This window comes from Candidatus Phytoplasma meliae, assembly GCF_016876135.2.
On record NZ_JACAOD020000014.1, the window covers coordinates 1 to 50,343 of the forward strand.

General features: G+C 26.8%; 41 protein-coding genes. 35 read left to right on the forward strand and 6 right to left on the reverse strand.

From position 1 onward, the window contains the following. The first annotated feature begins 595 nt into the window (after positions 1–595). The 10 genes from dnaA (at position 596) to CHTY_RS02775 (ending at position 13,271) form a co-directional block, all read left to right on the forward strand. Positions 596–2,026 carry a chromosomal replication initiator protein DnaA gene (gene dnaA / locus CHTY_RS02735; RefSeq protein WP_203552398.1) on the forward strand — a complete coding sequence of 477 codons (1,431 nt, stop codon included), beginning with the start codon at positions 596–598 and terminating at the stop codon, positions 2,024–2,026. Positions 2,027–2,171: 145 nt separating this feature from the next. Next, entirely contained in the window at positions 2,172–3,308 is a 1,137-nt protein-coding gene (gene dnaN / locus CHTY_RS02740; protein ID WP_203552399.1) for a DNA polymerase III subunit beta, read from the forward strand. 229 nt (positions 3,309–3,537) lie between these two features. After that, positions 3,538–5,196 (forward strand): AAA family ATPase, encoded by a 1,659-nt coding sequence (locus CHTY_RS02745; RefSeq protein ID WP_203552400.1) that lies wholly within the window; start codon positions 3,538–3,540, stop codon positions 5,194–5,196. A gap of 261 nt (positions 5,197–5,457) precedes the next feature. Further along, complete coding sequence (locus CHTY_RS02750) at positions 5,458–6,585, forward strand: metal ABC transporter solute-binding protein, Zn/Mn family (protein WP_203552401.1); 1,128 nt, start codon at positions 5,458–5,460, stop codon at positions 6,583–6,585. A gap of 19 nt (positions 6,586–6,604) precedes the next feature. Beyond that, positions 6,605–7,369, forward strand: coding sequence for a metal ABC transporter ATP-binding protein (locus CHTY_RS02755; protein WP_203552431.1), 765 nt, complete (start codon positions 6,605–6,607; stop codon positions 7,367–7,369). 13 nt (positions 7,370–7,382) lie between these two features. Then, complete coding sequence (locus CHTY_RS02760) at positions 7,383–8,447, forward strand: metal ABC transporter permease (protein WP_308705375.1); 1,065 nt, start codon at positions 7,383–7,385, stop codon at positions 8,445–8,447. Further along, positions 8,447–9,529 (forward strand): metal ABC transporter permease, encoded by a 1,083-nt coding sequence (locus CHTY_RS02765; protein WP_203552402.1) that lies wholly within the window; start codon positions 8,447–8,449, stop codon positions 9,527–9,529. The genes CHTY_RS02760 and CHTY_RS02765 overlap by 1 nt, the downstream gene beginning before the upstream one ends. Positions 9,530–9,828: 299 nt before the next feature. Next, entirely contained in the window at positions 9,829–11,508 is a 1,680-nt protein-coding gene (locus CHTY_RS02770) for a hypothetical protein (RefSeq protein ID WP_203552403.1), read from the forward strand. An 802-nt stretch (positions 11,509–12,310) separates the two neighbouring features. Beyond that, positions 12,311–12,433 carry a hypothetical protein gene (locus tag CHTY_RS03585; RefSeq protein ID WP_281411824.1) on the forward strand — a complete coding sequence of 41 codons (123 nt, stop codon included), beginning with the start codon at positions 12,311–12,313 and terminating at the stop codon, positions 12,431–12,433. A gap of 169 nt (positions 12,434–12,602) precedes the next feature. After that, complete coding sequence (locus tag CHTY_RS02775) at positions 12,603–13,271, forward strand: hypothetical protein (RefSeq protein WP_203552404.1); 669 nt, start codon at positions 12,603–12,605, stop codon at positions 13,269–13,271. Positions 13,272–13,414: 143 nt separating this feature from the next. Here the strand turns inward: CHTY_RS02775 and sufU are convergent, their stop codons facing one another. From sufU to CHTY_RS02790, 3 genes are all read right to left on the reverse strand, one after another. Continuing rightward, the gene (sufU, locus tag CHTY_RS02780) at positions 13,415–13,837 is read right to left on the reverse strand and encodes a Fe-S cluster assembly sulfur transfer protein SufU (protein ID WP_246454098.1); all 423 of its coding nucleotides are present in this window, start codon (positions 13,835–13,837) and stop codon (positions 13,415–13,417) included. A gap of 25 nt (positions 13,838–13,862) precedes the next feature. After that, positions 13,863–14,777: a metal ABC transporter substrate-binding protein gene (locus tag CHTY_RS02785; RefSeq protein ID WP_203552405.1), complete on the reverse strand. Its 915-nt coding sequence runs from the start codon at positions 14,775–14,777 to the stop codon at positions 13,863–13,865. 79 nt (positions 14,778–14,856) lie between these two features. Next, positions 14,857–15,723 carry a MetQ/NlpA family ABC transporter substrate-binding protein gene (locus CHTY_RS02790; RefSeq protein ID WP_246454099.1) on the reverse strand — a complete coding sequence of 289 codons (867 nt, stop codon included), beginning with the start codon at positions 15,721–15,723 and terminating at the stop codon, positions 14,857–14,859. Positions 15,724–16,633: 910 nt separating this feature from the next. Between CHTY_RS02790 and CHTY_RS02795 the strand changes: the two genes are divergently transcribed. The 12 genes from CHTY_RS02795 to CHTY_RS02850 all read left to right on the forward strand — a co-directional run bounded on the left by CHTY_RS02795 (position 16,634) and on the right by CHTY_RS02850 (position 27,778). Continuing rightward, entirely contained in the window at positions 16,634–18,016 is a 1,383-nt protein-coding gene (locus tag CHTY_RS02795) for a DEAD/DEAH box helicase (protein WP_203552406.1), read from the forward strand. Positions 18,017–18,091: 75 nt separating this feature from the next. Beyond that, the gene (locus CHTY_RS02800; RefSeq protein WP_203552407.1) at positions 18,092–18,976 is read left to right on the forward strand and encodes a deoxyribonuclease IV; all 885 of its coding nucleotides are present in this window, start codon (positions 18,092–18,094) and stop codon (positions 18,974–18,976) included. Between the two features lie 620 nt (positions 18,977–19,596). Next, the gene (locus tag CHTY_RS02805) at positions 19,597–21,051 is read left to right on the forward strand and encodes a 2-hydroxycarboxylate transporter family protein (protein WP_203552408.1); all 1,455 of its coding nucleotides are present in this window, start codon (positions 19,597–19,599) and stop codon (positions 21,049–21,051) included. 106 nt (positions 21,052–21,157) lie between these two features. Beyond that, positions 21,158–23,752, forward strand: a complete 2,595-nt coding sequence (gene alaS / locus CHTY_RS02810) for an alanine--tRNA ligase (RefSeq protein WP_203552409.1) — start codon at positions 21,158–21,160, stop codon at positions 23,750–23,752. 107 nt (positions 23,753–23,859) lie between these two features. After that, positions 23,860–24,297, forward strand: a complete 438-nt coding sequence (ruvX, locus tag CHTY_RS02815; RefSeq protein ID WP_203552435.1) for a Holliday junction resolvase RuvX — start codon at positions 23,860–23,862, stop codon at positions 24,295–24,297. Positions 24,298–24,321: 24 nt separating this feature from the next. After that, positions 24,322–24,912, forward strand: a complete 591-nt coding sequence (locus CHTY_RS02820) for an O-methyltransferase (RefSeq protein WP_246454102.1) — start codon at positions 24,322–24,324, stop codon at positions 24,910–24,912. A gap of 69 nt (positions 24,913–24,981) precedes the next feature. After that, positions 24,982–25,452: a transcription elongation factor GreA gene (gene greA / locus CHTY_RS02825; RefSeq protein WP_203552411.1), complete on the forward strand. Its 471-nt coding sequence runs from the start codon at positions 24,982–24,984 to the stop codon at positions 25,450–25,452. Then, positions 25,442–26,011 (forward strand): YqeG family HAD IIIA-type phosphatase, encoded by a 570-nt coding sequence (locus tag CHTY_RS02830; RefSeq protein WP_203552412.1) that lies wholly within the window; start codon positions 25,442–25,444, stop codon positions 26,009–26,011. The genes greA and CHTY_RS02830 overlap by 11 nt, the downstream gene beginning before the upstream one ends. 1 nt (position 26,012) lies before the next feature. Further along, positions 26,013–26,594, forward strand: a complete 582-nt coding sequence (gene yqeK, locus CHTY_RS02835; RefSeq protein ID WP_203552413.1) for a bis(5'-nucleosyl)-tetraphosphatase (symmetrical) YqeK — start codon at positions 26,013–26,015, stop codon at positions 26,592–26,594. After that, complete coding sequence (gene rsmD / locus CHTY_RS02840) at positions 26,591–27,160, forward strand: 16S rRNA (guanine(966)-N(2))-methyltransferase RsmD (RefSeq protein WP_246454103.1); 570 nt, start codon at positions 26,591–26,593, stop codon at positions 27,158–27,160. The genes yqeK and rsmD overlap by 4 nt, the downstream gene beginning before the upstream one ends. Before the next feature lie 56 nt (positions 27,161–27,216). Further along, complete coding sequence (locus CHTY_RS02845; RefSeq protein ID WP_203552414.1) at positions 27,217–27,429, forward strand: YneF family protein; 213 nt, start codon at positions 27,217–27,219, stop codon at positions 27,427–27,429. A gap of 7 nt (positions 27,430–27,436) precedes the next feature. Continuing rightward, positions 27,437–27,778, forward strand: a complete 342-nt coding sequence (locus tag CHTY_RS02850) for a hypothetical protein (RefSeq protein WP_203552415.1) — start codon at positions 27,437–27,439, stop codon at positions 27,776–27,778. Between the two features lie 51 nt (positions 27,779–27,829). Here CHTY_RS02850 and CHTY_RS02855 read toward each other — a convergent pair whose 3' ends face one another. Continuing rightward, positions 27,830–28,258, reverse strand: a complete 429-nt coding sequence (locus CHTY_RS02855) for an OsmC family protein (protein WP_203552416.1) — start codon at positions 28,256–28,258, stop codon at positions 27,830–27,832. 341 nt (positions 28,259–28,599) lie between these two features. Here CHTY_RS02855 and rsgA point away from each other — a divergent pair, with 341 nt between their 5' ends. The 5 genes from rsgA (at position 28,600) to CHTY_RS02880 (ending at position 37,459) form a co-directional block, all read left to right on the forward strand. Further along, entirely contained in the window at positions 28,600–29,553 is a 954-nt protein-coding gene (gene rsgA / locus CHTY_RS02860; RefSeq protein WP_203552417.1) for a ribosome small subunit-dependent GTPase A, read from the forward strand. A gap of 144 nt (positions 29,554–29,697) precedes the next feature. Next, positions 29,698–30,789 (forward strand): redox-regulated ATPase YchF, encoded by a 1,092-nt coding sequence (ychF, locus tag CHTY_RS02865; protein ID WP_203552418.1) that lies wholly within the window; start codon positions 29,698–29,700, stop codon positions 30,787–30,789. Positions 30,790–30,983: 194 nt separating this feature from the next. After that, the gene (ileS, locus tag CHTY_RS02870; RefSeq protein ID WP_203552419.1) at positions 30,984–33,728 is read left to right on the forward strand and encodes an isoleucine--tRNA ligase; all 2,745 of its coding nucleotides are present in this window, start codon (positions 30,984–30,986) and stop codon (positions 33,726–33,728) included. Continuing rightward, positions 33,718–34,530: a YitT family protein gene (locus tag CHTY_RS02875; protein WP_203552420.1), complete on the forward strand. Its 813-nt coding sequence runs from the start codon at positions 33,718–33,720 to the stop codon at positions 34,528–34,530. The genes ileS and CHTY_RS02875 overlap by 11 nt, the downstream gene beginning before the upstream one ends. Positions 34,531–34,717: 187 nt before the next feature. After that, entirely contained in the window at positions 34,718–37,459 is a 2,742-nt protein-coding gene (locus CHTY_RS02880; protein ID WP_203552421.1) for a cation-translocating P-type ATPase, read from the forward strand. Positions 37,460–37,623: 164 nt separating this feature from the next. Here the strand turns inward: CHTY_RS02880 and CHTY_RS02885 are convergent, their stop codons facing one another. Beyond that, complete coding sequence (locus tag CHTY_RS02885; protein ID WP_203552422.1) at positions 37,624–37,893, reverse strand: hypothetical protein; 270 nt, start codon at positions 37,891–37,893, stop codon at positions 37,624–37,626. 56 nt (positions 37,894–37,949) lie between these two features. Next, the gene (locus CHTY_RS02890; RefSeq protein ID WP_203552423.1) at positions 37,950–38,234 is read right to left on the reverse strand and encodes a hypothetical protein; all 285 of its coding nucleotides are present in this window, start codon (positions 38,232–38,234) and stop codon (positions 37,950–37,952) included. A gap of 620 nt (positions 38,235–38,854) precedes the next feature. On the opposite strand from CHTY_RS02890, the gene rpsD reads away from it, so the two are divergent. From rpsD to ftsH, 8 genes are all read left to right on the forward strand, one after another. Next, positions 38,855–39,451, forward strand: coding sequence for a 30S ribosomal protein S4 (rpsD, locus tag CHTY_RS02895; RefSeq protein ID WP_203552424.1), 597 nt, complete (start codon positions 38,855–38,857; stop codon positions 39,449–39,451). Between the two features lie 319 nt (positions 39,452–39,770). Next, on the forward strand, positions 39,771–42,428 hold the full coding sequence (gene mgtA / locus CHTY_RS02900) for a magnesium-translocating P-type ATPase (protein ID WP_203552425.1): 2,658 nt from the start codon (positions 39,771–39,773) through the stop codon (positions 42,426–42,428). A gap of 86 nt (positions 42,429–42,514) precedes the next feature. Beyond that, positions 42,515–43,288, forward strand: a complete 774-nt coding sequence (locus CHTY_RS02905; RefSeq protein WP_203552426.1) for a diadenylate cyclase — start codon at positions 42,515–42,517, stop codon at positions 43,286–43,288. A 21-nt stretch (positions 43,289–43,309) separates the two neighbouring features. Continuing rightward, positions 43,310–44,176, forward strand: a complete 867-nt coding sequence (locus CHTY_RS02910) for a DegV family protein (RefSeq protein WP_203552427.1) — start codon at positions 43,310–43,312, stop codon at positions 44,174–44,176. Positions 44,177–44,236: 60 nt separating this feature from the next. Then, positions 44,237–45,223, forward strand: coding sequence for a tRNA (adenosine(37)-N6)-threonylcarbamoyltransferase complex transferase subunit TsaD (gene tsaD, locus CHTY_RS02915; protein ID WP_203552428.1), 987 nt, complete (start codon positions 44,237–44,239; stop codon positions 45,221–45,223). Between the two features lie 222 nt (positions 45,224–45,445). Next, positions 45,446–46,963, forward strand: coding sequence for a DUF2963 domain-containing protein (locus CHTY_RS02920; RefSeq protein ID WP_203552429.1), 1,518 nt, complete (start codon positions 45,446–45,448; stop codon positions 46,961–46,963). A 30-nt stretch (positions 46,964–46,993) separates the two neighbouring features. Next, the gene (locus CHTY_RS02925; RefSeq protein WP_203552430.1) at positions 46,994–48,526 is read left to right on the forward strand and encodes an ATP-binding protein; all 1,533 of its coding nucleotides are present in this window, start codon (positions 46,994–46,996) and stop codon (positions 48,524–48,526) included. 3 nt (positions 48,527–48,529) lie between these two features. Then, positions 48,530–50,335 carry an ATP-dependent zinc metalloprotease FtsH gene (ftsH, locus tag CHTY_RS02930; RefSeq protein ID WP_246454105.1) on the forward strand — a complete coding sequence of 602 codons (1,806 nt, stop codon included), beginning with the start codon at positions 48,530–48,532 and terminating at the stop codon, positions 50,333–50,335. Positions 50,336–50,343 lie beyond the last annotated feature (8 nt).

Below are 50,343 nucleotides of genomic sequence, written 5' to 3' on the forward strand. Positions count from 1 at the left end.
AAGTGTCTAAACTTTTGGAACACCTCAAATATTTAAAATTTAGTAAATAAAATAAAAAAATATTTAATGTGGAAAAGTTACATAAAATAAGCATCATTTTTTTAAAAATAAATCATTAAAATAAAAGTTAAGAAAAATGAAAATTTTGTTTCCTAAATGGATTAAAAAAGTTCCTATAAAAATTAATAACATCTTTTTTATAATTATAAAAGGGTATTTTTTTAAAAGAAATAAAATTATTATTTGTTCCTAAAATTTATTATTTTTTTCAAAAAAATCACCTTTTTTCAAGTTAGGAAAAGTAAAAAATTTTTGTTCCTAAAATTTATTATTTTTTATGTTATGATTTTATGTGAATAAAGTTATTTTTCTTGAAAATAAGGAAATTCTCTTTATCTAAAAAAAGAGAAAAAAATGTTACTTAATGATAAAAAAAGTTACTAAAAAAATCCTTCTTTTTTAAAAAAAATAAGGAATTAAAAGCTGATTTTAAACTTAAGTGTACAAAAAAATCTATTACAATAATAAAATAATAAAATAATAAAATAATAAAATAATAAAATAATAAAATAATAAAATTTAAAAAGGTAAAATAATGGAATCTTATATTAAAATTTGGAAAGAAATTTTAGAAAAATTATCTAAAATTTATAGTGATGAAGCTTTTAAAGAAACATTTTCTAATATAAAACAAATTTATCAAAACGATAAAGAAAAAAAAATAATCATTTTAGTAGAAACAGATTTTATCAAAAACAAAATTTATAAAATGTATTTTAAAAAAATAAAAGAATTAATAAAAAATGAAATTAAGAAAAAAATAATCATTGAATTCATTTCCAAAGAAAAATTTTTATCAAATAATATTAATGAAGAAAATATAGAAATTAAGAAAAATCAAGAAAAATCAGAAGTAGAAATTAAAAATTCTCTTTTAAATATTCCAATAGAAGAAAGAAAAATAAAATTTAACAAATATAATTGCGGAAATATAAATCATAAATATAATCTAAATAATTTCGTAATTGGAAAAAGTAACAAATTTGCATTTAATATAGCTAAAAAAATAATTAAAGAAACTAAAATTTCAATTAATCCTTTTTATATTTTTGGCAAAACTGGTATCGGTAAAACTCATCTTATACAAGGAATTGGAAATTATATTATAGAAAAACAAGCTAAAAAAGTAATATATGTAAAAGCAGATGATTTTATTGAAGAATTTACTAACCAATTAAGAAAAGCTAAAATAGAAGATTTTAATGAAAAATATCGTGATATTGATGTTCTTTTAGTTGATGATATCCAAATTATGGCAGGAGCTATAAGAACTCAAATGGAATTTTTTAAATTATTTGATTATCTTTATTTAAATCAAAAACAAATCATCATTACAAGCGATAAACCTGCATCAGAATTAAAAAATATTATGAATAGATTAATTTCGCGTTTTGAAGGTGGATTAATGGTTGATATTCAAAAACCTGATTTTTCACATCGTGTCAATATTTTAAAGAAAAAAATATTAGAATTTCAAGAAGAAAATCAAAATCCCATAAAAGTTAAAAAAGAAATTTTAGAATTAATTGCTTCTTTTTTTATCAATAATATTAGAGAAATGGAAGGAGCTTTATTAAGATTATTAAATTATGCTCAAATATTTGATTATGAAATTGATTTAAAAATCGCCAATGATGCTTTAGAACCTTTAATTAAAAGTAAAAAAAATATTTCTTATGATGAAGATGTTTTAGAAAAAATAAAATTAGTAGTTAGTAATTTTTTCAATATTAGTATTCGTGATTTAATGGGAGAAAAAAAACAACATAAATATACTTTTCCACGTCATATTGCAATGTATTTAATTAAAGAAATAAAAGGATTTCCTTATAATATTATTGGTAGTTTTTTTAAAAAAAAACATTCAGCAGCTTTTAAAGGTTATCAAAAAATTAAAAAGAAATGTGAAAATGACTTGGAATTAAAAAAGTCAATTGAACTTATTTTAAAAAAAATCAATTCTTAATTTGATTTGAAAAAGTAAAAAAATAAAAGATTAAAAAGATTAAAAAGATTAAAAAGATTAAAAAGATTAAAACAAGAATTAAGATGAAAATAATAATAATAATAATTGATAATAAAAATAAAAAAGAAAGGATAAACTAAATTAAATGTATTTAGAAATTAACAAAAATATCTTTTTAGAGCAACTTTTAAAAATTCAAAAAATTTTACCACAAAAAACATTTTTCCCTATTTTTAATGCTTTAAAATTAACAGCTTGTAAAAATAATTTAATTTTAGAAGTTAATAATGGTCATATTGCTATCAAAATAAAAATTAATGATTCAAGTTTGAAAATCAAGAAAGAAGGACAAATAGCTTGCTTAGGAAAATACTTTATTGAAATAATTAAAAAAATTAATGATTCTTTAATTAAAATTACAATTACAGAAAATAATTTTTTAGTAATTAAAACTAACTTTTGTGAATATAAATTAAAATTAATGGAAATTTTAGATTTTTTATCACTTGATTTTGCTTTCCATAAGTTAGCTTTTTTTGAAATTGAAACTTTACGTTTTAAAAATATGATTAAAGAAATAAATATTGCTAATGCTAAAAATGAAAAAAGACCTATTTTAATGGGAATGAATTTAATTTATCAAGAACAAACGTTAAAAGCTTTGGCAACTGATTCTTTTAGAATGAGTCGTAAAAATATTAAATTAGATATCACTTATAATGATTTTAATATTGTTATTCCTAATAAAAGCTTAGAAGAATTAATTAAAATATTGGAAAATTGTGGAACTAAAACTTTAAAAATTTATTCAGATAATCATAAAATTTTTTTAGAAATTGATAATTTATGGTTTCAAACTACTCTTTTAGAAGGTAATTATCCTAAAATTCAAGAATTTAATTTTTTAAATTCTGCTTCTAAAATTGTTTTAAATAGAGAAGAATTAATAAAAATTTTAGAAAGGGTATCTTTATTTTTCGTTAAAGAAGAAGGGAATAACAATATTATTACATTTGTTTTAACTGAAGAAAAAATAATTGAAATATCGACTTCAAGTCAAAATTTAGGAACTGCTTTAGAACAAATTATCCCTTTAGAAGTTGTCTCTTCCAGTTTTAAAATAGCTTTTAATGCTAAATATTTAGAAGATATTTTAAAAGTTTTAACCATGAAAGAAATTATTTTTTATTTTGAAAATCCTTTAAAACCATTTATCATTACTACTTTAGAAAAAGAATCTTCTATTCATTTAATTTTCCCAATTTTAATAGAAAATAATTAATTTCTTTATATTTTTATATAATGATAAGATCATTGAAATATTAAATATAACTACTTTTTGTGTTATAATATAAGTAAGTTACTATTTTATATTATCGATAAATTAATAATTTTTTTATATTTTTATTTCTAATGTATTATTTTTTTATTTAATTTCAATATTTCAATATCAAGGTTTAAGAAAACAAATAAATATAAATAAAATTTTAAAAAAAAGGAGATTATAATTTATGAAATGGGAACCTCAAAGATTTGAAGATGAAATAAATCAACAACCCTCTCAAACACCACAAAACCCAATTTATCCCTTTCCTAAATCTCCTAAAAGAGATTATTTATCAATTATTGCTCGTATTTCAACTATTATTGTTAATTTATTTGTTATCTTTTTTTTAATGATGTTGATGGCAGGAGCTAAAGAATTGCACAAAACTTTAGAACAAACAAAAGAAAAAGATACTAATTGGGCTCGTGATAAACAATATCAACCTTCTAAAGATGGTAAAAAGTTAAGTATAGATAATTTTGTTGGATATGATGAATTAAAAACTCAACTGAAAGAATATATTGATGTAGTAAATAAAAAAACAAATAAGAAAATAAATGAGGATTTGCCAAGAGGAATTTTATTACATGGACCTCCTGGAACAGGTAAAACTTTTTTAGCTAAATGTTTAGCTGGTTCTGTTTGTGATAATGCTCCTTTTTTTATTACAACTGGTTCGGATTTTGTTGAAAAATATGTTGGTGTTGGGGCTCTTCGCATAAGATCGCTTTTTGAAACCGCTTTCAAAACTGCTCAAGAAAAAAATCAAAAATATTTCTTTATTTTTATTGATGAAATCGATGCTGTAGGTTTGAAAAGAACAGGAGATTCTCATAGAAACTCAGAACAAACATCAACCCTAACTGCTTTATTAACTCAAATGGATGGTTTTTCATCAAATCAAATTCCTCAACCTATTATAATTGCTGCTACTAATAGAGATGATGTCTTGGATGAAGCTTTATTAAGAGAAGGACGTTTAGGAAGAAAAATTTTATTAGATTATCCTGATTTTAAAACCACTAAAGATTTACTTCAAAAAATGCTTTGTAAGAATTTCTCTAATGATGATCAAGCTGAAAAATTTTATAAGGAAATAGCAACAGTAATTCATGGTTCTAATTTTTCTCCTGCTCAAATTATGTCTTTGGTGAAAGAAGTGAAAAAAAAAGGTTCGATTGATCAAAATACTATTTATGATGCCATGGATTTAATTTTACTTGGTGCTGTGAAAGAAGAGGAAAAATCTAATAAAGATAAAAAACGAACTATAATTCATGAATTGGGACATGCAGTTATTGCTAAATCTTTAGGTTTTAAAGTTCATCGTGTTACCACTAAATCACGTGGTAAATCAGGTGGTTATACTATTTATTTACCTTCAGAAGATACTAAATTTTTAACTAAAAATGATTTAATTAAAAAAATTATCATTGCTTTAGGAGGACGCGCAGCTGAACAAGAAAATTTAGGAGATATTAGTATTGGCTGTGGTGATGATTTAAATAAAGCTTATCAAATTGCTCGTCAGATGGTTTTAAATTTTGGGATGTCATTAGAAGATAATATGAAAGGATTAAACCCTTTAAAAGAGGTTCCACAAAATGTTGAAACTGAAAAAAAAATTGAAAACATTATTGATGAATCATATAAAATAGCAAAAGAAATTATAAAAAAACAAAAAGATATAAAAAATATATTTAAAGATGATTCAGAACAATATCAAGAACTTAAAAACAATAACAATTTATCTGATAAAGATTTTAAAGATATTACAAAAAATGATATTGAAATTGAAGATAACAAATCACAATTTAAAGATAACAAATTAAAATTAAAATAATCATAATTATTCAATTTAAACTATCCGAACTATTAAAACAACAATTAATAGTTTGGTTTTTTTATTAAATTTATTTACCATATCTTTTGTTTTTAGTGTATAATATTATATTAACAGTTATTTTAAAGTAACATGGTGCACTGTTAATATGATTAATAAAATTAATTCACAAGATATTAATAAAGTTTTAACTGTTTTTGATTTAATAGTTTTAAATAAGTATTAAAGATTAATGAATTAGAAAAAAAGTATTTATAATTTATGAAGGATTTTCAAAAAAATAAGAAAAAGTCAATAATTACAATTTTTTTAATAATTGGAATAACCGCTTTTATTTTATTAATTCCTATAATTGCTTCTTTTCAACAAAAAACCTCTCAAAATTCAAATAAAACAATAGTCACAACAACAACTATGCTTCAAGATTTAGTGAAGCATTTAATTGGCGATGTTAATTCAGCTGAAACTAAAGAAACCAAAGAACAAGAAAAATATCAAAAAATAAAAAACATCGAATGCCAAACTTTAATGGGTGTGGGAATTGATCCTCATAATTATAAAACTAAGTTATCAGATCGTCAAAAAATTAAAGCAGCTGATTTAGTAATTGTGAATGGACTTCATTTAGAAGCTAAAATGCCTGATGCTTTTCAACGTTTTGCTAAACCTAATTGTTTGCTTGATGTAGGTGAATTGTTAAAGGCTGATGATGAAGATAAAGAGTTTTTATTAAAAGAATCAAATTCACAAGATTATGACCCTCATATTTGGTTTCAAATTGATTTATGGATCAAAACTTTTTTAAATTTAAAAGAAGCACTTTTAGAAAGAAAAATAGTTAACTCACAAGAAGACAAAGAAAAATTAAACACCAATTTTGATATTTATAATACTGCTTTAGGAAAATTAAAAGAACATATTATCAATTCAATGAAGCCTTTATCCAATAAAGTTATAGTAACTGCTCATGATGCCTTTTCTTATTGGCAAGATTTTTGTCAACGCCACAAAGTCCCTTTCGAATTAGAATCAATCCAAGGTATTTCTACTCAAACAGAAGCTAGTAATAATAAAATAGTCATTTTAGCACGCAAACTAGCTCAACAAGATGTTAAAGCTATTTTTACTGAAACTTCTATGCCTAAAGATTCTTTAAAAAGTTTGAAAGAAGAGGTTGACAAACAAAGAAGAGTTCAGGGATTCAGTGGTGAAATTAAAATAGTGGAGCAGGAAGAATTATATTCAGATTCTTTAGGAACAGATAAATATCAAGAAAGTTTTCCAGATCCTTCCCATTCCCAAACTTCAAATCAATATTCACACGCAACTTATATTGGAACTTTTTTAAATAATCTTAAAATTATAACGGAGAACTTATCAAGTGAATAATCAAACTAAACTAGATCAAATGGCAATTATAGTTAAAGATTTAACAGTTAGTTATTATTTAAAACCTGTTTTATGGGATATTGATCTTGATTTTTATCAAAGTTCTTTAACAGCCATTGTAGGACCTAATGGAGCAGGAAAATCTACTTTAATTAAAACTTTAATTGAATTAATTCCTAAAGTTTCTGGAGAAATTTTATTTCAAGGAAAAAAGTATAAAAAAGTAAGAAAGAAAATAGCATATGTTCCACAAAGAAATTCAGTTGATTGGGACTTCCCTACTACTGTTTTTGATGTTGTTTTAATGGGTCGTTATGGACATTTAGGTTGGTTTCGTAGACCTAATAATAAAGATCATCAAATAGTCATTCAATCTTTACAAAAAGTAGGGATGGAAGCTTTAAAAGAACGCCAAATCTCAGAACTTTCTGGGGGACAGCAGCAAAGAATTTTTTTAGCACGTGCTTTAGCACAACAAGGAGATATCTATTTAATGGATGAACCTTTTCAAGGAGTTGATATTCAAACTGAAAAAAAAATTATCGCCGTTTTAAAAGATTTACAAAAAGAAAATAAAACTATTATTGTAGTACATCATGATTTAGAAACGGTTCCTCAATATTTTGATCATGTTGTTTTGTTAAATATTCAAAAGATAGCAAGTGGATCTATTGCAACTACTTTTACTGCTGAAAATATTCAAAAAACATATCAAAATTATCAATTAAAAAATATTGCTCCTTCCTCCCCCCCTCCTCTAATCTCAGGAAATAAGAAATATTAAAAGGTAAATTAATGTGATTGCTGATATTATATATATTTTATGTCAAAGTAGTACTTTAAAAATTTTTTTAGGCATTTCTTTATTAGGTTTTGCTGCGGGTATTTTAGGAGTTTTTGTTATTTTAAAACAAAAAGCTTTATTAGGGGATGCTGTTTCTCATACTGTTTTGCCAGGAATTGCTATATCTTATCTTTTTTTTCATAAAACTGCTATTTGGGTTATTTGGTTAGGTTCTTTTGGGGCCGCTCTTGTTTCTTTATTTTTGATGGAAATTATGAAAAGGTATTCTAAAATTAAAATAGATACTATTTTATCTTTATTGTTATCTTCTTTTTTTGGTTTAGGGAATGTTTTAATAGCTTATGCTCAAAAAGGTTCTCAAGATAGTTCTATTGCTGTTTTAGAAAAATTTATTTTTGGACAAGTGGCGTTAATTTCCAAAGATGATTTGATTTATATAGCTATTGCTTCTTTAATAGTTTTGGTAGTTGTTTTTTGTTTATGGAAAGAATTAAAGATTTTTATTTTTGATGAGGTATTTGCTAAAAGTATGGGTTTTAATAATATTTTTATTAGTGTTATTTTTAATACTTTATTAATTGGGGTTATTGTTATTAGTTTAAAAATTACAGGGATTATTTTAACTAGTGCTTTTTTAATTATGCCTGGTGTTATTGCTCGTCAGATGAGTGATAAATTATTAATCAATTTAATGATTGCTTCTTGTATTATGGTTTTTTCTGGTTTATTTGGGGTTTTAGTAAGTACTTTAAATGCTAATGTTCCTACAGGACCTGCTGTTATAGTTACGACAGCTATTCTTTTATTTATTGTCTTTTTATTTTCTCCTAAATATGGTGTTTTGCCACGTAAATTTAAAAACTATTGTTATCAAAAAAAGATTCGTAAATTTAAACAATTAATTCATTTTTATAAACATCTTACTTATTTTAATGTTCTTGAAATAGATGCTTTTTTATTTGAAGAAAAGTATTTAAGTAAACAACAAGAACAAGTTATCATTACTGCTAAGGGAATTCATTTAGTGGAAAATTTAATTGATGGACGATTTAAATAATGTTGAAATTAATCCATCAATTTGATTTAGATGTTTATGTGGTTTTAATTTTTTGTGCTTTAGCTTTGTCGGTTTTAGGTGTTTTTTTGGTTTTAAAAAAAGTTTCCATGGTTATTGATGCTATTAGTCATAGTGTTTTATTAGGGATTGTTTTAGCTTTTTTAGTAGTTAGAAATTTAAATTCTCCTTTTTTAATTTTAGGAGCTACTGTAATTGGACTTTTGACTGTTTGTTTAGTTGAATTAATAGGTACTAATCCTAGGATTAAAAAAGATTCTGCTATTGGGATTGTTTTTACCTTTTTCTTTGCTTTAGCTATTATCATTATTAGTGTTTATATTCGTGATGTTCATATGGATGCTGATGCTGCTTTATTAGGAAATATTGAATTAACTAATCAAAGACAATTACCTAAAATTATTATTGTTTTATTAGTAAATCTTGGTTTTATCATTCTTTTTTATAAAGAATTAAAGATTTTTATTTTTGATCCTGCTTTAGCTGCTATTTTAGGTTTTTCTTCTTTAATCATTAATTATTGTCTCATGGCTTTAATATCTGTGACAGCTGTTATTTCTTTTGATATTGTTGGTTCTGTGATGACTATTGCATGTATTATTGGTCCTGCTTCAATTGCTCTTTTATTAAGTAAAAAATTAATTAATTGTATCTTGTTATCAATGTGGTTTGCTTTTGTTACTTCTAGTTTAGGTTATTTTTTAGGAATTATCTTGGATCTTCCAGTATCAGGATTAATTTCAGTAGTTATTTTAGTTCTTTTTTTATTAGTTCTTATTTTTGAACCACAAAATGGAATAATAGCCAAGATTATTAAAAATTATTTTCAAAAAAAATCTTTTATGATAATTACTTTCTTAATGCATTTATATAACAATGATAAAGCTTGTAAAATTAATTATTTATCCAAATTAAAAGAAGAATTACAATGGTCTTGTGTTAATTATGATCGTTGTATCCAAAAATCTTTAAAATTAGATTATATTGTGATTAAAAATAATTATATTTTTCTAAAACCTTTAGGTAAACAAATTTTAGAAGAAAAAATAGCTTCTTCTATTTGACCATTTTTATTTTACTAGCTACCTCCAATTCTTCTTAATAGTTGGAATATTTACAATTTATACTTCAAAATAAGGTATAATATATAGGTAATTTCATTTTTAAATTTATATTTTTATTACTATGATATTAATTATAAATTTTATACTTATTGTTTGTTTTATCAAATTTTTAATTTTTAATTTTTTTTGATTATGAATGTTTTATAAATTAGTATCTTAAAATAGAGAACCAATTATAATATAAAGTACATAATTGATCGAATATAAAAATTTTTTGCTAGATACAAAGGAGTTAAATTATGAATTTGAAAATTAAAAAAATATTTTTTATAGGAATAATTTTACATTTATTTTATTTATGTTTTTTATTAGTTTTACATATTTTTAATTTTGTTCACTGTTTTAAGAATAAAAATCCTTATCGAGATAATGTTGTTTATGGTGTTGATGATTATGATCGTAATTTTATAAATAATAATACAACAACTGATAATTCAGGTACAAGCCAAGGAGTTGATACAAAAGTAAAAGAATGTGAAAATAAATCAACTAAACAACAACAACAATTAACTCAAGAATTAGAAGCAATAGAATCTATTCAAACAGAAATTAATCAATTAATTGAACAAAATCCTGAATTAAAAGATGATTTAACAAATCATGATAAATATAAATCAGCTCAAGATGTGTATGCCAAAATTAAAGGATTACAGCAAGAGAATAAGTTTGCAGAAGCTTTAAACTTGTTAGGTTTTAAACAAAGTTTATGGCAGTCTGTGAAGTCTATGTTTATCTCTTCTCAAACAACTTTAAAAGATGCTTTTACAACGGTACTAGATGATTTAAAAAAAATCAAAGAAACTAAAAATAAACAACAACAACAATTAACTCAAGAATTAGAAGCAATAGAATCTATTCAAACAGAAATTAATCAATTAATTAATGAAACACCAGAGTTGGAAAACTTGTTAATTAATGCTCAAGAGTTTTTAATAAACGATAAAAATTATAAACAGATTCAAAGTGCGCACGATGAAATTAAAAAATTACAGCAAGAAAATAAGTTTGAAGAAGCTTTAAACTTGTTAGCTCCTGAACGAAGTTTATGGGATCGTATGACGTTTACTTCTAAAACAACTTTAAAAGATGCTTTTAAAACGGTACTAAATGATTTAAAAACCAAAAAAGCTAAAAATAAAGAACAACAACAAAAATTAACTGAAGAATTAAAAGCAATAGAATCTATTCAAACAGAAATTAATCAATTAATTAATGAAACACCAGAGTTGGAAAACTTGTTAATTAATGCTCAAGAGTTTTTAATAAACGATAAAAATTATAAACAGATTCAAAGTGCGCACGATGAAATTAAAAAATTACAGCAAGAAAATAAGTTTGAAGAAGCTTTAAACTTGTTAGCTCCTGAACGAAGTTTCTTGGAGTCTATGTTTACCTCTTCTCAAACAACTTTAAAAGATGATTTTAAAACGGTACTAAATAATTTAAAAAATATCAAAAATAAATTCACTGATACTAATCAATCAAATGCAGTTTTATCATCAGAAGAGAAAAAAAGTTGGTGGTCTAAAATAACTAATCTTTGGCCATCTGTTTCAGCTCAACCAGATAATGATGCATTGTTGCAATATGAATCAGAAAAAAAGATTCCAGCATTAGACAAATTTTTTAATGAACATCCTTTTGTAGCGCGAATACTTGCTAGATGTTTAGGCGAAAAGTCAACTAATTTATCACAAATTATTTCTTTTTTAAGTAGACAAATTTTCGAGGTAACAGGAAAACATGTAAAAAATGAAGTTGTAAAGGCTGAAATAGAAATTCCTGAAAAAGCGAAAAAAGCTGTTGGAGAGCATGTGACAAAAATTATTATTGCATCTGTTTCTAGTGTCTCTTTGTTAGTTACCATGATTTACTGGATGGTTCTTAAAAAACGTTCTTCAAAAAATAAAATTAAATAACATCGTGTTTTTAATCCTTAATATTAATAATTTAGTAAAAAAAGAGGATTTAATATTTCCTCATGTTAAAAATTAGTAATTTATCAAAAAAATGGATAATACATGTGGTTTAAAGGATGTTTCTTTTTCTTTGCCTGAAAAAAGGATAATTTTTATTACAGATAAATCAGAATCTGAAAAATTTACTTTACTTAATCTTTTGTGAGGATTAGATTATTCTACTCAAGGAAATATTTATGTTTATTGTCAAAATATTATCTCTTATTCTTTTGACTCCTTAAATTCTTATCGTAATCATTTTTTAGGTTTTGTTTTTCAAGAATATAATTTATTAGAGAATTTAACTGTTTTAATTTATTATTTATATGAAACAAGTTATATACATTAAAACATAAAGATATTGGTATTTTAAAATCATTAGGACCCTTTAATCAAGATGTTACTAAAATCTTTAACTATTTAAAGTTAAAATTAAGTTTGATTCAATGTATCGGTGTATTTGTTTATGGATTGTTTTTGTTAAAATACAATTAACAATACGTGAAAATTTTATTGACGTATTAAAATACTTTTTCCCACATTTATATATAGCGCTTACATTAAACCTTATTATCTTTTTAACATTATCTTTTGTTTATCCTCGCGCACTTAATCATATCGCTGTGAAAAAATAATAAAAAAATATTCAAATAAAATATAAAAAAAGGTGTATAAAATGGACAATTATAATATAATTTTATTTTTTTTAGTATCGTTAATTTTGTTATTATTCAGTTTTTTTGTAAATAAAGCGAACAAAACAATGAATGAAAAAAATAGAAAATTAATTGAAAAAAATATACAATTATCAAAAGAAAAGATAACACAATTAGAACAAAACAATATTTTATTAAAACAATTAAACGAAACATTAAAAAATAAATAAATTAATAAAAAAAGCTAAATGTTTATTCATTTAAACGTTTGGCTTTTTTATAACTTTTATATATTTTTGTAACAAAGTTATTCCAAATTATATATTCAAAGCATATAATTATAATGTAATAATTATAATTTTAATTATTATTAATACAACTAGAAAGACATACATGTAGATGTTATATAATTTGAAAAATAAGAAATTATTGTTTTGGGGATTGACAATTATTGCAATAATATCTTTTATCTTAGTCCTATTTATGATTTTATTTTTCTGTTTTGCAAACAATAATGAAAAGCAAAACAATAACAATGAAAGCGTTCATAAGATCAATGCGATAAAACCAATTGATTATAACCCTAAAAAAATTAAATTAAACTTAACTAAACAAGAAAATAATAAACAGATAATTAATGATTATATAGTTTTTGGAATGTTTCCTAAAGATAAAACCAATTATATTATAAACGGTATTAAAAATAATGTCAGAACAGAGGGAATTAATGAATATTTTTATGATGAGAACGCTACATTAATCAAACAACAAATTTATAATTTTGATCAGACTTTAGGGAATAAATATGAATTTAGCTATTTTGATTATGATAATCGACGAGTACGCGAAAAATTGTGTTATAGCCCTCATGGCATAAAAGAAAAAAGATATACATATGATTATAATAGCAATGGGCAAATTATTAAAGCAAAAGAATATACTTTCGGAGATAGAAGCGATTTTCAATATGATTATTTTTATAATGATCATCAAGAATTGATATACCAACAACAATATTTTCCTGATGGTGTTTTAGGTATAAAATCATTTTACCTTTATCAATCATAAAGACACTGATATTTTCACATAAGAATAAATTATTTATAATTCAATGTAAATTTGGATGATATTAAAAAAGACCTTTTTAAAGGTCTTTTTTATTTTTATATTTTGTTGTTTATTTAATTGATTATATATATTCATATAATAAGTTATTGGGACCAAAAAGCTTCTAAAGTTTGCCAAGGTAACAAAACACAATTAATTTTATGAGGTAATTGATAAACTATATCAAAAGTTTTTAAATCTTGATTAAGTTCATTATCATGATAAGTTTCTTGTTTAATCATTGCTATAAAATGTTTGATTTTTCTTAAAGATGCTTCTTTATCTAATTTTTTCATATGTATAGACATTAGACTTGCAGAGGCACAACAAATGGAACAAGCATTAGCTTCATATTTAAGATCTAAGATTCTTTGATTGCTATCGAGTTTTATTTGGATGATAATTTGATCACCACAATAAGAAGTTGTTTTTTCAAATTGCCAATAACCTTGATGTTTGATATCAGTTTGATTTTGAGGATTTCGATAATGATTCATAATTATTTCATGTTTTTTTTGATCTAACATTTTATCTTTTCCCTTTCTCCTTAATCTATAAATGACAACTTGACGATTGTGTTTTATGTAAGAATTTGTTTTCTATTTTCTTTTTTAAAGCAATAGGATCTTCAACCATAATATAATCTTGGGTGGTACCACCATATGCAAATTGATGTTTTTTATAATTAGGGCTATTTAATACTTTTTGTAAAATAGCTATTTTAGGGTTATTTTCGTTTTCTTTGGTGGTGGCTAAAATGACGGCATAAGATAAAAAGACATCTTCTTGGGGCTCAATGTTGTAATCTGGTCCTTCGCCGATAGAACCTATTCTAATAAAATTATCATGACGCATCATCCCAGGGCAATTAATAGCTAAATCATATTTTTGTTGATTTTGAAATTTTTGGGATATATCTAAAAGATGAGAAGTTTTCATAAATTGTAAATCATAAATATTTTCGATATCCATTAAATTTAATTCAAAACCTTTGGTTTTGATTTTTTCTTCAGGAATGTTAATAAGTTTTAATTTTTTTAATAAAAAAAGAGAACGAGATAAATCACAAGGAGCTATATGTAACTCATTGAAAGGGGCAAACAAAAGGCGTAAATGTTTATGTTTTTTGACATCTTCTAATGTTTTTACTCCTAAGGCATTATTTTTATGAATGAATAAGCCGTATTTAGGGTGAAATAATGGACTTACCATTACTAAAAGTTTTTGTGCAGGACTGTTTTGATAAATATTGTTATATCCTTGCATAGTGTGAAAATTATTACTAATATTAGCATCAATTAAACCAGCTTTAAGAGCATCGTTGCTTGATAATTGATATTGGTCGATTACCTCTTTTTCGCTTAAAATTTGAAGTTGAGTGTTATAGGCGTTAAAATCATTTTTTATTTCTAATAAAGTGTTAATTACTCGTTCAAAAGGACTTGCTATTTTAATTATTTGTTTCATATTGATAAATTCCCTTTTAAGTTTAGTTTTGGGTAACTTGATTTTTTATTTTGTTAAAGTACCACATTTAATTATTTTGTTATTTTTTTAACCATAATTTTTTAATTTTTTGAGCTTCTTTTTGAGGATCCTTAATCATAATATAATCATGTTGTGGACCACCTTCTTGAAAATGAAACTTTTTAACTTGAGGATGATTTAAAATTTTGGTTAAAGTTGCTATTTCAAGACTATTTTTGTGACTTTTTTGACAAGCTAAACCAATAGCATAAGAAGCAATAAAATCATCTGTTGGTTCTTCGGTTCCTTCGATATTAGAAGCTATTTTTAAAAAATCAGGATAAGGATTCATAAAAGCAGGCCAATTAGCCATTAAATCATATTTTTGAGGATTGTTTAAAAATTTTTCAGGGATTTGGGATGATTTAGTAAATTCTAATTGATAAGGATTTTGAATATCATTAAAAGAAAGGTTAAATTTTTTAGTTTGGAGCGTTGTTTCTTTGATTGTAATTAAACCTATTTTGTTTAATAAAATTAAGGAACGAGGAACATCACAAGGACCAATATAAGAAAAAGCAGTGGCTAGTAAAATTTTTAAATTGGTGTGTTTTTTAACTTCTGCTAAATTTTTTAAAATAGGGTTACGCTTAGTGTTGATGTATAACCCGTATTTGGAATGGTAAAAGGGTTGGACAAATTCTAAAATTTCTTGGTTGTTGGCTTTTAAAAAATCATTAAAAGCGTTTAGTACATGAATGTTGGTGTATAAAAGACCATCTATTTTCCCTGTTGATAACATTTCAATCCCTTCATGGGTTTGATAATCTACTTTAAATACTTGGAGGTCAATGTTATCGTTTTTAAATAATTCTTTAGCTTTGTTTAAAGTGTTGATGACAGATTGCATAGGGCTTGCAATTTTTACAATTTGGGTAGTTTTCATAATTTGGTAAATCCCTTTTTTTTTTTTTTTGATGAATAAAACCTTATTTAAGTTAAACCCAGTTGGTTTACTTTAAGAGCATTGAAAGGAATGTGTATTCGAATGAAGCCAAATGAATTAAAGAAAACGAAATAAGTTTAATAATGAAAAAAATCACCTGTTTCAGGTTTAAAGCTTATCTATTTTTGTAAATAGTTAATAGAAAAACCACTTTAATATTATAAACAAATAATAAAAATAAATAATCCTAAAAAAGATAATTAATATCATTATTATATTGTTTTTTGATGTGATAAGTGATTGTTATGAATGGTTGAATTGATTATTTTCAATTTCAATATGAAAATAATTGTAATTAAAACTTAATTTTATTTTTTTGGCTTTTATTGTGTTAAGTTACGCAAAAACTCAATAAAAGGGAATATAGGAATTATACATAAAGATATAATTAAAATCCATCCTAAAATATGAGAAATTTTAATTTTGGTATGAAATTTGTTTTTTTTATTTTGTGGTGGGTTATTTTTTAGATTTTTCTTTTTTTTATGTTCTTGATTATTTTTTTTAGGTGCCATAAACGATTTTCTTTCTTTCTTCTGTTTTTTTGGATTTTTAATATTTTGTGAGTGATTGCGGTTTGCTATTTGAAATATTAATTAATATCAATTATTTGAAATTATTGGAAACTGTTATTTTTTTAATTATGCCTAAGGCTTACTTTTATTTTAACTTGAAATTAGTGTTTTTGAACCATTAATTTATGAAAAAAATACAAATACACTATAATCCATGTTTGTTCATGAAAATATAGTTAAACACGTGAATACATAAATGCGTAAATAAAAAAATAGTTTCTATCATTAGTTGATATTAGTTGATATAATATATATGATTCAAGGAGGTTTTCAATTTGCAAAACTATATTCAAAAAAAAATAATTCAACTTCAATTTAAAACTTTAACCCCTATTCAAAAAGAAGTTTTCGCGCAATTTTCCAAACCAGGTAATTTAGTAGGTGTGGCTCCTACAGGAACAGGAAAAACCCATGCTTATTTGCTTCCTTTGTTAAGTCAAATTGATTTTCAGAAACCCTTTTTACAAGCCATTATTTTGGTTCCAACCAATGATTTAGTGTTCCAAGTGTGGGAAATGTTAAAAAAGGTTGAAAAAAGTAATTTTACTAAAATTTTGTATGGAGGAATGGATAAACAAAAAGCCTTGTCACAATTTAGCAAAAAACAACCTTCTTTGATTATTGCTACTCCTGAAAAATTTTTAGAATATGCTTTTAAACTTCATAAAATTAATTTAAAACATGTTTCTTATTTGGTTTTAGATGAGGCTGATATGATGTTTGATCAAGTTTTTTTAACTTCTTTAGAACCCTTGGTTAATCATTTAAAAGCTAAAATTTTGTTATTTTCAGCAACTATTACTTTGGCGATGAAACCCTTTATTAATCGTTATTTTGGAAAAGCTCATTTTATTGATGTTCGTCATCAAAATACTTCTAAGTGTACTTTTTTTCTGTTAGAGGCTTCTGTTTCTAATCGTTTGCAAATTCTGATTCATTTGACTAAAGTACTTAATCCTTATTTAGCTTTAATTTTTGTTAATAATAAAAAAGAACAAGAATTAATTTTTCAAAATTTGTGTGATGACCGTTTAAAATTACTTAATTTCAACGCTTCTTCCCCTGTTAAACAAAGAAAACAAGAATTAAAGGCTATTCATAAATTAAAATATCAATATGTTGTTGCCAGTGATTTGGCTTCAAGAGGAATTGATTTTGATGCTTCATGTGTGATTCATTATAATTTACCTTCTCATTTAGAGTTTTTCCATCATAGAAGTGGTAGAACTGCAAGGATGGGTAAAAAAGGGGAAGTTATTGTGTTATATGATTTTTACGATGTTAAAGAAAAAGATAAAATTAAAAAATTAACTCAAATGGGAATTGTTTTTCATAATGCTTCTTTAAGTCATGAAGGTTTTTTAAGACATGATCAAAAAAGCATGATCCAAGATGGCACAAATAAAGTTAAGACCCCTTCGCGTGCATCAAAAATGTTATCTGATAAAACAAATAAGTGCGTGATTGTTAAAAATAGGGATCTAAAGTACAATAATGATGGTAAACAAGCAAATTTGTCGAGAAAGAAAAAAGCTAATTCTTATTCTCGCTCCAATCATCTTCCTAAAAAGCAAACATTAAAAGGGAAAATTAGATCTTTAAAGAAGCAGAAAAAAAAGAAAATAAAAAGTCAAACTCAAGGTTCAAACCAAAGTTAAAATATATGCTTTAATTGTTCTAAGACTAGTTTTCTTGTTTCAAGCTTTATCAAATTACAAAAGGGAGTCTTTATTATGTTGATTTTAGGTAGTCATGTCCCAATGAAGAAACCAGATAACTATTTAGGCGCCATTAAACATACTTCATCTTACCAAGCTAATACTTTTATGGTATATAGTGGAGCTCCTCAAAACACTATAAGAACTAGTATTAGTCAATTGCAAATTCCACAAGCTTTACAACTGGCTTCTCAAAATAATTTAACTACTAATTATTTTGTTGGGCACGCCCCTTATATTGTTAATTTAGCTAATCCTTGTGAACATAAAAGGATCTTTGCTATTAATTTTTTAGTAGAAGAATTAGTGCGATTTGACGCTATGAAGATTAATCAAATGGTTTTGCATCCAGGAAATGCTTTAAAACAATCAGTTTCGCAAGCAATAGCTTTAATTGCTCAAGGTTTAGATGTGATTTTGGCAAAAACTAAACATTTAAAAATTAAAATTGCTTTAGAAACTATGGCTGGAAAAGGCACTGAAGTGGGAAAAACTTTAGAAGAATTACGTCAAATTCGTCATTTGGTTAATTATAAGCAACGAGTTTCCTTTTGTCTTGATACTTGTCATCTTTTTGATGCTGGTTATGATTTGAAAAATAATTTAACTTTATTTTTACAAGATTTAGATCTTCTTTTAGGAATTAACCATATTTCAGTTATTCATCTTAATGATTCTAAAAATATTTGTGCTAGTCGTAAAGATCGTCATGAAAATATTGGTTTTGGTGAAATAGGGTTTGATGCTTTAATGAGGTTTGCTAAGCATTCTTTTTTTGAGCAAATACCAAAGATTTTAGAAACTCCTTATATTAATGGGAAAGCCCCTTATCAAAAGGAAATTCAAATGATAAGAAATAAAAAATTTAATCCCGAATTAAAAAAAGCTTTTTTTCCTTAATATGTTTAAGAAAACTTCAATAAAATAACAAAAATATCTTATAATTAATATTGGTGTTTGTTATTTTTTAATTTGATCAATCAAACCCCTAAAAAATAATATAGTTAAGGAATTCAAATAATTATTCAAAAAATAATTCATAATATTTTGACTTTTTGGAACAGTATCCAAGTAAATTATCAAATGTTAATTATAGCTTCTTTAGTTAGTTTGATATTTGCTCTTTTGCGTAGTAGTATTAAAATTATTATTAGTTTAATATTATTATTTTTAATATTTAAATTTTGTTTCAAAATCAATTTTTTTACTAAAACATATTAAATTATTTGGTAAGTTGATATAGTAATTGATATTTGAAAAATTTTAAAAAACTGCAAATATAAATAATTTCATTTTGCTAACAACTCTTTTTTTAATTGAAAAGGGTTGTTTTTTACTTAAAACTTAAATTATTGGGTTGATTAATAGTGTTTTTTATTTACACTTACGCTAATATGATTTTGCCTATTTATTATTTGTTTTGAATAGTTGCAACGGTATTTAATGGTATGTTTTTGCTTGCGTGTTTTTTTGATGCATGCTTTATGCAATAGTAATAAATTAATAAAGGATTTTTAAAATTGAACCTACGTGATCATAATCAAAAAAATGTTAATGTTACAAGTATATGTCAGAATAAAACCATTTTTGGTTTTAAATACTTGATATTTGTTGTTTTTTTACTTATTGCCATTGGGCAAATATGTTTTTTTCATCAAGAAGGTAAAATAGATAAATTATGGCACCCCTTAATTACTCCTTTGTTTTTAACTATGGTATTTGGTTGTTTATTTAATTTTGTGGGTAATCAAATTCCTTATTTAAATAAGTTTGGTTTGGGTTTTTTGTTTTGTATTTTGGTTCCTTCCTTTTTAGCTGATTGTGGCATTGTGCCTGGTGAAGTGGTTAAACGGATTGATAAAGCCTTTTTTAATAAACCTTCTTCCTCGGATTCATGGGGTATTGGTATTAATTTTGCTCAATTTTTTGTTACTATTGTAACTGTTAGTAGTATTTTGGCGATTGATAAAAATTTGTTAAAAAAATCTATTGTTAAATTTATTCCTTTAACTCTAATTGCTTTATTTTGTTCTTTTTTGTTAGTAGGTGGCGTTGGTGTTTTATTAGATTATCATCCTCCTCGCGAACATGGATTTATTTCGCGCAATCCCTTTTTAGATACTATTGTTTATTTTTGCAATCCTTTAACAAGTGGTGGTACTAATTTAGGTATTACTCGTTTTCAAGAAACTTTTGCGATAGTTTTTAAAAATAAAAATTCATTAATTACTACTGCTCCTGATAAAATTAGAAGTGTTTTGATTGCTCCTTTGATTTTAACGCGTCTTTTAGCTATTATGTTAGGGGGAATCCTTTATAAATTATTTGACAAAACTATTTATAGTGGTCATAAACAATTAGAAATTAATCAAATAACTAAGACAGAAGATATTAAAAAACTTTCTTCTAAGGCGCAGCAAAATGATTTTAAGGATTCATATCAAAATCTTGGTATGGGAATGATGATTGTTTTTGCTTTGTATAATGTTTGTATGATGTTAAATCAATTTTTGTTTAAAATGGATACAATGGTTTATTTGATTATTGTTTTAATTTTCATTAAAAGATTTGATTTGCTCTCCCTTCGCTATCAAAATTATGTTTTTCACTTATCTAAATTTACAGTTACTAATTTTACTCCAGCAGCTTTAGTTTGTTTTGGGGTTGCTACTAATTTTCAAACTTTAAAAGCATCCATGTTTGATTTCAAAATTGTTATTATGGTTTTGGTGTCGTTGTTAACAGTTGTTTTGGTTGCCTTTTTGTTAGCTAAAAAGTTTGGTTTTTATCCTTTAGAAGCTTCTTTGACAGCAGGTTTATGCTCTCATAGTGTAGGAAGCATGGGTCATATTGGTATTATGTCAACAACTGATCGTATGAATTTGCTTCATTTTGCCCATATTGCTACTCGGATTGTAGGACCTATGATATTTGTTTTTATGAATCTTGTGTTTAATTTTTTTTATAATACGTAAGTGATTTAGTTATTAATGGTTTTATAATATTATCTAATTCTATGTTTTATGATTAATATCATACCAAACCATCCCATCAAAAATGAAAAAAGGAGTTGAACAGTTAATGAAATCTTTTGAAATTAGAAAAATGTGGTTAGATTTTTTTGCGAGTAAAAAACATTATATAGAAAAATCATTTTCTTTAATTCCTCATAAAGACTCTACTTTATTATGGGTTAACGCAGGAGTAACTCCTTTAAAAAAATATTTTGATGGAACACAAGTTCCTGCTTGCCGTAGAATTGCCAATATTCAAAAATGTATTCGCACTAACGATATTGACAATGTTGGTCAAACCTCGCGTCATCATACTTTTTTTGAAATGTTAGGAAATTTTTCCATTGGTGATTATTTTAAAAAAGAAGCGATTCATTTTGCTTATGAATTATTAACTGCTTCTCAATGGTTTGCTTTATCTTTGGATAAACTGTATATTACTTATTTTCCCACAGATCAAGATACTTATCAATATTGGCTTGATTTAGGAGTGAAGAAAGAACATTTAATTCCTTTAAAAACTAATTTTTGGCAAATTGGTGCCGGACCTTCTGGCCCTTGTACGGAGATTTTTTTTGATAGAGGGCCCAAATACGATTTACGTCATAAAGAATTAATTATAGAAGATATCGAAAATAATCGTTTTATTGAAATTTGGAATGTTGTTTTTTCTCAATACAATTGTGATCCTAATATTCCTATGGAACAATATCCTGAACTTCCTAGTAAAAATATTGATACAGGAGCTGGTTTAGAACGTTTTGCTACTATCTTTCAAAATACTAATAGTAATTTTGAAACTGATCTTTTTTTGCCTTTAATTAAAGCCTTAGAACAATTATCGCAGGTGACTTACCAAGGACAAACAAGTTTTAAAGTTATTGCCGATCATCTTAAAACATTAGTTTTTGCTATTAATGATGGGGCCGTTTTAACTAATGAAAAAAGAGGTTATGTTTTAAAAAAACTTTTAAGAAAAGCGGTTAATCAAGGTAAAAAAATTAATTTACATTGTCCTTTTTTACATAAGTTAGTTCCTGCAACAGTTAATATGATGCGTGATTTTTATCCTGAGTTGGTTCAAAATCAAGATATGATAACTAAAATTTTGTTGCAACAAGAAAATATTTTTGGAGAAACACTAAAAACGGCAGAAGCAAGGTTTTTGCAGTGTGTCTATCAAAAGCATTTATCAGGAAGTAATTTTTTTAAACTTTATGATACTTATGGCATCCCAGAAGATTTAATCATTGAAACTGCTCAAAAACATCATGTTACTTTTGATCATTTGGAATTTAAAAAATTATTAGAACAACACCAAAAGATGTCTAAACAAAAGCAATTATTTATGGCTGATATGAATCAACAAGAAGAAAAGTTTTTGAATTTTAAAGAAAAAAGTGAATTTGTTGGTTATCATCAGGGGCATGTGACAACTAAAGTGATAAGGGTTTTTGATCAAGGAATAGTGTTATTGCAAACTCCTTTTTATGCTCCTATGGGAGGTCAAATAGCAGATGATGGTTTTATTAATGGTGTTTTAGTAAAAAATATTGTTAAATTGCCTAATGGTCAATTTTTGCATGAAGTGACAGGTGATTTTCATGAAGGACAAGAAGTGGTGGCTCAAATTGATCAAAATAAAAGGGAACAAATTTCTTATCATCATACAGCTACTCACCTTTTGGAAGAGGTTTTGCGTCAAACATTAGGGAAGCATGTTGAAAAACAAGGTTCATGGGTTGGCTTTGACTCTTTACGTTATGATTTTAATCATTTTGAAAAAATAACTCCTGAAATTTTAATCAAGGTAGAACAGCGGATCAATCACCAAATTAACGAGCGTTTAGGTGTTCAGATAGAAGAGCTTTCTTTGCCAGAAGCACAAATACGTTATAGTTCTCTTTTAGAAAAGAATCAAAAAGCAAAATATTATAATAAAGTGAGAATAGTTAAAATTGGCTCTGATTTTATTGATTTATGTGGTGGCACTCATGCTAAAAATACTTATGCTTTAAACCGTTTTGCTATTTTATCTTGTGAGACTATTAGTTCAGGTGTTTACCGGATAGAAGCAGTTTGTGGCGCTCATCTTAATCAAAAAATAACTCATAAATTATCATTTTATCAAAAGAGTCAACAGGATTTAATCAAAAAAGCTCAAAAAAATGAAATACCAGGTGTTATCTTTGATATTCCTGTTGCTCCTAAGATACAACAAAGTTATCAAGATATTGTTAATGCTCAACAATATGTTCAGTTATTGCAACAAAAATTATTATTGTTTGAAAAAAGAATCTTAGAATATCATCAAAATAAATTGATCCAAGAAAAAGATCGTTTTTTGCCTGATCGCATCACTAAAGAGCTTTTGGTGATCATTGAAGAGCCAAAACCTATAGAAGCTTTAAAATATTTGATGCATTATCTTTTTGATTCTTTGCAATTAGAAGTTTTATTTCTTTGTTATGTGACTTCTGAAAAAGTGGTTTTTTTGTGTAAAAGTAAAACTATACATGCAGGTCAATTAGTGAAAGAAGTTTCTTTATTAGCTTTAGGTGCTGGCGGAGGAAGTCCTTTTTTAGGACAAGGTGGTACTAAAATAACTAAAAATATGAAGCAAGTTATTAAATTTTTAAAAGAAAAATTTAACACTTGTTAATGTGATCCACCCTTGATATCTGCTTTTTATCATTTTATTTGGTATCATATTGCACACACACGCGCATATATAAGATAAAATTATGACACATAAAGGAGTTATCAGTTATTTTAAATATCAATAAAAACTCTTATTTAGGTTTGGATTTGGGGGAAAAAACTTTGGGGATTGCTTTATCCCAAACAGGAGTGATTGCTCAAAATTTCACTACTCTTTTATTCCCATCTCATCAATATCAACAATTAATATCACCTTTACAAAAAATTATTACTGATTATCAAGTAAAAATGATTGTTTTAGGTTATCCTAAACATATGAATAATGATATTGGCATTAAAGCTAAAGTAAGCATTACTTTTAAAAAGAGACTGGAAAAAGCTTTTCGTGATGTGGAAGTGGTTTTGTGGGATGAACGGTTATCCACTTTACAAGCATTATCAATGTTAAGACAAAATAATAAAAAAAAAGCTAAGATTAAACAACTTAAAGATGGCATTGCAGCTACTATTATCTTACAAAACTATCTAGATTATCAAAAACGTTAAAGTGAAGGGATATGTAACCTCATGATGTTTAATAAAACAATATATTTAGCTAAATTAAAAAAATATGCTCAAGATCATCATATTCCTATTTTACAAGATACTAGTTTAACTTTAATTTTGCAAATAATGGAGCAATATCAAATTAAAAATATTTTAGAAATTGGAACGGCTATTGGGTATAGTGCTTTGGCGATGAGTAATGAAAATACTACCATTGATACTTTAGAAAGAGACTTTCTTAGTTATCATTTGGCTAAAAATTTTTTACAAGCGATTCCTTTTCAAATTAATATTATTTGGGCTGAAGCTTTAATTTATCCTTTAACTTGTTTAACTACTTATGATTTAATTTTAATTGATGCCGCCAAAGCTCAATATCAAAAGTTATTTTTAAAGTATTATTCTTTGTTGCGTCCTCAAGGTATTATTATTTGTGATAATCTGCATTTAAATGCTTTTTTAAATGAACAAAATAGTTCTCAACCAACACCTAAACATAAAGGTATTTTAAAAAAAATGGATGATTTTAAAGCTTTTTTAGAAAATCATTCAGATTTTACAACTATTTTTCATAATATTGGCGATGGGTTAAGTATTTCTTATAAAAAAAGATAAAATAATAGTGGATGGTAAATATAAGTTTATGATGCTTTTATTAAAAATAAGTTTAAAGGAGTTTTTGGGATGAAGAACACAGTTTATGAATTAACGCCATCAGGGATAGCGAAATTAAAAAAAGAATTAGTTGATTTAACAGAAGTCAAACGGAAAGAAAATTTGGAAGCTTTGAAAGAAGCACGTGAACAAGGGGATTTGTCGGAAAATGCTGATTATGATGCAGCCCGCAATGAACAAGCTTTAATAGAACATCGTATTTTAGAAATTAAAAATATTTTAAAAAATGTGCGAGTAGCTAAAGTTTCTAAAGATAAAGAAATTGGGATTGGGAAAAAGGTCTTTTTAGAACTTCTAAATTCAGGCTCTCAACAAACTATTGAATTAGTTAGCACTTTGGAATCAGATCCTTTTACTGATAAAATTTCTATTGATTCTCCTTTGGGAAAACATATTAAAGGACATGAAATAGGAGATGTGGTTTTTGTTACTAGTGAAACTGGAAATACTTTTAAGGTTAAAATTTTAAATGTGGAGTAACAACAACTTGTTAAAATCACTTTATTTACCAAAATATTATTATCCTTCGGTCTTCCATATTCCCTTTGATTATTTTTTACAAAAAGGGATTAAAGCTTTATTTTTTGATTTAGACAATACTTTAGTTGATGGTCAGCAAAAAGAATTAGATATGAAGACTAAAAAGCTTTTACAGCAACTTTCTGTTTCTTTTAAAATTATGATTCTTTCAAATGCTTCTTATAAGAGATTACAACATGCTTTAACTAAAGATTTTCATTTTATTCATTTGCCTTTATGGATGAAAAAACCTTCAAAGCAAGCATTTCAAAAAGCAATGCATATAGTCGATCTTAAACCTGAAGCTATTTTGATGATTGGGGATCAGTTACATACAGATATTAATGGGGCTAATCGTTCCAATATTACTTCTTTGTTAGTCAAACCCTTAAACCTTAAACAAGAAAGTATTTGGACTAAGTTTAATCGTTTTTATCGAGAAAAGCGTTTTTTAAAGAAATTAAAAGTAAATCATTATCATCTTTGGCAAACTAAATTTCAAGATTTTGAAGGTAAGTGATATGTTATTGAAACAAATTCGTCAAGTTGTCGAAATTAAATTAAAAAGTGATCCGTCGCGTTTAGCACATACTTTAAGGGTTTATCGTACTGCTACTAAAATGGCAAGATATTATCGCAAATCTATTTTGCCTATTCAAATTGCTGCTCTATTTCATGATTATACTAAAAATGATTCTTTGGAACAACAAAAACCTTATTTAACAGCAGCAAGTATGGTTAAATATCAAAATACTCCCTCTATCTTTCATGCGCTATCAGCGGCTAATTTTTTAAAACAAGAGTTAGAGGTTTGCGATAAAGTTATCTTAAATGCTATTAAAAAGCATGTTTGGGGTCACAAGACTATGAATTATGCTGATAAAATTGTTTTTTTAAGTGATAAAATTGAACCAGGAAGAGAGTATCCGCAACAAAAATATTTTGAGACATTGGCGTATCGTAACATTCATCAAGCTGTTTATGAAATGTTAAATTATAACTTTAATTATTTTTTAAAAAAGGGGGTTCCTTTGCCTGCTGATTATAAAGTTATTCTAACATCTTTAAAAGGTGATATTAAAATGAAAAGTAAGTATATATGATGACTAAAACTACTAATATTATCGGAGGTAGATATAAAGGTCATAAAATTAAATTAGTACCTTCTTTGGATACTAAAGCAACTAGTTCCTTAGTGAAAGAAGCTCTTTTTAATATATTAGGAACTGCTGTTAAAGATAAAGTTTTATTAGATTTATTTGCTGGTAATGGTTCTTATGGTTTTGAAGCTTTAAGTCGTGATGCTTTAAAAGTGTTTTTTGTAGATTCTTCCTTAAAAGCTTTTCACACTTTAAAATATAATCAACGTAAATTAAAGCTTGATGATGAACAAAGTGTTATTTTTTATGCTCATTACTTGGCGGCTTTAAAAAAAATGCAAAAATTGAATTTAATTTTTGATTTTGTGATTGTTGATCCTCCTTACTTTAAAGCATTATATGAATCTACTTTTGTTTATTTAGGGCAATTAACTCATGATAAAAGTATTATTATTTGTGAATCGCATCGTAGGATTGATTTGCCTTTGCACATGAAAGAATTTGAATTGGTTAAAGTTAAAATTTATGGTAATAAAAAACTTAATTTTTATCATAAAATGACTATTTAGTTGAATAATATATATTATATATCAATTATAAAACATAATTGAAAGGAGCTTTAAAGATGGAGTTATCAAGTGTTTTGTATTTATTTTTGGGAGTTGTATTAGGAGGGATTATAGGAGCCTTTTTGATGTTCCGTTGGTTTAAGAAATATTTACAAAAGAATCCTCCTATTAATGAACGTCAAATTAAAGAGATGTTTCGTCAAATGGGGCGTACTCCTTCTGAAAAACAAATTCGTCAAATTGTCAATAGTATGAAACAGGCTAAATAAAAGAGTAATGGAACAGGTTTATGTTATTGTAATTATTTTACTCACTGTTGTTATTTTTTGGATCATGAATTATTTTTATCAAAATAAGATGAAAGATAAAATGAAAAAGTATTTATTGTCTTGCGAGCCATTAGAACAAGAAGTGTTAAAAAGTTTTTTACAAGAGAGTCAAAAAGATTTTTTGTTAACTAAAGATGCTGCTATTACTAAAAAGTTATTAAAGTTAAAGATTATTGAGATTAAAACCACTATTGTTAATCATAAATGTAATAGTTATATGCTTAATCCTTTAGTTAAAAAAGTTATTAAGGGTAATCGTCGTTTAACTAAAATGTATTTAAATAATTAAATAATAAAAAAACACCTTTGTAAAAAGGTGTTTTTTGTTTGATAATAAGTTTTATTGGGTAATTAATTCATGATAAGGGGCTACTTTAACCTTAACATGAGGATCAAGGCTAATTAAACGTGAAATAGGACATCTTTGGTGGGTTTGTTCTAAAATTATTTGGGTTTGTTCTAGTGACATCTGATCAATTCCTAAAATAGCAGTTGGTTTAAAACAAAAACCTTGTTTATCTTTTAACATTTCTAAAGTAATTTTTACTTTTAAATCTTTATCTTGTTGCCCTTGTTCTTCTAATACTTTTTTAGAGGTTTTATAAAAACAGATAGCCCAAGAAAGACAAAATAAATCTTTAGGTCCTGATTGATTAGAACTAGGTTCTAAGGCTGAAACTAATTTTTTAGTAGTGCCGCTTTTTTCTTCAAAAAAACATAAATCATTTAAATGGGGATGAAAGTAAGTAGTAGTTTGAAAAATGATCATTTTAAATCCTCTTTCCTTATCTATAAAATAGTTTTGTTTTATTTTTAAAATTACTATTTCTATTTTTATTATAACATTAACATTTATAAAGCGATATACATTTGTTATCTCGCCTAGACCAAAACTAATAATTTTCCTTATTTAATTATTTTTTTTGCGCGTTAATAAAATATGCTTATATGTTATAATAATATTAATTAGTGTTTTTTTGAAATTGCTTCCAATGAACTATCCAATTTTTATTATTTTTTGGTTAGTTATGGTCGGTTAGTGATTAACAAAATAGCGAAATAGAAATAATTGGTATTATTGGTAATATAAAGAAAAAAGGGATTTGTGGTTTGAAAAAAGCTTTAGTGATTAGATTTTTAGCTGGTGTTTATGATCTTCGAGATTTAGAAAGTAAAACTTTTTTACAAGCTAGAAAAAGAGGCACTTTAAAAGGATTTGATGTGAATCTTGATGTTAATAAAACAAATACAATTAATGGCAAACCTAAGAATTTAATTATTAAGGTGGGTGACATTGTAGGTTATCAATTTTGTTATGATAAATATTTAATTGATACTGTTTTTGTGCGAAAAAATGAATTACAAAGACCTAACATTGCCAATATTAATCAAGTATTATTGGTTTTTTCTTTGATTAGACCTCATTTTCAAACGCTTTTATTAGATAAATTTTTATTAATTTTAAAGAAACAAAAATTAGATTTAGTTTTAGTTTTTTCTAAAATTGATTTGCTTGAAAGAAATGATTTGGAAAACGTTAAACAACAAATTTCGTATTATGAAAAATTTTATCCTTGTTATTTTGTGAACAGTAAACAACAAATTGGGATTGATGTTTTAAAGGATATTTTTGCTAATAAAATTACTGTTTTAGCAGGACAAACAGGAGTTGGTAAATCTACCTTGTTAAAAGCATTAATTCCTGATGCATATTTAAAAACACAAGAAATTTCAGAAAGTTTAGGCAGAGGTAAGCACACTACTAAAAATGCTCAATTATATGAATTTAATCATGGTTTTATTGCCGATACTCCTGGTTTTTCGAAGTTAGATTTAAATGATTTTGTTTATGGCGATTTAAAGGATTTTTATCCTGATTTTTTATGTTATGTGCATGATTGTTTTTTTGGTAATAATTGTTTACATTTGCAAGAAGATAAATGCGGTGTGAAGCAAGCTTTGGAAAACGGCGACCTTCCTTTTTGGAGATATCAAAATTATCTTTATTTTATGGCTGAAATTAAAAAAGAGAAAAAAAGTTATCCAAGACACCAAGACAAATAAAAGATAGTAAACATCAATGATAACATTATTTTTTTAATTGCTGTTATTGTGTGGGATTTAGATTTAATCGCAAAGAGCAAACCTCCCCCGTTAAAAACAACAAAAATGCAAAATAAAGAAATGAAGGAGCACAGGAGTTACAAAATGAAAATAGGAATTATTGGATTACCGAATGTAGGAAAATCAACTTTATTTAATGCTTTAACCAAAATGCAAGTTTTAGAAGCCAATTATCCTTTTGCCACTATTGAACCTAATGTAGGAGTTGTGGAAGTCAAGGATCCTCGTTTACAAATTTTAGCTCAGATTTTTCAATCGCAAAAAATTATTTCTACTTTAATTGAGTTTCGTGATATTGCAGGTTTAGTGGCTGGTGCATCTCAAGGAGAAGGGTTAGGCAATCAATTTTTAAGTCATATTCGTAGTGTTGATGCTATTTGTCACGTTGTTAAATGTTTTCAAGATCCTAATATTGCTCACGTTATGACGAAAGGCGATCCTTTGGAAGAAATTAAGATTATTGAAACCGAATTAGCTTTAGCTGATTTAGATCAAATTGAGAAACGTTTACAAAAGTTAATGAAGCAAAAAAAGAAAGGCGATAAAGAGTTATTATTAGAAGAAGCTCTTTTAACTAAAATTAAATATCATTTAACTAATCAAACTTTAAAGGATTTGAGTTTAGATGTTAAAGAAATGAAAATGGTTAAAAGTTTTAATTTATTGTGTTTAAAACCTTCGCTTTATTTAGCTAATGTCAAAGAAAATGAATTAGCCAATATTAAAGATAATCAATTTTATCAAAAAGTATCGTTACATGCCGCGCAAGAAGGTAAAATTATTGTGCCCATGTGTGTGCAATTGGAAAAAGAGTTGTCAGGCTTAGCCGAGGAAGAAAGACAATTGTTTTTAAAAGATTATGGTTTAATCCAAACTGCTTTAAATCAATTGATTCAAGCTAGTTATCAACTTTTAGGATTGCAAACTTATTTTACAGCAGGCCCTAAAGAAGTACATGCTTGGTCTTTTCAAAAAGGACTTAAAGCTCCTGAATGTGCTAGAATTATTCATACAGATTTGCAAAAAGGTTTTATCAAAGCTGAAGTAGTGGCTTATCAGGATTTAGTAGAAGCTCAAACTTTTCAAAAAAGCAAAGAAAAGGGTAAAGTGAGAATCGAAGGAAAAGAATATCAAGTGCAAGACGGCGATATTATTACTTTTAGGTTTAATGTGTAAAAGTGCGTTGGCACGCGCGTTAATAATTAAGATATCAAACGTTTTCGTTTTTAAATTTAATTTTACTTATGACGCGTGTTGCAATCATTTTTTAATAAGATAGTTTTTAGTTTTTGGATTGCATGCTTTTTAATGGTTGTGCTGTGATGGTCATTATATAGATACAATAAATATTAAGGAAACAAGTTAAGATTATGAAAAATTATAAAAATACTCTTTTAATGCCTCAAACCGATTTTCCCATGAAAGGTAATTTGGGTAAAAATGAAATTAATATTCAACAAAAGTGGTATCAGCAAAAGTTATATCAAAAAAAACTAAAGCAAAATCAAGGTGCTCCGATGTTTATGTTGCATGATGGCCCCCCTTATGCTAATGGTAACCTTCATATTGGACACGCTTTAAATAAAATTTTAAAAGATTTTATCGTTCGTTTTCATAGTATGAAGGGTTTTTATGCCCCTTATATTCCAGGATGGGATACTCATGGGCTTCCTATTGAAGCAGCAGTTCTTAAAAAAGATAGAGACAAGTATTTATCTAGTCGTCAAAAACTTTTGGAAAAATGTCAAGCGTTTGCTTTAGAAAATGTGGATAATCAAAAAAAACAATTTCAAAGATTAGGAGTCTTAGGAGATTGGGATCATCCTTATTTGACCCTAGATCCTAAGTTTATGGCGGATCAAGTGAGGATTTTTGGGAAAATGGTGGCTGAAGGAGTTGTTTTTAAAGCTCTTAAACCTATTCATTGGTCGCCTACTTTAGAGTCGGCTTTAGCTGAAGCAGAATTAGAATATCATGAGCACCAATCTCCTTCCATTTATGTTGCTTTTCCTATGGCTGTTGCCTCGGATAGTTTGTTTCAAAATGCTTGTGCAATTATTTGGACTACTACTCCTTGGACCTTGCCAGCTAATAAAGCTATAGCAGTGCATCCTCATCAAAAATATCAATTAATAGATGTTTTGAACAAACGTTATTTAGTTGGTAAAAATGCGCTTCCTCAATTAAAAAAAGCTTTAGCTTGGGATGATGCAACAATTCAAATTATTAAGACTTTTCAAGGAAAAGAATTAGAATATTTAACATATCGCAATCCTTTAGTGCCTACAACTGGATTTTTCATTTTATCAGACCATGTTTTAGATAATGAAGGAACTGGGTTGGTTCATATTGCCCCTGGTCATGGTTTAGAAGATTTTATTGTTGGTCAAAAATATCATTTAGAAGTTGTTTGTAGCATTGATAAAAGAGGATTAATGAGTGCTTGTGCAGGAAAATATCAAGGTTTATTTTACACTAAAGCCAATGATGTTATTATCACTGATTTATCAGAAAATAATTATTTATTAAAAGTTGATGTGATTACCCATTCTCATCCTTATGATTGGCGTACTAAAAAACCAGTGATTTCCTTAGCGCTTTCGCAGTGGTTTGTTTCTCTTAAAAAAATAAAAACTAATTTATTAAAAGCAATTCAACAAGTTAACTGGTTGCCTCAATGGGGTAATTTAAAAATGACTAATATGATGCAAGAACGTGAAGATTGGAATATTAGTCGTCAAAGAACTTGGGGAGTTCCTATTGCTATTTTTTATGCTGAAAACAAAGAACCTATCTTAGATTTGGCAGTTACTAATCATGTGGCTAATTTATTTGAAAAACACGGTATTGAAATTTGGTATGAATGGGATTGTCAGCAACTTTTGCCTCCGAATTATCAACATTCGAATAGTCCTAATGGTATTTTTACTAAAGAACTTGATATTATGGATGTTTGGTTTGATTCAGGAACTTCTTATAGCGTGATTAAACGTAGATATCAAACTGATGTTAGTGCCCTTTATTTGGAAGGCAACGATCAACATCGTGGTTGGTTTAATTCTTCTTTGATTACTTCTGTTGCTGCTTTTCAAAAAGCCCCTTATCATACTGTTATTACTCATGGTTTTGTTTTAGATGGTAAGGGTCAAAAAATGAGTAAATCCCTAGGAAACATTATTGATCCTTTAACCATTGCTTCTCAAAAAGGAGCTGATATTATGAGGTTATGGGTAGCTAATACTAATTATAATTTTGATGTTCGCATTAATAATGCTATTTTGAATCAAGTCGAAGATATGTATCGTAAAATTAGAAATACCTTGCGTTTTATGATGGGCAATTTAGCTCGTTTTGATAAAGATCAGCATTATTTGACTTGGGATCAACGTAAACCTATTCATCAAGCTGTGATTCTTGATTGGGAAGAAATTGTAGTCAAAATACTTCATTCTTATCAAGTTTATGATTTTGAAGCGATTATCAGGAATCTCTTCCCCTTTATTACTAATAAAATTAGTGCTTTTTATTTTGATTTTAGTAAAGATATTTTATATATTGAAAAAGAGGAACATTTAGAACGCCAAATGATTCAATCAACTATTTATGATTTATTATTAGGTTTTTTACAAGTGTTGACTCCTATTATTCCACATACTACGTCTGAAGCTTATAGTTTTTGTCCTTTTTTTGATCATGAAGATGTTTATTTAGAGTCGATGCCACAATTGCATCATTATGAAGGCAAGCATCTTTTAGTAGAATACCATCGTTTTTTAGCATTGAGAAAAAACGTGTTACAAACTTTAGAAAAAGCAAGACAAAGTAAAATTATTAATTCCTCCCTACAAGCACATCTTCATTTAGAATTAACAAAAGAACATCTTTATGTTTGTGATGTGTTGCAAATCAAAGAACAGTTACACCAATTGTTTATTGTTTCCAAAGTGACTTTAGTATCAAAAGATGTTTTGGGAATTAAAGTTGAAAAAGCAAATGGATATCCGTGTCAAAGATGTTGGAATGTAGTCCTTCCCCATATTAATCAAGATTTATGCTTTCGTTGCCATAATATTTTAAACCATCAAGAAAAGAAAGGTGAATGGGATGAAAAATGATAATATCAACATTAATCATGGTGCCAACCATAAGAAATTAAACCCAAAGCCAAGCAAAATCCAATATGGAGCAGAATTAAAAAAATTACTAATTGTTTTTATGGCTTTAATAGGATATGATTTGATTTCTGTTTGGGCTATTAATTGTACTGGAGGACCAAGTGGTAAGGAGGGGTACAAAACTGATCTTTATCCTGGTGGTATTCATGGTTTAGGTGATTTAATTGGTAAACTGTTGTCTAAAATGGGTGTTTTGTCTTATGATCAGATTACTAATTTTGGGATGATTTTTTATTTGGTTGTCAACATTGCTTTTTTATGGTTTATTTCTTATCGTTATTTAGATTTATATTTTACTGTTACCACTGCCTTAGCAGCTATATTTTTACCTTTAATGGGGATGTTGCTTCACGTAGCTGTTAAAGATGGTTTTTTACAAAAGAGTGAACGTTTTTTTGGTCTTTTCGCTCCAGAAGCTGATTTTGTTTCTGATTTTTCACGAGCTATTTTTGCTGGTTTTTTTATTGGTTTTTTTTATGCCATCCCTATTAAATTAAAGTCTTCTACTGGTGGCATCGATATTATTGGTAAATACTTATGGGTTTATAAGAAAAAAAATATCGCTGTTACTATTGAAGTGTTTGGATATGTTTTAGTTTTCATTGGTTTTATTGCTAACCTTTTTTTAGAGGGTCTTCCAAACGAAACTTGGAAACTTTTATTACCGCTTTTATATGCTTTTGTTAGAATTAAGTTAACTGGTTTTATGATAAACATAATTGCTGTTAAAAGCGAACAATAAAAATGATTTATTAAAACTATGCCAAACTGCTTTGTAACAGTTTGGCTTTTGGTCTTTTGGTTGCGCTTGAAAAATATTTGTAAAGACAAAAGTGTGATCATGGGTATATTAAACCATCACTAACCAAAGTTATTTTTCTTGATATGAATTTGCATTTATATTTTAATTAAATAAAAGGATTTTTTTAATGAACACAATCTTTAGTCAAAAAACTCCTGAACAATTACTCAAGATGTTTAAAACTGATTTTAATAAAGGACTTTCGCCTCAAGAAGCCCTGCAAAGATTAACTATTTATGGTAATAATCAAATTAATGCTTTAACTCAGGAAACTTTTTATCAAAAATTAAAAAAACAATTTCAAGATTTATTAGTTATTATTTTGTTAATGGCAGCAGCCATTAATTTAACAATCGGTATTTTTCAAAATAAACATGAAGAAATTTATGAAGCATGTTTTATTTTATTCATTGTGTTAGGTAATGCTTTGTTAAGTATATATTATGAAAATAAAACTCAACAAGCATTATCTTTTGTTGAAAAAAAAGTAGCTCTTAGGGTTAAAGTTGTTAGAGATAATAAGCATCTTTTGATTCCTATGGTGAATTTAGTTCCAGGAGATATTGTTATTTTAGAAACAGGCGATTTGGTTTCTGCTGATATGCGTCTTTTGGAAAGTTTTAATTTAACTGTGGACGAATCTCTTTTTACAGGAGAATCGCAAGCTATTTTAAAACAAGAACTTACTTTGCCGCAAAATAAAAATATAGCTGATTTATCACTTGTAAATATGGTTTTTATGAATACTGTTGTTTTAAAAGGAAGAGGCAAAGGGTTAGTAGTTGCTACTGGGATGAAAACTGAAATTGGTAAAATTACTACTTTTATTGCTAAACCTCAAATTACTAAAACTCCTTTAGAACAAAAATTAACTAAATTAATCAAAACTCTAACTTTATTAATATCTATGATCGTTATTTTGAATGCTTTGATCGTTTTGTTGAAACAAACTGGGTTTGGTTGTTTGCAATGGGATATTTTACAAAGTACTTTTTTAGATTCGCTTGCTTTAACAGTTGCTGCTATTCCTGAAGGTTTGCTAATCATTATGACTTTAATTTTGGCTTTAGGAATGAAGAAACTAACTGTTTTAAATGCAATTGTTAAAAATTTAAAAACCTTGGAAACTTTAGGGGCTGTTAATGTTATTTGTACTGATAAAACAGGTACTTTAACACAAAATAAGATGACTGTTAAACAAATTATTACTGCTGATGCGTTAATTGCTGCACTTCCCTTATGTCATGCCTTTTCTCTTAATCCTCATAGATTGATGTTAGAAAAATTAATGCTTTTTGGTGTTTTATGTAATGATGCTTTAATTAGTCCCAAGCCTAATCAAAAGTTATTAGAAGTTTTTGCTGATCCTACTGAAAAAGCTTTGATTAATTTAGCTTTATTTTATCAAATGGATGTGTTAACTTGGAAAAAAAAATATGTTCGTTTAGGGGAAATTCCTTTTGATGCTCAAAGAAAATTAATGACTACTTTTAATCATAATATGGCAGAAAATACTATTTATCAAATTACTAAAGGGGCTCCTGAAGTTTTATTAAAAAGAAGTCATCAAGTGATGTATCAAGGGCGCATTATCCCTAAAGATGACAGGATTAATCATATTTTAGAAAAACAAATTAGTCAATTAACTCAGCAATCTTTAAGAGTTTTGGGGATAGCTTATAGCATTTTGCCTTTTGATCCTGCTTTTAAAATTGATCAAGTGTTGCAACCAGAATATAATCTTATTTTTGTAGGAGTGGTAGCTTTAGAAGATCCTATTCGTCCTGAGGTTTTTCAAGCTATTGCCAAATGCCAAGCAGCTTATGTGACTCCTATTATGATTACAGGTGATCATCTCCAAACAGCTATGGGGATTGCTCAAAAATTAAATATTTTAGCTACTCGTGATGATTTAGCAATTACAGGGGAAACTTTGAATCATTTGTCGGAAGCAGAATTTTTAGATAAGTTAGAATATATTAAAGTTTATGCACGCACTAATCCTCAACATAAATTAAAAATAGTAAAAGCTTGGCAAAAAAAAGGTTTTGTGGTATCAATGACAGGTGATGGTGTGAATGATGCTTTAAGTATCAAACAGGCTAATATTGGTATTGCTATGGGAATTACTGGAACTCATGTTGCTAAAATGGCATCTGATATGATCTTAACAGATGATAATTTTGCTACCATTGTGAAAGCTTTAGAAGCAGGACGTAATGTTTTTAATAATATTAAAAAAAGCTTAGTTTTTCTTTTAAGTTGTAATGTGGGCGAAATTATGTTAATTTTACTTAGTAATTTATTTGGTAGTTATTGGTTTGGCGGGGATTTTAAAATTTTAACAGCTTTTCAAATTCTTTGGATTAATTTAGTGACAGATTCCCTAGTAGCAATGGCTTTAGGATTGGAACCACAAGAACAAAACTTAATGTCTCAAAAACCACGTCAGATGAATGAAAATCTTTTAAATAAAAGTATTTATTATAAAATTATGATTGAAGGCTGCTTAATTGCTTCATTAGCTTTTTTAGCTGCTTTGGTTGGTTATTATTGGCATGGATACAATCATCAATATGCTCAAACTTTTGCTTTTATGGTACTTGCTATTTCTCAATTAATTCATGTTTGGAATTTACGTAGTTTTAAGGTATCTATGTTTAAATTAAAACCTAATCTTGCTTTAAGAAAAGCCTTTGGTATTAGTTTGTTGTTGCAATTAATAATTATTTTAATCCCTGCTATCAGGTCACTTTTTAAATTAATGCCTTTATCAAGTGTTGATTATTTGATTATTTTCTTTTTTTCCTTATGTCCTTTAATTGTGGTTGAAATATATAAAAAAATAATGACAAAGAGTTGTGTTTGATTGATTATTTTTGTTTTTGAAAGATCATTAATATTCGTATTTGAATATTCAATGATATATCTTTTTTTTATTTTGATAAAATAGGATATGAAATTAAACAGTAATATTAAAAAAATAAAGTTAAACCGTTGATGTTGATAAAACAAACAGTTTAACTTTTTTTGTTATTTTTTTAAATGTAGGGTTAATTCTAATCTTTCTTTTTGAGCTTTTAAATCTTTTATTTGTTCTTGTAATTGTGCTTTTTGTTGTGCTAAACCCATGATTTGATTTCTGTTTTGTTTAAAAATAACACCACCATTATAAACAGTCATCAAGAAATAACAACCTCCAAATGTTAATATTGATCCAACTATTTGCGCACCACTTAACTTAAAAGGGGTTTTGACTTCGGGATGTGAATAACCTTGTTGTTGATAATATGATCCTTGCATAATTAATTGCTTTTCTCCTTATATTGATTTTTAATATAATATTAATTATTTTTTATTTAATCTTGTTTTTGATAAGCTAATGATTTAGTGATATCTACATCTTTTTCTAATTGTTTTAAATTTTGTTGTAATTGCATAATTTCAGATATAAGTTGTTGTTTTTTCATATTTTGTATTTGAATATCTCTATTATAAGCCAAAGTTTTGAATAAAGGATATGTCATAATTAAACCAATTCCGAAAGTTGAAATACCTATAATAATCCATATTATTTTGGCAACACCACTTAATTTACATACATAAATTTCTTCTCCAAGATATTCATTTTGATAATTATACATTTTTTCCCCTTTTTACTCCCTTTTCTTTTTCTTTTTATTGCAATAGTAATCTTTTCTCTTTTATGAGATTAAAAAAACAATTACTAGCTATATGCAATAGTAATCTTTTCTCTTTTATGAGATTAAAAAAACAATTACTAGCTATAATTATACACGAAAAACAAAAAAAAACAAGTTTTATACTCACACAACCTTTATATCTCAGCAATCCACTTAGCTTTTTATATTTTAAAAAAATATTATCAATAACGATTAGTGTTATCGGTTGGCGTTATTAAAACAATAATGATTATGAAATAACTGATATGTTTTATATTTATATGATATGTCAATGATATTTATTGACGCATTACATTAAATTTGTGTATCCCCTTTAACACTAAAAACACATTAAACAACTTTATTATAAGAAAATGCAATAAAAACTTGACTATTGCTCTCTTTTTTTATAAAATATTAGTGATGGTAAAACAGTGATAGCTAAAATCATTAAAAAAATCTCTGGTCTTTAAGAGACTTTTCTAAGTAATTCTTTGCTGTTTGAGAAAGAAAGGAAAGCAGGTGATTGTTAATGATTGAAGTTATGAAACTTTACCTTAATAAAAGGAGAGTTAAAACTAATGTCAAGATATACAGGTTCACTTTGGAAGGTTTCAAGACGTCTTAATTATTCTGTGACAGAAACCGGAAAAGAATTACGTAAAAGAGCTTATGCGCCAGGACAACACGGTCAAAAGCGTTCTAAATTAAGTAATTATGGGTTACAATTACAAGAAAAGCAAAAATTACGTTTTACTTATGGCGTATCAGAAAAGCAATTTCGTAAAATTTTTGAAAACGCTAGTAAATTAAAAGGTATTCATGGTGAAATGTTTTTGATATTATTAGAATCACGCCTTGATAATGTGGTTTATCGTTTGGGTTTTGCCAAAACTCGAGCACAAGCAAGACAGTTAGTTAATCATGGCCATATTTTGGTTAATGGTAAAAAAACCGACATTGCTTCTTATCGTTTGAAACCAGGAGAAACTGTTACTTTAAGAGAAAAATCAAAAAATTTAAAGATTGTTGAAGAAGCTTTGAAAAGTAAATTTGTTCGTTTGGATTATGTTTCTTTAGATAAACAATTAGTTGGCAAATATGTTAGATATCCTCAAAGAAATGAATTTTTGTCTGAAATCAATGAACAATTAATAGTTGAATATTATAATAGATAATTTAAACACCCTTTGAAATAGGGTGTTTTTTGTGTAATGTTTTTTTGTCGCTTCACAAAACAACTTTATTAAACCAACCTGAATCCATATTATATTTTAAAGTTTCTTTCGTTCCATTATTTTATTATTTTGACAATCAGAATATTTAGAAACAAGGAGAAACATTTATTTTGAGGATTACTCAAATGGTAGTAACACGTTTATTTTACTCTTTTTTTAATCACTTTACTGCTTCGCCCTTTTTCGAAAAAACGTCATTTATATGATTTCAGTTTTGTTATATTTTTAACAAATCTAAAAAAAAGGACTATTTATTATTATGAAAAAAAATTATTTTTCACGTGAAGAAACGATTAATTTTCTTCAAAAAACAAGTCATCAAAGTGCAGAAATAACTTTGCAAACTTTGGGTTCCTCGTCTAAAGGTTTAGATAATGCCATAGTTTCTTTGCAAAGAAATTTATATGGCCTTAATGTTTTATCAGAGGAGAATAAACATAATTGTTTTAAAAAAATATTGCAAATGGCCCTTTCCCCCTTTAATATTATTTTATTAATTTTAATGGTAGCCTCTTTGATTAATGATGTCATCATTCCTTCTCGATCAGAAGAAAAAAGCTTTACCACCATCATTATTACTGCAATTATGTTTATTAGTTCTTTGATTGTTCAATTTACTCAAGAAAATAAATATTTAAAAATTACGTCACAGTTAAAGCAATTAGTCCAAAATACAACCGCTGTGAAACGAAATGGTCAAAAACAAGAAATTCCTTTAGAAGAAGTGGTTCCTGGAGATATTGTTCTTTTGGCTGCAGGCGATATTATTCCTGCTGATATGAAATTGCTTGAAACTAAGGATTTTTTTGTTAAAACTACTACTTTTACTGGTGAATCAGAACCTATTGAAAAAAAAGCTCAATCGCAAAGTCAATATGATAATATCTTAGAAGATCAAAGATTAGTTTTGGCAGGAACGACAGTTATTTCTGGTTATGCAACAGGAATTGTTGTTTTAACTGGTAAAAATACTTATTTAGGACATATTAGTAAAACCATTAATCAAAAAAAAGAACTTTCTTATTTAGATACTAATTTAAATGCTATTTCTAAGTTATTAATTGTATGCATTGTTTTAATGACCCCCTTGGTTTTTTTATTGAATTTTTCTAAGAATTCAGCGAATTCATCCCTTTTACAATCTATCTTATTTGCTTTAACGATTGCTTTTGGATTAACCCCTAAAATGCTTCCTTTAATTATTGCCACTTCTTTTTCCAAGGGAATCGTTTCTTTATCTAAAAGCAAAGTGATTGTTAAAAATTTAAACGCTATTTCTAGTTTTGGAGCTATGAATGTTTTATTTACTGATAAAACAGGAACTTTAACTCAAGATCAAGTTTTTTTAGAAGATTTTTTAGATTTAAGCGGAACTAGGAATTTTCGTATTTTAAGACATGCTTATTTAAATAGTTTTTTTCAAACAGGATTGAAAAGTTTAATTGATGAAGCAATTATTACTAAAATGGGCAATCATGAAGCTCATCAAGTTTCTTTGCAAAATCTTTCTCAACGATTTGTTAAAGTTGATGAAATACCTTTTGATTTTACTAGAAGAAGAATGAGTGTAGTTATTGAGGATCAATCTCAAAGACAACAAATGATTACTAAAGGCGCTATTGAAGAGATTCTTGATGTTTGTGATTATTTAGAATTGGAAGGAACTATTAAACCTTTAACTAAAACAGAGAAACAATTAGTTTTAGAAAAAACAACGCTTTATAATCAAAAAGGATTGCGTGTGGTAGGAGTAGCTCAAAAACAAATTATTCCTAATCAAACTCCTATTGAAGAGCAACAAATGGTGTTAATCGGGTTATTAACTTTTTTAGATCCGATTAAACCTAGTTCTACCCACGCTATCGCTTTATTGCATCAAAAAGGGATTATTGTTAAAATTTTAACAGGTGATAATGAAGTTTTAACTAAAGCGATTGCTCAAAAATTAAATATTGATACTACTTATTGTTTACAAGGTCATATTGTTGATCAACTTAGTGATGAATCGTTATATGAACAAGCTCAAAAAACCTATTTATTTATTAAATTGTCGCCGGAGCACAAAGCTAGGATTGTTGGTCTTTTTCAAAGAAAAGGTAAAGTTGTTGGTTTTATGGGTGATGGCATTAATGATGCTTTGGCTATGAAAAAAGCAGATTTAGGTATTTGTGTTGATACTGGTGCTGAAATTACTAAGGAAATAGCTGATATTATTCTTTTAGAAAAACAATTAAACGTGTTAGAAAAAGGAGTAACAGAAGGTCGTAAAACTTATACTAATGCTATTAAATATATTAAATTTACTTTATCTGCTAATTTTGGTAATTGTTTAAGTATTTTGTTAGCTAGTTATTTTTTGCCTTTTCAACCGATGTTAGTTTTACAAATTTTATTTTTAGATTTAGTTTATGATTTGATTTGTTTTTCGATCCCTTTTGATAATGTGGAATCATTTTATTTAAAAAAACCGTGTAAATTTGATTTTAAAAATATTAAAAATTTTATGTTGTGGTTTGGCTTCCTTTCCTTTTTAATCGATTTGTTATTTTTAATAGGGTTAAAATATATCTTTAATGAGGCAGCGTCTGAATCTTTACTTCAAACTAGTTGGTTTATTTTTTCGATGTGGTCACAAACGTTAACCCTTTTCTTATTAAGAACTGATAAAATTTTTCCTAAAAAAGGACCCCATAATCTTCCTTCTTTTGGGATTATGATTTGTTCTGTCATAGGTTTAATTATTGCTACTATATCTCCTTGTGTCCCTTTAATTGCTATACCTTTGAAGTTAGAGAAAAACATTTTTAGTTCTCATCGAGACATTTGCTTTTTTCTAATTTTATTATTAATCTTTTATGCTTTGGCGATGCTTTGGGCTAAAAAATTCTTTATTAAAAAAAATAAACAATTATTATAATATTTGATATTGGGGTGTTAATTGTGAATGCATCTTGCCTCCCCCTTCCTATTTCTTGACACCTCAAATATTTGGAAAGGTTTTTTATGTTTGGTTCTCCCTTTTTAACTTTTTTATTTTTGACCTTAATGTTGATTTTTGGTCATTTTTTCCTGGTAAAATATCAAATTTTAAAAATCTTATACCTTTTTTTGTGGTCTTTTTCTCTTACTCATCTTTTATTAAAATCGCATCACTCTTCCATTGATAAGTTTTTTCAAGATAGCTTTAATGTAAAAATTACAGATTATTTTTATGATACTTTATTAAATTTTATTTTACTAAGTATTATTATTATCAAAGCTCCTTATTTAAGAGTAGTTTTGAATAATTGGAGCAAACATTGGGTTGTTAAAAGAAGAAATATTTTTATGGGAGGCGATAAAACTCAAAAAGAAATTATTAAAACAGTAATAGAACTCTCTTCTCATAAGATAGGTGCTTTAATTACTATTGAAAAAAATAGTACTTTAGAACAATATGCTCAAAAAGCTATTTTAATTAATGGTGATGTTTCTAAAGAGTTGTTATTAAATATTTTTACCCCTAATACTCCCTTGCATGATGGAGCTGTGATTGTGAGAGGTGATAAAATTTTGTGTGCTAGTGCTTATTTCACCCTATCCTCAGCTAATGATAATTTTGATAAAAAAACAGGTTCACGTCATCGTGCTGCTTTAGGGATTAGCGAAACTACTGATAGTATGACTATTGTTGTTTCTGAGGAAACGGGTAATATTTCTATTGCTTTAGAAGGGATTATGATTAAAATTAACGAAAAAACAAAACTTCAAGAATATTTAGCAATTTTTATGAATTAAAACAGAAAAAAGAGGGACAAAATGCAAAAAAGAAAATTTGGAATTGTGGTTGATTCTACTTGTGGCAGTAATTATGGTAAAAATTTATTTAATGATATTTCCATAGTTCCTTTAACTGTGATGGTTGATGGACAAGATTATATTGACGGTACCATCGATAATGAAAAATTACTTCAATTTATTGATCAAAAACGTAAGGTGACTACTAGTCAACCTAATCCAGAGCTTTTTATTCAAGCTTTTCAAAAACAATTTGATTTAGGTTATCAACATATTATTTGTTTAACTTTGTCACATAAATTAAGTGGAACTGTTAATAGTGCTCTTTTGGCTAAAAAGATATTAAATGAATCAAGAATTACTGTGATTGATACTGAAAATGTTGGTCCTGCAGTTATTTTCGCTTTAAAAAGAATTCATTATTTATTAGAGCAAAATCCTAATATTATCCCTCAAGCATTAGCTTTACAAATTAAACAAGAACAAGATCAAGGGGTCTTATTTTGTACTGTTGAAAACTTAAAAATATTAGCTTATAATGGGCGTATTAGTAAATTTAGGGCTCTTCTGGGCAATCTTTTAAGGGTTCATACTATTTTGAAATTTCAAAAAAGTATTTTATTGATAGAAAAGAAAGTTCGTAGTTTTAAAAAATGTCTTGATTATTTAATTAACAAAAGCATAGATTGTAAAACATCCAATAATATATTAGATATACAAGTGATTTATGTTGATGATGATCGAAATGCACAAGAACTTATGACTCAAATTAAGAAAATAGGTGATCCTCAAATTCAAATTTCGTTGTATGGAAAAATTTCTTCTGTTATAGCTGCTCATATTGGTTATAAAGGTTTTGGCTTATATATTAATGAAATTAAAAAATAAGTTTCATTTGGTATATTGCAAATATAATTTTAAGATGATATAAGTTTAAAGGAAGAATATATGATTATTTTATCTTTTGAAACTAGTTGTGATGAGACCAGTGTTGCTGTGACGCAAGATGGGAAAACAGTTTTATCTAATATTGTTTTTTCTCAAATTAAATATCATCAAATTTTTGGTGGTGTAGTTCCTGAAATAGCATCACGCAAACATATTCAATTTATGACTTTGGTGTTGGAACAAGCTTTAAAAGAAGCACAAGTTCAACCTCAAGATATTGATTTAGTGGCGGTTACCCATGGACCTGGTTTAATTGGTTCTTTATTAATTGGCATCAATGCTGCTAATGTTTTTGCTTATGTTCATCAAAAACCTCTTTTAGGCATTAATCACTTATTAGGACATGTTTATGCGGCTCAAATTGAGCACGAAATTAAACCTCCAGCATTAGTTCTTTTAATTTCAGGAGGACATACTGAATTGCTTTATTTAAAAGAACATGGGCAAATTGAAGTTTTAGGAACCACTTTAGATGATGCTGTGGGAGAAGTTTATGATAAAATTGCTAAAGTACTTCAATTACCATATCCTGGAGGCCCTTTGATTGATCAATTAGCTCAACAAGGGCAAGATACTTATTGTTTCGTGAGACCTTATTTAAAAAATAATAATTTAAATTTTAGTTTTTCGGGTCTTAAAAGTCATTTAGTTAATTTAATTCTTAATCGAAATATTGATACTTTAAATGTTTCAAATATTTGTGCTTCTTTTCAAGCTAGTGTGATTGATGTTTTGTTTGAAAAAACTAAAAGAGCGTTAACAAAATATCCTGTTAAGCAGTTAATTGTAACAGGTGGAGTGGCTTCTAATATGGGTTTAAGACATAAATTTAGTAGTTGCTTTACACATTTAGAAGTTATTTTTCCAAGTGTTGCTTATTGTACTGATCAAGCAGCTATGATAGGGATTGCTGCTTATTATCAAAATAAAATTACTAAAGCTACTTATAAATATGATTTAACTGCCTTACCTAATTTAACTTTTTAATAAATTAATATAAAAGAGACTTTTATAAGTCTCTTTTTTTGTTTTAATAAAATGTGATCCAAAATATAAAAAAACAAGTAAAATACTCAGATATCAAGATTATATGAGCATAAAACTTGTTTTTTTTTTTTTTTGGTGTATAATTGTAATTAATAGTTATTTATTGATGACTATTAAACTTAACACATAAGAAAATAAAAAGTAAAGAGGGTTAATTTTTAAATGCAAAAACAAAAGAAATATAAAAATTATTACATTTTATTATTTTTAATATTTAATATTTTAATTTATTTTAACTATAATAATTTTATTTATGCAGATGTTCCTCCAACAAACTCACCTGAAGAAGTCGATAATTCCACAACTACGAATGATCCACAACAAAATAGCGATGCACATCAAAGATTTATAGATGCTTATAAAATTGCGAAGTTGAATGAATTCAAAACAACATTATGTAATTATGAAATAGTAGCACAAGTAAATCAATTACCTGTTAATAAATGGGAATTTAAATTTATCGATACAAAAAATACAAATATTGTAAAACATTTAAAATTAACTTTTAATGAAATACAAAATGATGAAAATTATGTTTACTATCAAATAAAAAATGATAATGAAAATTATAATTATATATGTAAATTTAATAAAAATACAAATAAAATTATTACAAGCACGTATTATCAACCAAATAGCGAAAAGATAGATTTTATGCATGAATTCGATCCACAAAGTGGTGAATTAATTAAAACAACTTCTTATAAAAGCAATGGGAATGATATTGTATATATTACACAATATGAATATCATAGTAATGGGAAATTGATTAAAGGTACAGAAAAACTGATGAACCCCGAAAAACTTCTTTGTATTAACGAATATGACCCAACAACAGGTAAACAAATCAAAATAACCCGATGCAAACCAGATGGCACTATTTCTTTCATTCGAGAATACAATTCAACAACAGGCAACCAAACCAAACTTACGTGGTACGACCGAAACGGTACCATTTTCTTAATCGACGAATTCGACCCAACAACAGGCAACCGAATCAAAGCAACCAAATACAACCCAGATAGAACAATTAAATTTATTTTCGAATATAACCCATTCACATCTAAACCAACCAAATCAACCAACTACCACAACGGAACCATTTCCTTCATCGACGAATACAACCCAACAACAGGCAACCGAATCAAAACAACCCAATATAACGAAGATGGTAAAACAATTGCTTTTGTTAAAGATGAAAATGATAATATTATTTTAAATAATTCTAACAATAATCCACCTCAAGAATCATTAATCAATAAACTAACAAATAGAACAACGATTCGTATTACAGAAAGAAACCAAACACAAGCAAAAGAAACTATTCTGCAAGGGAATTCTTCTTTTCAAGATGAAACATTAATGGTTGAATTTCCACAAAATGAAAACTTTGTAGTGGTTAGTTCTAACAAATATAGTGGTAGAGTTCAAATCCCTTTTGAAATCGCTAATATAGAGGTATCACAAACATCTAATAATCCTAATAATGCAGATAATTTAAATAATAACAACATACAAGAAGATAAATCCAAATCAACAATGAAGCTATCAAACCCACCAAAAGATAAATCTCATAAAATGACTATAATCATAATTACCATAATCATTGCTCTTATTGCAGGAGGAATGGGTGGTTATTATTATTACATGAAAAAAATAGTTAAAAGGAACACTAAATAAATCTATTAAAATGCAGAAAGGGAAAAATAAATGGAAAAAAATAAAAAGATAATTTTATTACTTCAAAAACTATCTTGTATCATCATTTGTTTTATATTTTTAGGAAATATGATAGTTAATCTTGTTGTACATGGCACAACACACAATCAACAAGATCAATTACCAGATAAAGTTCAAAATACAAACTTAGGTTTATTAGAATATGCACTAGAAAGCGATATTAAGAAAGCATTACAGCAAAAGAATCCAACTTTAACTAATGATGATATAAATAATTTACAAGTTAATTTTATTCTTGATACAAACAAAGCAACTCTTACTTCTAGTCAATTATCAGGCGCAGTTGAAGTAATTTTTGAAATTAAACAAAAATTGAACCAAAAAATTAATAATAATATAGATTTAGGAACATTAAATTATAAAAAAGAAGAGGACGTTAAACAAGCGTTAAAAAAATTAAAAGAAGCAAATAAAATATCTTTAAACGATCAACAAATTGATAAGTTAAAAGTGGACTTCATTCCTTACCAAAATAAAGCAAATATTGCGTCTGATGAATTTAGTGGTCAAGTACAAGTAACTTTTAGCAAAGATTTTCTACCCAATGTTATAATAAGCGAAGAAATTAAAAAAGAATTTGAACATATTATCAGATATTTTAAAGATTTTCAAATATATAAAGATGTAGGAGCTACACTACCAAAAGGATATATTTTGCATGGTCCTCCTGGAACAGGTAAAACTTATATTGTTGAACAATTAGAAAAAGAATTAGAAGGAGCTTATTTTATTTATAGATCAGGACCTGAATTTACAACATCGAGAGTAGGAGCTAGTGAAACATTAGTAAGAGATATGTTTAAAACAGCACAACATCAAAATAAACCTTGTGTTATTTTTATTGATGAAATTGATGCTATTCTTAGTAAAAGAGGTGCTACTGAAGGAGATTCAGGAGGAGCTGTTAGGAGTCATAATTCAACTGTTAACCAATTTTTAACAGAATTAGATGGCTTTAAAAAACATCCTTATCCTATTATTGTAATTGGTGCCACCAATAAAGTAGAATTATTAGATGAAGCAGTTGTGCGTCCAGGAAGATTAGAAAAAAAGATTTTAATTAGTTTACCCAACAAAGAAGATACTAAAAAAATATTAGCTTTGTATCTTAAAAAAATTAATCTTGCATCAGATTTAAAAGAACATGGTCAATTAAAAGATGAATTTTTAAATTCATTGGCAGAACAATGTTATGAATTAAAAATGAGTCCTGCTTCAATTAAATATTTTGTCAATGAAGCTGCTTTGATGGCTGTCGAACAAGAAGGTGAAGCAACTATTTCTCAAAATAACTTACAAAAAGCTTTAGATAAATATCAAGATGAACAACTTAAAAAAATTATTAAACCACAAAACTTAGAAACTAAAACTTTTAGCATTACAGAAAGCATACTATTGTGGAGCGCTATTTTAACTTTTGTTATCTTATTGATTTTATGTAGTTATTTATTTTTTAAAAAATATCAAAAAAAACAACAACTTAAAATTTGGGGAGGAAATTAAAAAATGCCAAAAATATTAAGAATGTTAAAAAAACCAAAAACTATAATAATTTTAAGTATGACAAGTTTACTTTTATATTTGCTCTTTTTTGAATTAAGGCAACAATGGGAAGATCAAAACGGTTATTTGAATCCCATAGCATTAATCGAAAAAATAGAACAAACAGATGTTAAAGAATTAAAATCAATTAAAATAAGGATGTTAGGGGGAAGCATTACTAGACATTCAGAAGGAATTGAAAAAGTAATTGTTGAAACTAAAAATGACGGAACATGGTATACTCATGCTGATACTCAATTTATGTTTGTTCACTTTCTTCATAAATTAGAAAAAATTGGTGATGAAAAAGGAAAATTAATTACTTATCTTAACAATAAGCAATATTTTCAAACTAAACCATTTAGCATTGTTTTAAATCCTCTTTTAGGTATTTTATCTTCGGTATCTTCTGTTTGGTGGATGATTTATCTTTATAGAACAAGAGCATTTAACAAAAAAGATAATAATTTTGCAATCACCAATAAACAAAAACAAATCACTTTCAAAGATGTTGCAGGCAATGAAGAAGAAAAAGCAGAATTAGTCGAAATGGTTGATTTCTTAAAACAACCTCAAAAATATCATAATATGGGTTCTCAAATTCCTAAAGGAGTTTTATTATCAGGGCCTCCTGGAACAGGAAAAACCTTACTTGCCAAAGCTTTAGCAGGAGAAGCAGGTGTTCCTTTTTACTCCGTAGCAGGTTCAGAATTTGTTGAAGTATATGTTGGAGTTGGTGCATCCCGTATTCGTGAATTATTTAAAGAAGTAAGAAAAAATGCCCCTTGTGTCTTATTCATTGATGAAATAGAGGTATTAGGAGGACAAAGAGGTGGTCATTCTTTTAATTCAGAAAAAGACCAAACCCTAAATCAACTTCTAACTGAAATGGATGGCTTTAATCCTTCTGCAGGAATTATTATTGTAGCAGCTACTAATAGATCTGATATGCTTGATGCTGCCTTGTTGCGCCCCGGAAGATTTGACCGTCGTATTATGGTAACTCTTCCTGATGTTAAAGCCAGAGAAGCTATTTTAAAACTTCATGCTCAAAACAAAAAATTAGTTAAAGATATTGATTTTCATCAATTAGCCAAACAAACTCCTGGTATGAGTGGAGCAGAACTTGCTGCTGTATTAAATGAAGCCTCTATTTTAACTGTTAGAAATAATGAAAAACTAATTACTATGGATACCTTACAAGAAGCAATTGATCGTGTTTGGATGGGTCCTGCGAAAAAATCACGTAAATATACCGAAGAAGAAAGAAAAGAAACTGCCTATCATGAAGCAGGACATGCTGTTATTGGATTAAAAGTAAAAGATGCTCCTGCAATTCAAAAAATTACCATTGTTCCACGTGGACAAGCAGGTGGTTATGTTTTATTTATGGAAGAAAAAGAATTATTTTTCCATTCTAAAAAACGTTTTCAAGCAAATATTGTATGTTCTTTGGCAGGAAGGGCAGCTGAAGAAATGATCTTTGGACTTGATAATATTAGTGATGGATGTTTCTCAGATTTTCAATCAGCTACTAGAGTAGCCCGTGCAATGGTTACTAAATACGGAATGAGTGATTTAGGATTAATGCAAGATTCACCATTTGCAGATAAAAAAGCTATTAATGATGCTATGAAAAAAATTATTGATAATTGTTATCAAATTGCTCAAGATGTATTAAAAGAAAACCAAGATTTACTTCATAAAATAGCTAATTTATTACTGGAAAAAGAAACTATTATCAAAGAAGAAATTGATAAATTAGTTTAATTATTAAC

Bases quoted from the DNA above. Each gene is read 5' to 3' on its own strand.
- tsaD (WP_203552428.1), top strand. From the start codon at position 44,237: ATGATTATTTTATCTTTTGAAACTAGTTGTGATGAGACCAGTGTTGCT.
- ftsH (WP_246454105.1), top strand. From the start codon at position 48,530: ATGCCAAAAATATTAAGAATGTTAAAAAAACCAAAAACTATAATAATT.
- dnaN (WP_203552399.1), top strand. From the start codon at position 2,172: ATGTATTTAGAAATTAACAAAAATATCTTTTTAGAGCAACTTTTAAAA.
- CHTY_RS02845 (WP_203552414.1), top strand. From the start codon at position 27,217: ATGGAGTTATCAAGTGTTTTGTATTTATTTTTGGGAGTTGTATTAGGA.
- CHTY_RS02800 (WP_203552407.1), top strand. From the start codon at position 18,092: ATGTTGATTTTAGGTAGTCATGTCCCAATGAAGAAACCAGATAACTAT.
- dnaA (WP_203552398.1), top strand. From the start codon at position 596: ATGGAATCTTATATTAAAATTTGGAAAGAAATTTTAGAAAAATTATCT.
- ileS (WP_203552419.1), top strand. From the start codon at position 30,984: ATGAAAAATTATAAAAATACTCTTTTAATGCCTCAAACCGATTTTCCC.
- CHTY_RS03585 (WP_281411824.1), top strand. From the start codon at position 12,311: ATGAATGAAAAAAATAGAAAATTAATTGAAAAAAATATACAATTATCA.
- CHTY_RS02880 (WP_203552421.1), top strand. From the start codon at position 34,718: ATGAACACAATCTTTAGTCAAAAAACTCCTGAACAATTACTCAAGATG.
- CHTY_RS02765 (WP_203552402.1), top strand. From the start codon at position 8,447: ATGTTGAAATTAATCCATCAATTTGATTTAGATGTTTATGTGGTTTTA.
- CHTY_RS02775 (WP_203552404.1), top strand. From the start codon at position 12,603: ATGTTATATAATTTGAAAAATAAGAAATTATTGTTTTGGGGATTGACA.
- CHTY_RS02855 (WP_203552416.1), bottom strand. From the start codon at position 28,258: ATGATCATTTTTCAAACTACTACTTACTTTCATCCCCATTTAAATGAT.
- CHTY_RS02745 (WP_203552400.1), top strand. From the start codon at position 3,538: ATGAAATGGGAACCTCAAAGATTTGAAGATGAAATAAATCAACAACCC.
- ychF (WP_203552418.1), top strand. From the start codon at position 29,698: ATGAAAATAGGAATTATTGGATTACCGAATGTAGGAAAATCAACTTTA.
- CHTY_RS02905 (WP_203552426.1), top strand. From the start codon at position 42,515: ATGTTTGGTTCTCCCTTTTTAACTTTTTTATTTTTGACCTTAATGTTG.
- greA (WP_203552411.1), top strand. From the start codon at position 24,982: ATGAAGAACACAGTTTATGAATTAACGCCATCAGGGATAGCGAAATTA.
- CHTY_RS02885 (WP_203552422.1), bottom strand. From the start codon at position 37,893: ATGCAAGGATCATATTATCAACAACAAGGTTATTCACATCCCGAAGTC.
- CHTY_RS02755 (WP_203552431.1), top strand. From the start codon at position 6,605: ATGGCAATTATAGTTAAAGATTTAACAGTTAGTTATTATTTAAAACCT.
- CHTY_RS02820 (WP_246454102.1), top strand. From the start codon at position 24,322: ATGTTTAATAAAACAATATATTTAGCTAAATTAAAAAAATATGCTCAA.
- rsmD (WP_246454103.1), top strand. From the start codon at position 26,591: ATGATGACTAAAACTACTAATATTATCGGAGGTAGATATAAAGGTCAT.
- CHTY_RS02750 (WP_203552401.1), top strand. From the start codon at position 5,458: ATGAAGGATTTTCAAAAAAATAAGAAAAAGTCAATAATTACAATTTTT.
- CHTY_RS02770 (WP_203552403.1), top strand. From the start codon at position 9,829: ATGAATTTGAAAATTAAAAAAATATTTTTTATAGGAATAATTTTACAT.
- CHTY_RS02850 (WP_203552415.1), top strand. From the start codon at position 27,437: ATGGAACAGGTTTATGTTATTGTAATTATTTTACTCACTGTTGTTATT.
- CHTY_RS02890 (WP_203552423.1), bottom strand. From the start codon at position 38,234: ATGTATAATTATCAAAATGAATATCTTGGAGAAGAAATTTATGTATGT.
- alaS (WP_203552409.1), top strand. From the start codon at position 21,158: ATGAAATCTTTTGAAATTAGAAAAATGTGGTTAGATTTTTTTGCGAGT.
- CHTY_RS02875 (WP_203552420.1), top strand. From the start codon at position 33,718: ATGAAAAATGATAATATCAACATTAATCATGGTGCCAACCATAAGAAA.
- rpsD (WP_203552424.1), top strand. From the start codon at position 38,855: ATGTCAAGATATACAGGTTCACTTTGGAAGGTTTCAAGACGTCTTAAT.
- CHTY_RS02785 (WP_203552405.1), bottom strand. From the start codon at position 14,777: ATGAAACAAATAATTAAAATAGCAAGTCCTTTTGAACGAGTAATTAAC.
- CHTY_RS02830 (WP_203552412.1), top strand. From the start codon at position 25,442: ATGTGGAGTAACAACAACTTGTTAAAATCACTTTATTTACCAAAATAT.
- yqeK (WP_203552413.1), top strand. From the start codon at position 26,013: ATGTTATTGAAACAAATTCGTCAAGTTGTCGAAATTAAATTAAAAAGT.
- CHTY_RS02790 (WP_246454099.1), bottom strand. From the start codon at position 15,723: ATGAAAACTACCCAAATTGTAAAAATTGCAAGCCCTATGCAATCTGTC.
- CHTY_RS02920 (WP_203552429.1), top strand. From the start codon at position 45,446: ATGCAAAAACAAAAGAAATATAAAAATTATTACATTTTATTATTTTTA.
- CHTY_RS02925 (WP_203552430.1), top strand. From the start codon at position 46,994: ATGGAAAAAAATAAAAAGATAATTTTATTACTTCAAAAACTATCTTGT.
- sufU (WP_246454098.1), bottom strand. From the start codon at position 13,837: ATGTTAGATCAAAAAAAACATGAAATAATTATGAATCATTATCGAAAT.
- mgtA (WP_203552425.1), top strand. From the start codon at position 39,771: ATGAAAAAAAATTATTTTTCACGTGAAGAAACGATTAATTTTCTTCAA.
- CHTY_RS02910 (WP_203552427.1), top strand. From the start codon at position 43,310: ATGCAAAAAAGAAAATTTGGAATTGTGGTTGATTCTACTTGTGGCAGT.